The 57,037-nt window shown below is 58.4% G+C and carries 49 protein-coding genes and 3 pseudogenes (2 of these 52 only partly in view); 25 read left to right on the top strand and 27 right to left on the bottom strand.

Annotated elements, in window-relative coordinates; all coding sequences use genetic code 11:
• A protein-coding gene (locus ACVWXW_RS03710) for a molybdopterin oxidoreductase family protein (protein WP_457402856.1) crosses the window boundary here: on the top strand, window positions 1-18 show its 3' portion. Its footprint begins 2,118 nt before the window's first position; the window shows 18 of its 2,136 coding nt (coding positions 2,119-2,136); its start codon lies off the left edge, out of view; its stop codon occupies window positions 16-18.
• A gap of 25 nt (window positions 19-43) precedes the next feature.
• The gene (locus tag ACVWXW_RS03705) at window positions 44-532 is read left to right on the top strand and encodes a nitrate reductase associated protein (RefSeq protein WP_457402830.1); all 489 of its coding nucleotides are present in this window, start codon (window positions 44-46) and stop codon (window positions 530-532) included.
• A gap of 645 nt (window positions 533-1,177) precedes the next feature.
• Here ACVWXW_RS03705 and purD read toward each other — a convergent pair.
• Together purD and ACVWXW_RS03695 are read right to left on the bottom strand one after the other, a co-directional pair.
• Window positions 1,178-2,473 carry a phosphoribosylamine--glycine ligase gene (gene purD / locus ACVWXW_RS03700; protein WP_414508411.1) on the bottom strand — a complete coding sequence of 432 codons (1,296 nt, stop codon included), beginning with the start codon at window positions 2,471-2,473 and terminating at the stop codon, window positions 1,178-1,180.
• 102 nt (window positions 2,474-2,575) lie between these two features.
• The gene (locus ACVWXW_RS03695; protein ID WP_457402827.1) at window positions 2,576-3,751 is read right to left on the bottom strand and encodes a glycosyltransferase; all 1,176 of its coding nucleotides are present in this window, start codon (window positions 3,749-3,751) and stop codon (window positions 2,576-2,578) included.
• Window positions 3,752-3,889: 138 nt separating this feature from the next.
• Between ACVWXW_RS03695 and ACVWXW_RS03690 the strand changes: the two genes are divergently transcribed.
• Window positions 3,890-5,083: an RNA-guided endonuclease InsQ/TnpB family protein gene (locus ACVWXW_RS03690; protein ID WP_457402826.1), complete on the top strand. Its 1,194-nt coding sequence runs from the start codon at window positions 3,890-3,892 to the stop codon at window positions 5,081-5,083.
• 73 nt (window positions 5,084-5,156) lie between these two features.
• Here the strand turns inward: ACVWXW_RS03690 and ACVWXW_RS03685 are convergent, their stop codons facing one another.
• Window positions 5,157-6,446: an HD domain-containing protein gene (locus ACVWXW_RS03685; RefSeq protein ID WP_414342966.1), complete on the bottom strand. Its 1,290-nt coding sequence runs from the start codon at window positions 6,444-6,446 to the stop codon at window positions 5,157-5,159.
• Between the two features lie 238 nt (window positions 6,447-6,684).
• Between ACVWXW_RS03685 and ACVWXW_RS03680 the strand changes: the two genes are divergently transcribed.
• Window positions 6,685-7,566, top strand: a complete 882-nt coding sequence (locus ACVWXW_RS03680; protein WP_457402824.1) for an SGNH/GDSL hydrolase family protein — start codon at window positions 6,685-6,687, stop codon at window positions 7,564-7,566.
• Between the two features lie 71 nt (window positions 7,567-7,637).
• Here ACVWXW_RS03680 and ACVWXW_RS03675 read toward each other — a convergent pair whose 3' ends face one another.
• On the bottom strand, window positions 7,638-9,473 hold the full coding sequence (locus ACVWXW_RS03675; protein ID WP_457402822.1) for a ribonuclease J: 1,836 nt from the start codon (window positions 9,471-9,473) through the stop codon (window positions 7,638-7,640).
• A gap of 232 nt (window positions 9,474-9,705) precedes the next feature.
• Window positions 9,706-10,626 carry a 4-hydroxy-tetrahydrodipicolinate synthase gene (dapA, locus tag ACVWXW_RS03670; RefSeq protein ID WP_011431720.1) on the bottom strand — a complete coding sequence of 307 codons (921 nt, stop codon included), beginning with the start codon at window positions 10,624-10,626 and terminating at the stop codon, window positions 9,706-9,708.
• A 275-nt stretch (window positions 10,627-10,901) separates the two neighbouring features.
• Between dapA and ACVWXW_RS03665 the strand changes: the two genes are divergently transcribed.
• Window positions 10,902-11,273, top strand: a complete 372-nt coding sequence (locus ACVWXW_RS03665; RefSeq protein ID WP_457384674.1) for a nitroreductase family protein — start codon at window positions 10,902-10,904, stop codon at window positions 11,271-11,273.
• Between the two features lie 280 nt (window positions 11,274-11,553).
• Window positions 11,554-11,820 (top strand): annotated as a pseudogene (locus ACVWXW_RS03660) (nitroreductase family protein); the annotation flags it as partial.
• A 51-nt stretch (window positions 11,821-11,871) separates the two neighbouring features.
• Here the strand turns inward: ACVWXW_RS03660 and trpD are convergent.
• Window positions 11,872-12,903, bottom strand: a complete 1,032-nt coding sequence (gene trpD, locus ACVWXW_RS03655) for an anthranilate phosphoribosyltransferase (RefSeq protein ID WP_457402820.1) — start codon at window positions 12,901-12,903, stop codon at window positions 11,872-11,874.
• Between the two features lie 469 nt (window positions 12,904-13,372).
• On the opposite strand from trpD, the gene trmFO reads away from it, so the two are divergent.
• Complete coding sequence (gene trmFO, locus ACVWXW_RS03650; protein WP_457402819.1) at window positions 13,373-14,752, top strand: FADH(2)-oxidizing methylenetetrahydrofolate--tRNA-(uracil(54)-C(5))-methyltransferase TrmFO; 1,380 nt, start codon at window positions 13,373-13,375, stop codon at window positions 14,750-14,752.
• 245 nt (window positions 14,753-14,997) lie between these two features.
• Here the strand turns inward: trmFO and ACVWXW_RS03645 are convergent, their stop codons facing one another.
• Window positions 14,998-16,014, bottom strand: coding sequence for a phosphotransferase enzyme family protein (locus ACVWXW_RS03645; RefSeq protein ID WP_457402817.1), 1,017 nt, complete (start codon window positions 16,012-16,014; stop codon window positions 14,998-15,000).
• Window positions 16,015-16,373: 359 nt separating this feature from the next.
• On the opposite strand from ACVWXW_RS03645, the gene remA reads away from it, so the two are divergent.
• The 6 genes and pseudogenes from remA (at window position 16,374) to ACVWXW_RS03615 (ending at window position 21,771) form a co-directional block, all read left to right on the top strand.
• Window positions 16,374-16,643, top strand: coding sequence for an extracellular matrix/biofilm regulator RemA (gene remA, locus ACVWXW_RS03640; protein WP_011431727.1), 270 nt, complete (start codon window positions 16,374-16,376; stop codon window positions 16,641-16,643).
• Window positions 16,644-16,743: 100 nt separating this feature from the next.
• Window positions 16,744-17,391, top strand: a complete 648-nt coding sequence (gmk, locus tag ACVWXW_RS03635) for a guanylate kinase (protein ID WP_369791759.1) — start codon at window positions 16,744-16,746, stop codon at window positions 17,389-17,391.
• A gap of 210 nt (window positions 17,392-17,601) precedes the next feature.
• A pseudogene (locus tag ACVWXW_RS03630) lies at window positions 17,602-18,913 on the top strand (RNA-guided endonuclease InsQ/TnpB family protein).
• 96 nt (window positions 18,914-19,009) lie between these two features.
• Window positions 19,010-19,468, top strand: a complete 459-nt coding sequence (gene speD, locus ACVWXW_RS03625; RefSeq protein WP_414328672.1) for an adenosylmethionine decarboxylase — start codon at window positions 19,010-19,012, stop codon at window positions 19,466-19,468.
• Window positions 19,469-19,587: 119 nt separating this feature from the next.
• Window positions 19,588-20,526, top strand: coding sequence for a fused MFS/spermidine synthase (locus ACVWXW_RS03620; protein WP_414356308.1), 939 nt, complete (start codon window positions 19,588-19,590; stop codon window positions 20,524-20,526).
• 93 nt (window positions 20,527-20,619) lie between these two features.
• On the top strand, window positions 20,620-21,771 hold the full coding sequence (locus ACVWXW_RS03615) for an NAD-dependent epimerase/dehydratase family protein (RefSeq protein ID WP_457384670.1): 1,152 nt from the start codon (window positions 20,620-20,622) through the stop codon (window positions 21,769-21,771).
• Here ACVWXW_RS03615 and ACVWXW_RS03610 read toward each other — a convergent pair.
• From ACVWXW_RS03610 to ACVWXW_RS03570, 9 genes are all read right to left on the bottom strand, one after another.
• A complete protein-coding gene (locus ACVWXW_RS03610; RefSeq protein WP_457402814.1) occupies window positions 21,768-22,679 on the bottom strand; it encodes a histone deacetylase family protein in 912 nt (303 codons plus the stop codon). The genes ACVWXW_RS03615 and ACVWXW_RS03610 overlap by 4 nt on opposite strands.
• Before the next feature lie 57 nt (window positions 22,680-22,736).
• Complete coding sequence (locus ACVWXW_RS03605) at window positions 22,737-23,057, bottom strand: hypothetical protein (RefSeq protein ID WP_011431733.1); 321 nt, start codon at window positions 23,055-23,057, stop codon at window positions 22,737-22,739.
• A gap of 596 nt (window positions 23,058-23,653) precedes the next feature.
• A complete protein-coding gene (gene rsfS, locus ACVWXW_RS03600; protein ID WP_457402812.1) occupies window positions 23,654-24,025 on the bottom strand; it encodes a ribosome silencing factor in 372 nt (123 codons plus the stop codon).
• Between the two features lie 42 nt (window positions 24,026-24,067).
• Window positions 24,068-24,673 (bottom strand): bis(5'-nucleosyl)-tetraphosphatase (symmetrical) YqeK, encoded by a 606-nt coding sequence (gene yqeK, locus ACVWXW_RS03595; RefSeq protein ID WP_414389772.1) that lies wholly within the window; start codon window positions 24,671-24,673, stop codon window positions 24,068-24,070.
• Window positions 24,666-26,477, bottom strand: coding sequence for a translation elongation factor 4 (gene lepA, locus ACVWXW_RS03590; protein WP_414328663.1), 1,812 nt, complete (start codon window positions 26,475-26,477; stop codon window positions 24,666-24,668). The genes yqeK and lepA overlap by 8 nt, the downstream gene beginning before the upstream one ends.
• Before the next feature lie 329 nt (window positions 26,478-26,806).
• On the bottom strand, window positions 26,807-27,334 hold the full coding sequence (locus tag ACVWXW_RS03585) for a low amplitude/bright protein LabA (protein ID WP_011431737.1): 528 nt from the start codon (window positions 27,332-27,334) through the stop codon (window positions 26,807-26,809).
• A 150-nt stretch (window positions 27,335-27,484) separates the two neighbouring features.
• A complete protein-coding gene (glyQ, locus tag ACVWXW_RS03580; RefSeq protein ID WP_414356301.1) occupies window positions 27,485-28,471 on the bottom strand; it encodes a glycine--tRNA ligase subunit alpha in 987 nt (328 codons plus the stop codon).
• 52 nt (window positions 28,472-28,523) lie between these two features.
• Window positions 28,524-29,288, bottom strand: a complete 765-nt coding sequence (locus tag ACVWXW_RS03575; protein ID WP_414412782.1) for a peptidase — start codon at window positions 29,286-29,288, stop codon at window positions 28,524-28,526.
• A 36-nt stretch (window positions 29,289-29,324) separates the two neighbouring features.
• On the bottom strand, window positions 29,325-30,734 hold the full coding sequence (locus ACVWXW_RS03570; RefSeq protein WP_457402855.1) for a DUF697 domain-containing protein: 1,410 nt from the start codon (window positions 30,732-30,734) through the stop codon (window positions 29,325-29,327).
• A 534-nt stretch (window positions 30,735-31,268) separates the two neighbouring features.
• On the opposite strand from ACVWXW_RS03570, the gene ACVWXW_RS03565 reads away from it, so the two are divergent.
• From ACVWXW_RS03565 to ACVWXW_RS03535, 7 genes and pseudogenes are all read left to right on the top strand, one after another.
• A complete protein-coding gene (locus ACVWXW_RS03565) occupies window positions 31,269-31,553 on the top strand; it encodes a DUF427 domain-containing protein (protein ID WP_414328853.1) in 285 nt (94 codons plus the stop codon).
• Window positions 31,554-31,611: 58 nt separating this feature from the next.
• Complete coding sequence (locus ACVWXW_RS03560) at window positions 31,612-32,196, top strand: TolB family protein (RefSeq protein ID WP_414328852.1); 585 nt, start codon at window positions 31,612-31,614, stop codon at window positions 32,194-32,196.
• A 49-nt stretch (window positions 32,197-32,245) separates the two neighbouring features.
• Window positions 32,246-33,421 (top strand): LL-diaminopimelate aminotransferase, encoded by a 1,176-nt coding sequence (locus tag ACVWXW_RS03555; protein WP_457402809.1) that lies wholly within the window; start codon window positions 32,246-32,248, stop codon window positions 33,419-33,421.
• 118 nt (window positions 33,422-33,539) lie between these two features.
• Window positions 33,540-34,283, top strand: coding sequence for a hypothetical protein (locus tag ACVWXW_RS03550; protein WP_414522591.1), 744 nt, complete (start codon window positions 33,540-33,542; stop codon window positions 34,281-34,283).
• 247 nt (window positions 34,284-34,530) lie between these two features.
• The gene (gene hisD, locus ACVWXW_RS03545) at window positions 34,531-35,844 is read left to right on the top strand and encodes a histidinol dehydrogenase (protein WP_414343017.1); all 1,314 of its coding nucleotides are present in this window, start codon (window positions 34,531-34,533) and stop codon (window positions 35,842-35,844) included.
• A 201-nt stretch (window positions 35,845-36,045) separates the two neighbouring features.
• Window positions 36,046-37,331: pseudogene (locus ACVWXW_RS03540) on the top strand (RNA-guided endonuclease InsQ/TnpB family protein).
• A 189-nt stretch (window positions 37,332-37,520) separates the two neighbouring features.
• Entirely contained in the window at window positions 37,521-40,073 is a 2,553-nt protein-coding gene (locus ACVWXW_RS03535; RefSeq protein ID WP_457402807.1) for a glycoside hydrolase family 10 protein, read from the top strand.
• A gap of 66 nt (window positions 40,074-40,139) precedes the next feature.
• Here the strand turns inward: ACVWXW_RS03535 and ACVWXW_RS03530 are convergent, their stop codons facing one another.
• Window positions 40,140-40,553 carry a hypothetical protein gene (locus ACVWXW_RS03530; protein WP_011431749.1) on the bottom strand — a complete coding sequence of 138 codons (414 nt, stop codon included), beginning with the start codon at window positions 40,551-40,553 and terminating at the stop codon, window positions 40,140-40,142.
• Between the two features lie 147 nt (window positions 40,554-40,700).
• Here ACVWXW_RS03530 and ACVWXW_RS03525 point away from each other — a divergent pair, with 147 nt between their 5' ends.
• Entirely contained in the window at window positions 40,701-41,300 is a 600-nt protein-coding gene (locus ACVWXW_RS03525; RefSeq protein ID WP_457402805.1) for a pseudouridine synthase, read from the top strand.
• Window positions 41,301-41,578: 278 nt separating this feature from the next.
• Here the strand turns inward: ACVWXW_RS03525 and ACVWXW_RS03520 are convergent, their stop codons facing one another.
• The 5 genes from ACVWXW_RS03520 to ccsB form a co-directional block, all read right to left on the bottom strand.
• Window positions 41,579-42,928 carry an adenylosuccinate synthase gene (locus tag ACVWXW_RS03520; protein ID WP_414332548.1) on the bottom strand — a complete coding sequence of 450 codons (1,350 nt, stop codon included), beginning with the start codon at window positions 42,926-42,928 and terminating at the stop codon, window positions 41,579-41,581.
• A gap of 211 nt (window positions 42,929-43,139) precedes the next feature.
• The gene (locus tag ACVWXW_RS03515; protein ID WP_457402803.1) at window positions 43,140-44,639 is read right to left on the bottom strand and encodes a S41 family peptidase; all 1,500 of its coding nucleotides are present in this window, start codon (window positions 44,637-44,639) and stop codon (window positions 43,140-43,142) included.
• Between the two features lie 165 nt (window positions 44,640-44,804).
• Window positions 44,805-46,487 (bottom strand): trigger factor, encoded by a 1,683-nt coding sequence (gene tig / locus ACVWXW_RS03510; protein ID WP_457402802.1) that lies wholly within the window; start codon window positions 46,485-46,487, stop codon window positions 44,805-44,807.
• Window positions 46,488-46,563: 76 nt separating this feature from the next.
• Complete coding sequence (locus ACVWXW_RS03505; protein ID WP_011431755.1) at window positions 46,564-46,947, bottom strand: LapA family protein; 384 nt, start codon at window positions 46,945-46,947, stop codon at window positions 46,564-46,566.
• Between the two features lie 84 nt (window positions 46,948-47,031).
• Window positions 47,032-48,084 carry a c-type cytochrome biogenesis protein CcsB gene (gene ccsB / locus ACVWXW_RS03500; RefSeq protein WP_457402799.1) on the bottom strand — a complete coding sequence of 351 codons (1,053 nt, stop codon included), beginning with the start codon at window positions 48,082-48,084 and terminating at the stop codon, window positions 47,032-47,034.
• Window positions 48,085-48,285: 201 nt separating this feature from the next.
• Between ccsB and ACVWXW_RS03495 the strand changes: the two genes are divergently transcribed.
• On the top strand, window positions 48,286-49,809 hold the full coding sequence (locus ACVWXW_RS03495; protein WP_457402797.1) for a hypothetical protein: 1,524 nt from the start codon (window positions 48,286-48,288) through the stop codon (window positions 49,807-49,809).
• A 256-nt stretch (window positions 49,810-50,065) separates the two neighbouring features.
• On the opposite strand, the gene ACVWXW_RS03490 is transcribed toward ACVWXW_RS03495, so the two are convergent.
• On the bottom strand, window positions 50,066-51,220 hold the full coding sequence (locus tag ACVWXW_RS03490; protein ID WP_457388773.1) for an AI-2E family transporter: 1,155 nt from the start codon (window positions 51,218-51,220) through the stop codon (window positions 50,066-50,068).
• A 124-nt stretch (window positions 51,221-51,344) separates the two neighbouring features.
• Here ACVWXW_RS03490 and xseA point away from each other — a divergent pair, with 124 nt between their 5' ends.
• From xseA to folD, 3 genes are all read left to right on the top strand, one after another.
• On the top strand, window positions 51,345-52,574 hold the full coding sequence (xseA, locus tag ACVWXW_RS03485) for an exodeoxyribonuclease VII large subunit (RefSeq protein WP_457402854.1): 1,230 nt from the start codon (window positions 51,345-51,347) through the stop codon (window positions 52,572-52,574).
• Window positions 52,555-52,791, top strand: a complete 237-nt coding sequence (gene xseB, locus ACVWXW_RS03480; protein WP_414331652.1) for an exodeoxyribonuclease VII small subunit — start codon at window positions 52,555-52,557, stop codon at window positions 52,789-52,791. Before xseA ends, xseB begins: the two co-directional genes overlap by 20 nt.
• Window positions 52,792-52,883: 92 nt before the next feature.
• Entirely contained in the window at window positions 52,884-53,765 is an 882-nt protein-coding gene (gene folD / locus ACVWXW_RS03475; protein ID WP_414381700.1) for a bifunctional methylenetetrahydrofolate dehydrogenase/methenyltetrahydrofolate cyclohydrolase FolD, read from the top strand.
• Window positions 53,766-54,028: 263 nt separating this feature from the next.
• Here the strand turns inward: folD and ACVWXW_RS03470 are convergent, their stop codons facing one another.
• The 4 genes from ACVWXW_RS03470 to ACVWXW_RS03455 form a co-directional block, all read right to left on the bottom strand.
• A complete protein-coding gene (locus ACVWXW_RS03470; protein WP_457402795.1) occupies window positions 54,029-54,505 on the bottom strand; it encodes a hypothetical protein in 477 nt (158 codons plus the stop codon).
• Between the two features lie 338 nt (window positions 54,506-54,843).
• Window positions 54,844-55,461: an Npun_F5749 family FMN-dependent PPOX-type flavoprotein gene (locus ACVWXW_RS03465; protein WP_414388683.1), complete on the bottom strand. Its 618-nt coding sequence runs from the start codon at window positions 55,459-55,461 to the stop codon at window positions 54,844-54,846.
• Between the two features lie 48 nt (window positions 55,462-55,509).
• The gene (locus ACVWXW_RS03460; RefSeq protein WP_457402793.1) at window positions 55,510-56,811 is read right to left on the bottom strand and encodes a GNAT family N-acetyltransferase; all 1,302 of its coding nucleotides are present in this window, start codon (window positions 56,809-56,811) and stop codon (window positions 55,510-55,512) included.
• Between the two features lie 200 nt (window positions 56,812-57,011).
• Window positions 57,012-57,037, bottom strand: partial view of a DUF3386 domain-containing protein gene (locus tag ACVWXW_RS03455; RefSeq protein WP_457402791.1) — the 3' end only. Its footprint extends 628 nt past the window's final position; only the last 26 of its 654 coding nucleotides appear in the window; its start codon lies beyond the right edge, outside the window; the stop codon is at window positions 57,012-57,014.

Genomic DNA, 57,037 nt, shown 5'->3' with positions numbered 1-57,037 from the left:
CAATCCCCTCAACTCTAGATTTGGTTCCTAATCGAGGTTCCCCATGACTCTGTTTCAGTTTGAGCAAGATTTTGCCGACTCTCTGCGATGCATCCCCATGACCTTGCGCCTAAAGCTGGATTTGTGCGGGATCAAGCTCAAGCTCCATCAATGGGCCAAGTTTTCCTTAGAAGAGCGGCGGAAGTGTGTTGATTGGCCCTCTGAATCTCCACAGGATCTAGAAGAACTCCGCAACCATCTGCGCCATTTGGTTCGCTCCATCTGCCACGAAGAGGTGCAAGAGATTCCCATTGATCCCCAGCCTGAATGGCAAAATCCCAACCAGATCCCAATGGCTGTCCAACAAAAAGCTCAAGACCTGGGGATCCGGCTTGCCCTCGATTTCTGGAGAAACTTGCACGATATCCAGAGATTTGCCTTGCTGAAGTTGAGCCGATCCCATCACGAAAACAAAAATTTCTTGCCCGCTCTGCGAGAGTTTGGCCTGAAGATGGCGAGGGATGGTGATTGCAGTTACTCTGAATCTATTTGAGAGAGATAGTCTGATACATTTACGCTGAACACTGCTGAACATCACTGTTCAACTATGCAGCGATAGCATTCTGTTTGTTTCCAAACAGAATGGCGGTATCCCGCAAAGCTTTGAGTAGAATACCCAAAGCGCAGTTTCCGTGTCGTCTTACTACCAATTTTCTGCTTTGCTTTGGCTACCATGTTGGCAGACTCGAAAGTAAACAGAAAGATCAACTGGTAGTAATCCGTACTGAACATATTATACATTATTTTCAGTATAGTTGAGCTTATTATTGACTAGAGTCATGCTCCTCTGCCATGCGCTGCCCCAGACGACCACCCCCAACCCCTCTTCCACCCTGGGAGAGGAAATGCCTGCTCTAGGGGATCCGGGTCCGCAACAGTTCAAGTGGGCTAATGGGGGATCCCCCTCGAGAGGGGAGAGACTCAGCTCAGCAATATCCGTGCCTAGTCAAAGCAGAGGGCTATTGTTAAGGAATCTAAAGTAAAGTTGAGCTTTTGATATCACTGTTGCCATCTTGTTACCGAAAGCGCTATCGTCTAAGCATCAAAGCTTTTTTCAAAGCTGCTTTATGGGCCCTGGAGGAGCGACCCCTCTGGGGCTTCTTCCATCCGGCTGCAGCTGAGAGGGCAAGGGATGGCTTTATGGGGTAGGGATCACTCCTCGGCGGACGGCAGGCCCCAGGGCGTGGCTGCCGATGTCAGAACGATAGTAGGCCTTGGGAAACTGCACTTGCTCCACGGCTGCGTAGGCTTGGCGCAGGGCCTCGGGTAGGGTTGCCCCTTGGCCGGTAAGACAGAGAACGCGCCCGCCATCGCTCAGGAGCTGCTTGCCTGCCTGGCGGGTACCCGCATGAAACACCAACGCCCCCGTGGTGGCAGCTGCATCCAAGCCGGAGATGGGGATCCCTCGCTCGTAGGCATCGGGATAGCCTGGGGCTGCCATCACCACGCAGGCGGCATAGCCGGGTTTCCATTTGAGCTGGATTTGGGCCAGCCGTCCTTCTATACAGGCCAGCAGCACCTCGTCCAAAGGGTTTTCCAGCAAGGGCAGGATGACCTGAGCTTCGGGATCCCCAAAGCGGCAGTTGTACTCCAACACGTAGGGATCCCCACTGGGCGTGATCATCAAACCGGCATAGATCACCCCCTGGTAGCGGATGCCCCGCCGTTGCAAAGCCTCCAGGGTGGGATCCAGGATCTGGGTTTGGATGCGGGCCAACCCTTCTGGAGTGACCAGGTGATCCGCAGGGGCATGAGCTCCCATGCCGCCGGTGTTGGGGCCAGTATCGCCCTCGCCAAGGCGCTTGTAGTCCTGGGCAGGTGGCAGCGGCACACAGATCTGGCCATCGGTTAGAGCCAAAACCGACACCTCCTGGCCGGGGATAAACTCCTCGATCAGCACCTGATCGCCCGGCTTGGCCAGGGCTGCTTCCAGGGCTTGCACGGCTTCTTCCCGGTTTTGGGCAACGGTTACCCCCTTGCCGGCAGCCAGTCCATCTTTTTTGATGACCACTGGGAAACTCTGGGAGTCGAGATAGGCCACAGCGGCAGATAGCTCAGCAAAGCCGGTAGCGCGAGCAGTCGGGATCCCCGCCTCTTGCATCAATTGCTTAGCCCAGAGTTTGCTTCCTTCCAGTTGGGCAGCGGCGCGGCTAGGCCCGAAAATGGGCAACCCTGCTGCCTGGAAGGCGTCCACGATCCCCTGCACCAAGGGCAGCTCTGGCCCTACCACCGTCAGGCGGATCCCTTGTACGGTAGCAAACCGCACCAGCCCTTCGATGTCGGTAGCCGCCAAAGCCACGGATTGACAGCGGGGCAGCTGCTGCATGCCGCCGTTGCCGGGGGCACAGTAGATCCGAGTAACCTGGGGAGACTGCAACAGCTTCCAGGCCAGAGCGTGTTCTCGCCCCCCAGATCCGATGACCAGAGCCTGCATGGTGTGCTATTCCGCTGTTTCTAAACCCAGCTTGCCTGTTTTCCGAACATCCCCCATTAGACCATGTTCTTGTACCATTTCTGGGGTGTTGGCGCACTCCGGTCAGTGGACGGCGAGAGAACGGCCCCGCCAAGTCCAGTTGCGGCCGGTGGTGGTGCGGATGGCCGAAGCCAAGATGATGGCCGCTGTCGCCCAACCCCCCACTGCCGTTAGCCACCAGTAGCAGAGGGGCAGATGCGCCCAATGCCGGAGCAGAAGCCGGATGGCCAATTGGGCCAGGATCCCTGCCAAGCTGGCCAACAGCACCTCCAGGGATCCCGTAGCCCCAGCCAGGATCACCCCCAACCAGGGCAAGCTGCAGATCCCCAAGACCGTACCCATTGCCAACACCGCCAAGGCCCAGTTGCGCTCCAGGCCCAGGAACCAGTTTTTGGTCCACCCTTCCCAAAGGGCAGCCCCGTTGGCATACATGCGGCTGCGCACCCGCGGCCCTCCCAGGCAAATTTGCAGGCCCAACCCCTGGGCTTTGATCCGTTGCCCCAGGGCCACATCCTCGATCACCACATCGGCCACTCCGGCATGCCCGCCAACTTGCTCGTAGGCAGAGCGGCGAAACAGCAGGAAGGGACCAAAGGCAAAGGCTTTGGGGTTGTCGGGATCGTTCACGGCGACAAAGTTGTAACCCACCGCCAGGATGGTCATCATGATGGGTTGCACCAGCCACTCCGCTAGGCAACCGCACACCAATTGCGGCCCTACACTCACCAAGCCGCTGCCGCTTGCCAGCAAATGTCCTAAGGCCGCTTCAATGGCACCGGATCCCAGCCGCACGTCGCAATCCAGAAACAGCAAGTAGTCGGCTTCTACGCGGGCGACGGCTTGGGCACAGGCCCAGTTTTTGCCCACCCACCTTTGGCCTTTGGGACGGGGATCCCCCTTGAGCAGGTGTAGGCGCGGATCTTGCCGTTCGGCAGCCAGGGCTTGGGCCAACTCCCAGGTGGCATCCGTGGATTCATCGTCCACCAACCACACCTGTAAAGGGGCAGAGGTGCTGTCCAGAATGCTGCTGAGGCAGCCCACCACGTTCTCGGCCTCGTTGTAGGCGGGCACGATCACCGCCAGCCGCTCCATCCCGGCCGCGATTTCCCCTGCCTGTTCCGCCGGGGGATCCCTCAGCCAGGGGGAAGCCCGCAACGCTCGCCTCAGTTGCAGAGCCACTAGGGCAATCGCCAAAGCTGTTAAGGACAATACCCCCGTTAGGATTTCTCGGATCCCCACTCCTGCTTCCCTCGTTGTTTAGATGTGCTCAGTTTAGATGTGCTCAGCTAGAAATCGCAGGAGCCCCGCACTGTACCCGTAGGGTCAGTGCCGGGAGGAATGCGCTTTGATGAAGTACAATTGAAGTACAATGAACTTATGAGCCAAGTCCTGACCATATCCTGTAAGCTCAAGGTGTCCCCATCGCAAGCCGCCAAATTGGACGCGACGATGGATGCCTTTGTACAGGCATTGAACTGGGTCAACCAAAACATGCCGGAGAAGATCGTCAACGCGGTCAAACTGCAATCCCTTTGCTACTACGAGATTCGAGCCCGGTTCGGCTTGTCCAGTAACTTGGCTCAACAGGTGTGCAGGCGGGTGGCAGGCGCTCGCAAAGTGGCGAGACAGCGCAACCGTCCGGTTAAAGAGTTCAAGCGTAGGTTCGTCGCCTACGACGCACGTATCTTCTCGTTTCGCGAGAAAGACTGGACGGTGTCGCTGGCCACGGTGGAGGGTCGGGAGCGCTTTGGGCTGGCCATTGGTAACTACCAGCGCGGGATGCTGGCTGGTTCCAACCCAAAAGCCGCCACGCTGATCAAGCGCAAAGATGGCTCCTACTACATCCAGATTTGCGTAGAGGAAAAACCACCCAAGCAGCAAGATACCGACAAGGTGATCGGGGTGGACTTGGGAAGGATAGATATCGCCCATACCTCAGAGGGGAAGAACTGGAATGGACAGCAGTTGAACAAAGTCCGAGACCACTACTTTCGGTTGAGGGCGGTACTCCAACACAAAGCCAGTAAGGGCACCCGCAGTTCGCGGCGCAGATGCAGAGAACTGTTGCAACGGCTGTCTGGCAAGGAGAGACGCTTTCAAGCGTGGGTCAATCATCGCATCTCCAAAGCTATTGTCTCTAGGGCAAAGGCTACCAACAGCGCTATTGCTCTGGAAGACCTGACAGGGATCCGGGAAAGGGTCAATCAACAGCCACGCAGCAAAGCCGAACGGCGCAGGGCCAACAGTTGGGCGTTTTATCAACTCCGTCAATTTCTGGAGTACAAGGCTCTGCGTGCAGGGGTTGCTTTGATTCTGGTGCCGCCTGCCTACACGTCGCAGACCTGCCACCGGTGTTTGCACATCCACCCTGAGCAGGGCAAGTCCTACCGCAGTGGTAAGTCGTTTAAGTGTGGGCACTGTGGATGGGAAGGGGATGCGGATTTGAATGGTGCGAATGTGATTGCGCTTTTTGGGGCTGTCGTAAACCAGCCTAGAGGTCCGGGCTTGTTTTGTTCTCTGGTAGAGCAGAGCAGGCTCAGGGCTACTGAAAGCCCGCCCCGTACCGCTTAGCGGTCGGGGTCGGGTAGTTTACGAACAGATTCCCACCTCTAATGCTCTAGCTCTGGGATGGCCCAATGATTTTCTAGGCAGACAAAACCCCCTCTACGATATCGCCATAGGGCCGGGGAAAGATTAGCCAGACCTGGCGCTGGGTTTCCACCAAGGCACGCACCAAAGGGGAAAGATGGGCAATTTCTTCATAGCCACGCTCGGTTTTGAGCTGGATCCCTTGGTCATAAAAGCTATAGCCCTGGACGTGGGCAGAGCGGATGCCCAAGTAACTTTCAGGATCCAGCCCATCCCGCAGCATTTTGGCCTGCACAGCAGCCACCAGGGTTTGGCGTTGTTCCTCAGACAACTGGGTAATGTTGCGGGCCTTGAACAAATCCCGCTCCAAGTAGCGCCGCGACAGATCCGCCAAGATGGGATCCTTCCCCGACATGGCCCAGAGGCGCATGGGGTAGCTGAAGATGATATCGTCGGCAGCCAAGTAGAGGGGGAGCGGCAACTCGAAGGGATCCCCTTTTTGAGCCGCCAGCGAGGCCCAGCACCAAGCGCTGAGGATGGGATCCAGCTCAATCTCCCCCCTTTGCAGGAGCGCCTCTGCCCGCCTGAATAGCCGCTCCAAGATAAAACGGGCACAGAGGCTCTTGGGGTGCTGGTACACCTGGGTGTACATGAAATAGCGCACCACCAGGTAGTGCTCGATGGCCCCCAGGCCTTTGCGAGCCGGGATGGACAGGGATCCCGTCTCCGGGTCATAATCCAGCACCGTTAGGATGCGATCCAAGTCCAGGTGGCCGTATTGGGCACCCGTGAGCAGGCTATCCCGCATCAGGTAATCGAAGCGGTCGCAGTCCAGTTGGCTGGAGATGAGTTGCCCCACCAGCGGCAGGGGAAACTGCTTCTGCAGCACTTGCTGCATCTGGGCCGGCAGTTGGGAATCAAACTCCGCCAGCAGCGTCCTCACCTGGGGATCCTCCCGGAGAATGCGGGCCGTCCAAACCTCGTGCCGGCAGCCGAAGATCTCTTCCCCGGCATGGCTAAAAGGGGCATGGCCAATGTCGTGCAGCAGAGCCGAGGCCAAGGTTACCGCCCGATAGGGACGCAGCTCCGGGTGGCGATGGGCCAATTTGTCGAACAGCCGCCGCGTTACCTGCAGCACCCCCACCGAATGGGTAAAGCGGGATCCCTCTGCCCCATGGAAGGTAAAAAAGGCCGTGTCCAACTGGCGAATGCGGCGCAGCCGCTGAAAGGCCGGTGTATCGATCAGGCGAATGAGCAGAGCCTCAACCGCGTCCCCTCCATTCAGGCTGATGGCGCCATGCAGGGGATCGTGGTAGGTGCGGGACTTGCAAAACCGTAGCGGCATACTCCCACCATACCTCGCCAATTTTGGGATCCTTGGCTAGCCTGTCTGGGGGTGCTTCCCGCCTCGCCCTATCTATGCCCGCTTTCCCATGCCTCTCTCTGCAAAGGATGCCAGCACCCGAACCCCAGAAAACTCGACTCCAAGACAACAAGACAGCTGGGTGTTCCTCCTCTCCCTGCTGATTTTGATACTCAGTTTGGGGCTAACCGCCTGCTCTGCCAGTTCTGGATCCCCTGTTGTGCCCAGCCCACCCACCCTCACCCGCTACGTTGCCCTGGGAGCCAGCGATGCCGTTGGCTACAACGCCTCCATTTCCTGTGATGGCCCAGCCAACGCCGCCGGCACTCGACCCCAGCGCTCAGAGCCCCTGGACTGCCCCAATGGAACGGGCTATGTGCCCCGCCTGGCTCGCTTGCTGCCCGGCCCAGTGGAGCTTATCAACCTGGGCCGTTCGGGAGCGGTGCTCAGCCCCGCCATGCAAGCCCTGAGGCAGGGGATCCCGGCCAATTTGCTGCAGGATCAAGTGCCGCGCCTTCCCCCCGATGCCACCCTGATCACCATTTGGGTGGGCGGAAACGATACCAACGCCATCGCTCTGGCGGCGGCTCAACGGGCTCTCCAAGGTGAGGATCCCTTGCCCTTCGTCGATCAGCAGATCCGACAATTCGCCGCCGATTACCAAACCCTGCTGCAAGCGGTGCGTGCCCGTGCCCCTCAAGCTCGCCTGGCGGTGGCCAACCTGCCCAACTTCGCCCTGATTCCTCTGGGTCAGCAGCAACCCAGCAGCGTGCGCCAACTGCTCTCCCTGATCTCGGTTAGCCTCACGCAACGGGCCATCAACCCCTTAAGCCAACAGGGGATCCCAGTGGTGGACTTGCTCTGCGATCCCCGCTCCTACCGACGCGAGTCCTTCTTTCCCGGCCCGCTGGCCGACGGCTTTCACCCCAACGACCGGGGCTACGCCGATTTGGCCGATGCCTTCTTGAGCGCCCTTCGGCAACCGCTCCCTCCCCAACCCCGCTGCCCTCCCTTTAGCGAGGTGGGATCCCTGCAACCAGATGCGGCGGCAGAGTCTGCCCTCCGCAGTTTTCTCACGGATGGATACAAGCCGGCACAATAGGAAGGATCCCTGCGCTCGGCAAGGGATCCCAAAGGCGCTTAGACGATCCAGCCACGGAGAACGGGCCAGTTTTAGGAAGCAGCTACCGCTGCCGAGGAACGCCGCCGCCGGCCCAGAGCACCCGCTACCGGCTCCGGTTGGGTTTCCACACTCAAGGAAGACACAGACTCCTCTTCAGGGGATTGCACAAAAACCGCCACCGTGGGCTTGCCGGGCAATTGTTCTCGCAAGAAACGGCGCACCACCCGCTCCACTTCGCCCTTAAGGCCGGCCCAGTCGATGTCCAGGCTGCCCCGCTCCAGCGAGCGAGCAAATTGGGGCCACGCTTGCCGAAGGGTGTTCTCCAGAAGGGGTTTCAGGTCGGATCCCTTGAGTTGGTTCCCTTCCCCCGCCAAGCCAAAGGTTTGCACCTGCGGGGTGCAGAGCAACTGGCCGCTGCCGTCCAGGCTGATCACCACCGTCACCATGCCATCTTTGGCGATCTGCTGCCGCTCCTGCAGCATCTCATCCATCACCACTCCATCGTGGGAAGCGGCGATCATCTGCAGGCCAGAGGGGACGCGGCCCGTGATGGCAATGCGCTCCCGGTTCACCTCCACCACATCGCCGTTGTCGATGATTACAATGTTTTCCCGCGGGATCCCCATGCTCATGGCGGTTTCGGCGTGCTTGACCAGCATGCGGTATTCCCCGTGGGTGGGAACGAAGAACTTGGGGCGGGTGAGGGCAATCATCAGCTTCTGGTCTTCCTGGCAGCCGTGGCCGGAAACGTGCAGGCCCTTGTCTTTGCCGTAAATGACATTGGCTCCCAGCTCCATCAGCTTGTCGATGACCCGCGAGACCGCGATGGTGTTGCCAGGGATCGGGTTGGCCGACCACACCACCGTGTCTCCTGGCTTGATTTGCAACTGCGGGTGCTCACCGTTGGCAATGCGGGTGAGAGCAGCTAGAGGTTCTCCCTGGGATCCGGTGGTGAGGATGATCACCCGGTCATCCGGCAGGCTGTTGATCACATGCATCGGCTGCAGCGTTTCGTCCTTGCAGCGGATGTAGCCCAAACGCCGCGCGTGAGCCACCACATTCAGCATGGAGCGGCCCAGCAGAGACACCACCCGACCCTGCTGTTCGGCGATCTGCAGCACCAAGTTGAGACGATGCACCGAAGAAGCAAAGGTAGTGATGATCACCCGCCCTTTGGCTCCGGCAATGGCCTTGGTGAGACCCGGCACCACAGAGGCTTCGGAAGGGGTAAACCCCGGCACTTCCGCGTTGGTGGAGTCGCTGATCAGGCAGAGCACTCCCTTTTCCCCATGTTCGGCCAACCGCTGCAGGTCGAAGTACTCCCCATCCACGGGGGTATGGTCGATCTTAAAGTCGCCGGTCTGAATAATGACGCCCACAGGCGTGTGCAGAGCCACCGTAAAGCTATCGGCAAAAGAGTGGGTGTTGCGAATGAATTCGGCAAAAAAGTGCTTACTCAAGGGAACGATTTCACGGGGGCCAACAGGACGCAGCTCTGTGCGGTTGAGCAGGCCCACTTCCCGCAATTTCTCTTCCAGCAGCGCCAGCGCCAATCTGGGGCCGTAGATGACCGGAATATCGAACTCCCGCAAGTGATACGGGATCCCGCCGATGTGATCTTCATGGCCGTGGGTAATCACCATCCCCCGCACTTTGTCGCGGTTTTGCTTGATGTAGGTCATGTCCGGCAGCACGATGTTCACGCCGTGCATGCTCTCATCGGGAAAAGCCAAACCGGCATCCAAGAGGATAATGTCGTCCTCGTAGCGGAAGGCCCATGTGTTTTTGCCGATCTCCCGCTCGCCGCCCAGCGGAATCATCTGAACGGAAGAGGTGGATTGTGGGATCACAGAACGAGAAGCAACTGAAGAACGTGGTGTTGGCATATGGGTTTAGATCCTCAACAGTAAAAAAACAAAAACAGAAATGGGCACAAGCTATCCCCAACAAGGCTGTGGGTGAAAGCTGAACTCAGCCGCCGCAACTTATTTGCTTCCCAAGCTGGGAAAGAGCTTTTCGGGGAAAAAGCCACTTACCCACAGGTCAAACGCCACAAAAGAGCCCCTTGCAAACCCCTGAAAACCGTGGTCATGGCAGAAGCAAAGCCTAAAAATGCAATCATGAAACTTTCGTCGCCATTTGTTCGGATCCCTTCGATTCAGCCAGTAGGCCCATCTCTTCAAGCACCTGTCGCAAAACCTGCAGAGAACTGGGCTGTAGAGGCGCTAGGGGAAGGCGCGCCCGACCCACTCGCCAACCCTGCATCTCCAATGCGGCCTTAATCGGAACTGGGTTGGTCTCGATGAATAAAACCTTGAACAACGGAAACAGGCGCAGGTGGTGGGCCAAAGCTTGATCGTGTTGCCCCCTGATGTAGCTCTGGATCAACTCCTGCAACTGCAACCCAACTAGGTGGCTGGCTACACTGACCACACCGCTGCCTCCCAAAGATAGGAGTGGCAACGTCAGAGAGTCATCTCCCGAATAAATGGCGAAACGCGAGGGAGTGAGTCGCCGAATTTCCGAAGCTACATCCATCATACCACTGGCTTCTTTGATGGCGACAACCGTTTCCAATTCTGCTAATTGGGCTACAGTCTCCGGCTGTAAACTGGCCCCTGTCCGACTGGGAATGTTGTAGAGCAAGATGGGCAGGTCACTGGCTTGGGCGATGGCCTTGAAGTGCTCATAAAGGCCGGCCTGGGTAGGCTTGTTGTAGTAGGGCACCACCTGCAGAGAGCCATCCAAACCGAGTTGAGCGGCCTTTTTTGTGGCTTCAATGGCCTCACGGGTGGAGTTGGATCCCGTCCCGGCGATCACCTTAGCCCGACCGGCTACGGCATCTCGCACCACGCGGAACAGCTCGTATTCCTCTTGCCAGGTTAGGGTGGGAGACTCGCCCGTAGTGCCACAGACCACCAAGCCGTCACTGCCGTGGGTTGCCAAGTAATCGGCCAAACGAGCGGCCTCATCGTAGTTAAGCTCCCCCTCATCAGTAAAGGGGGTAACCATGGCCGTCAGCACTCGACCGAAGTTCACCGATTGCTTCTCCCCATCAACCACACCAATCCGACGATTAACCGGGCGACCCAGATGAGACCAGTTTGTTTTTCCATCATACCTGCCTTTGCGTTAGGGATCCCGCTTGCCTGCCCTGCCAAGGCCCAGTTTGTGCCTCACCCGGTTGCCACAGGCTGGATAAAAGGGAGATAACAAAGAAGACAGACCGTTTGAACACGGAATGTATAGCCATTTGCCAATCCTGCCCCTACCTTTGGGGGGAGCAGCCTTTCTACCGACACTTGAGGATCCCTATGGACGCCCTAACTGCCCTGAAAGAGCGCATTTCCGCCGACAAATTGGATCCCAGCCGCCGTTTATCGGAAGCGGAGATCCGAGAGCTGGTGGCTTATGCTACGGAAGCTCCTTCTTCCTTCAACATTCAGCACTGGCGGTTTGTTGCGGTCACCGACCCGGAAGACAAAGAGCGCCTCAAATCTCTGGCCTACAACCAACAGAAGGTGGCGGATGCATCGGTGGTGTTTATCATCCTGGGGGATCTGCGGGGGTATGAGAAACTGCCTGAAATTGTGCAAAGAAGCGTTGCTGCCGGGATCCTCTCGCCCGAAAAAGCGGAAGGCTGGGTGAACATGGCCCAGGCAACCTATCTGATACATTCACGCTGAACTCTCCTGAACATGGTTCAGGAAAGAAGCGATCGCATCCTGCCTATCTCTGTTCGCGTCAGCGGGACGGAGTCCAAGCAGGAAGGCGGTATCCCGCAAAGCCCTGAGGAATACCCCCCGAGCGCTTTCCCCCTTCACTTCCCGGCAACCGTTGCGGTGGACTCAAGGATCAGGGGGAAACTTGGTCTACTATATCCCTCTCAATGACTTTTGCCAAACCGCCTAAAGCTCAGTAAATTCAGCAAAGTTCAGGGTTTTGGGGGTTAGAGGCATGCTCCACAATCCCACCTTGGCGCGGGATGAAGCGATTCGCTCTGGGGCGATGGCTGCCATGGCGCTGATGATCGCGGCTCAGGCCAAGGGTTTGGTGAGCGGGCCGATGATCGGCTTTGATCCGGAAGGGGTAAAGCGGGAGTTCGGCATTGCCGACCGCTACGTGCCGGTGATGCTGCTGGCGGTTGGATATGCGGCAGCGGGTAACCTGCCGCGCAAGCCTCGCTTGGGGGTGGATGAAGTTCTGGCCTTTGGGCGAGGGCGGGAGTTTTAGCCCTAGGCTCAGGTGGGATCCCTGTCGCCCTCTCCTGGGCTCCTACCGGCATCAAGCCTTGAGAAAATGAACCAGCTGTTGCAAGCGATCCCAAGCGGCACCCCTGGCGAGAATCTCGCGAGCTTGGGCGATCCCGGTTCTCCAATCAGGGGCCACTCCGGCCACCTGCAGGGCCAAAGCAGCATTCAAGGCCACCACATCCTGCTGGGCAGGCGTCCCGGATCCCTGAAGGACTTGGGCGAGGATGGCGGCATTTTCCGCCACATCCCCCCCCTTGAGAGCTTGGGTGGGTGCCAGGGTCAGCTCGTAATCTGCAGGGTTCAAGACTTCCGTCCGTACCAGCCCACCGGACAGGATGCCCAGATCGGTGGGTTGATCCAGACCGGCCTCGTCGAGACCTTCGCGGCTGTGCAACACAATGGCCCCTTCCCGTCCCAACAGGCGCAGGGCCTCTGCCATTACCGGCACCAGCTCCTGGGCGTAAACCCCGATCACCTGGCGGTTGGGATAGAGGGGGTTGACCAAGGGCCCCAACAGGTTGAAAATGGTGCGAACCTTGAGGGCCCGCCGATAGGGGATCACCGCCCGCATGGCCGGGTGCCACTGGGGAGCAAACAAAAAGGTGATGCCCACTTCCGCCACAGCCGCCCGCACCCGCTCTGGCTCAGCCCCCAAGTTCACCCCCAGGGCCTCCAGCACATCCGCCGAGCCGACCTTGCCAGAGGCGGAACGGTTGCCATGTTTAACCACCGGGATCCCGGCTGCACTGACCACAAAGGCCACCGCCGTGGAAATGTTAAAAGTGCCGGCCCCATCGCCGCCGGTGCCACAGGTATCCACCAGGAGAGGCAAGTCCAGCGGGGATCCCAGCGAAGCCCGCTGTAGCACTCGTGCCATGCCGGCCAGTTCACCGGCGCTCACACCCTTGGCTTGCAGGGCCGCCAGAATCGCCCCCGACACCACATCTGGCACTTGGTTCTGGAGCCAACCGTTCATCAACTGTTCAGCTTGGGCTTCGCTGAGAGATTGCCGATCCAGCAACTGCCCCAAAAGCTGTGGCCAAAGGTCAGCCGTTTCCGTCATGGGTCGGGATCCTGGGTGTCAGCGGGTACTTATAGTAGCGTATCCCGCCTCTGGGTCACTTGCCTCGTGCAGGTCGGGCCATGCTGAGGGTTAGCTAATCCGCCCAGAAGCTCCGCCCTCCTTATTGCTACGCAACGCGACGCAACCACTTTAGCGGCGCGGAGCGCTATGCCTCAGCGTAAGGGTCGGGATGAAAGGCGGTCTTTGTTCTATAATCAACCTGGCTGTACAAAACGGCTTTGCCGGAATCTGGTACAGCTACGCGGTGGGACATTCCGTGTCTGCTCGCTGAGGGTTCTTGTGATAGCTCCCCGTTGAAGCGAGAAGCGCACACTCTTTCGCTTTAGCAGCGCGGAGTGCTTTGCGTCAGCATGAGTGCGGGAGTATGTCACCATAGTGGGTTTGACCTGAGCCGTTTCCGGCCCTAGCAGGGTGCGCTCCATTCTTCTCTTCCCTCCCGGAGGTTGTGATGAACCCTCCAACTAACCCAAGGGCTTGCAGCCCGCTTGCACGAGCGGGAGCCTTTCCCCCCATCCATGTTGTGGGCGGGGGGTTGGCGGGGACAGAAGCTGCTTGGCAAATTGCCCAGGCAGGGTTGCCTGTCATCCTTTCGGAGATGCGCCCCGTGCGTCAGAGCCCGGCCCATCACACCGATCAGTTGGGGGAGCTGGTGTGCAGCAACTCCTTTGGGGCTGCGGCCAGCGATCGGGCGGCAGGGCTGCTCAAGGAAGAACTGCGACAACTGGGATCCCTGGTGATCGCGACGGCGGATTGCCATGCAGTGCCGGCAGGAGGGGCATTGGCAGTGGATCGGGCCCGCTTCAGCCAGGCTCTCACGGAAGCCATTCAAAACCATCCCCGCATCACCCTGCGTCGGGAGGAGGTGACGGAGATCCCGGAGGGCATTGCCGTCCTCTGTACCGGCCCTCTGACCAGCGATCCCCTGGCCAAGGCACTGCAAGCCTTTACGGGCCTGGAGTACCTGAGCTTTTTCGATGCTTCTAGCCCCATTGTTACCGGGGATTCGTTGAACCGAGCGGTGGTGTTTCAGGCTTCCCGCTACGACAAGGGGGAAGCAGCCTATCTCAACTGCCCCATGACGGAAGCGGAGTACGAACGGTTTTGGCGGGCGCTGGTGGAGGCAGAGCAGGCGCCCCTCAAGGATTTTGAACGGGAGGAGCGCAAGTTTTTCGAGGGCTGCTTGCCGATTGAAGAAATGGCGCGCCGGGGCAAAGACACCCTCTGTTTCGGCCCCTTGAAGCCGGTGGGGCTGGTGGATCCGCGCACGGGATCCCGTCCTTACGCGGTGGTGCAGTTGCGGCAAGAGGACAAAGCAGGGCAGCTGTGGAACTTGGTGGGCTTTCAAACCAACTTGAAATGGGGAGAACAGCAGCGGGTCTTTCGCCTCATCCCCGGCCTGGAACAGGCGGAGTTTGTCCGCTTTGGGGTGATGCACCGCAATACATTTTTGAATTCGCCCCAGCTTCTGTGGCCGACCTTGCAATTTCGTCGCCGACCCACGCTGTTTGCCGCCGGCCAGTTGGTGGGCACCGAGGGCTATGCCTGCGCGGTGGCAGGGGGATGGTTGGCCGGACAGAACGCCGCCCGCCTGGCTCTGGGGTTGCCCTTGATCACGCTGCCCCCCGAAACAATGATGGGATCCCTGTTTCAGTTCATCAGCAGCGCCGATCCCAGGCACTTTCAGCCGATGCCGGCCAACTTTGGGCTGTTGCCGGATTTGGAGGGGCGCCAGCTTCGCAACAAGCAGGAGCGCTATGGCCGTTACCGGGATCGGGCTTTGGCTGCTCTGAAAACGACTGGGTTGGTGCGCCAAGTGCAAACTGCCTAGGGGAGGCCCAGGCTGGAGCGTGTTCCCGACCATTGCGATCCAAGTCAAAGTCGAGATTGAGCGTTATCGTCATTTGAAACTAGATTGAGACACTTCCTAGGCGTTTCGCGACCGCCCCCAGCCCCTCTCCCTCTGGGGGAGGAGAGTCGGGAAGCAATGCCACAGAAATATTTAGAAATGTTTCATTCCTATGCCGCGGTAGCAGATCCCAAAACGAGCTGTCAAAAGCTGGGCAAACCTGTTGGCTACCTTCCCTCTTTCCGCTGCTCACAAGACAAAAGGGCGCGCATGGACTCCAACAGTTGGGGTGCCCTCTGGGTTAGGTCTTGATAGAGGCAAATTTGCTGTTGGCAGCGGGCCAGGTTATGGGCCTTGCGGCTGGGGTAGCGTTGGGGATCCCAATTCCAGTAAGCGTCTTCAAACCAATCCTGCAAAAAGCGCATCCCCAATTCCAGGGTAATCAGTTGGATCCCTTGGAGAAGGAGTTCCGGTTGTAAGGCGTGCAAGTTCCCGGTTTGGGCATAGCCCCGCAACCCGGCCAGGATCGCCTCTGGCTGAAGGGTATTTCCTCGTTTGCCCCAGGAGCGCAGGGCATCCCCCAATTCAACATAGAGATTGTGATACATAAAGGTGTCCAGATCCACCAGGCCCACAAATCGCCCCTGCTCATCGAACAAAAAGTTGTTGAACTTGAGATCGGCATGGATGATTTGAGTTGGGATCCCCGAGGGCAGCAGAAGATTGGGCACAGTTTCGATTAAAAACTGCCATTCTGCCTGCACTTCTAGGGCCGGCTCATACTGGCGTAGCTGTTGCCAAAGGTGAGCCGTATCGTGAAAATGCGGGATCTGGAAGCGAAAACGATAGTCCATCTGGGCCAAGAGTCGATGCAGGCGTCCAACGGCTGCCCCCGCCTCTTCCAGATAGCCCCAATTGGGAGGAGTTGGGTGACAGGATCCCGGCAGACAATCCATGACCCGCCACAGCCCTTCTGCCCAGGACAAGTGCAGGGATCCATCGCGAGCGCGACGGAATCGGGGCACAGGGAAGCCGTGTTGTCTCAGCCATTGGCCGATGGCTTGACCATCTTCAGTGACAGCAGGATCAAATCGGGGGTGAAGGCGCTGGACGATGAAGGATCCCTCAGAGGTGTTGAGTTTCCAAGTTTGGTGAATGAGGCCCACTCGGATGGCTTCGGGTGGCTCTGGATCCCCCAGTTGAAAGTGCTGGACAAGGGGATCCAGCCAAGTCAGGTCAAGCATAGGCAAGGAAGAAATCTATTCAAGCTTGGGGTGCTGGGTCGATCTTTTCGTTTTCAGAGCTGCCTCAAACTGCTTACCACAGCGGCGGCCTTTGAGGCTTACAGTTCAAGTTCCATTGAAGTGGCTTCATGTTGACGATTTTACCGTCCTCGATAAACAGGGCAAGTTGTTTGGGAGGGTGCAGCTTGTTATGCAACCACAGCCTTTTTGCGGCTCACCCGAACGGGACTTGTCGCCAGAACTCACTGCCCAATTGGCCGAGAACTCAGGTGTCGTTGTGGCAAACCCGCGAAAGAGCCCCATTTGCTACCTTAATGAAGGTTGCTGGCCGGACAACCGTTAGGTTCCCTCATCACCCCATGGATACCCGCCTAATCAACATTGGCTTTGGCAACATCGTCGCCGCTGGGCGTGTGGTCGCCATTGTCAGTCCCGAGTCAGCTCCCATCAAACGCATCATCAGCGATGCCCGCGAGAGGGGCCAGTTGATAGATGCCACCTATGGTCGTCGTACCCGCGCTGTCATTATCACCGATTCCGGGCACGTTATCCTCTCCGCCATCCAACCCGAAACCGTTGCCAACCGCTTCCTCACGGCCAAGCCCGGTTTGTCAGAGGAGACCGAGTGAAAGCCCATCGCTGTAAGCCGTTTGAGAAACCAGAAGTGAGATATCCTAAAACAAACCCAAACAAGTCAATTGCCCAGCCGTCTTGCGTCGGTCTCTGTCTATGCCAACCTCTCCTACCCCGGTTTCCTCTGAGTGTACGCAGCAGCAGGGATCCCTTCCGGCTCCTACCCCGCGCGGTCGCTTGGTGGTTTTGACAGGGCCCAGCGGAGTGGGTAAGGGTACGCTGGTCAACCAGTTGCGCCAGCGCCACCCCGAGCTGTATCTCTCGGTTTCGGTCACCACCCGCCCCCCCCGCCCCAGCGAACAGGAAGGTGTCAACTACTACTTTCGCAGCCGGGAGGAATTTCTCAACTTGATTGAAGCCAACGAGCTGTTGGAATGGGCACAGTATGCGGGCAACTTTTACGGCACTCCCCGCGAGATCGTGTTCCAAAAACTTAACCAGGGTCAGGATGTGCTGCTGGAAATTGAGCTGGCGGGGGCCCGTCAGGTGAGGCAACAGTACCCAGATGCCATTCGCATCTTTCTCTGTCCCCCTTCTCTGGAAGAGCTGGAACGTCGCATCCGCGAGCGCGGACAAGACTCGGAGGCCAGCATCGAGCGCCGCCTGGAACAGGCCCGCAAGGAATTGGATGCCCAAGACGAATTTGACTACGTGATTGTCAACGACAACCTGGAGCAAGCGCTGCAGGAGCTGGAAGCCCTGCTCTATCCCCCCTCTCCCTCTTCAAAGGAGCAGCAGCCCTAGCTTCTCCAGCCCCTTCCCGGAACGCTGGTGTCGGTGGTGCAGTGGCTCCAGATTGGGCCTAGGGTTAACTTTCGGTTAAGAAAAAAGCTGCTGGGGAGGGTAGTTTGGCTTTACCAAAAAACTGGGTCTGAAGCCCCGCCCTAAGGCCTACGGCCCGCTGACGCGACCAGGGCGGCTTTTATCTTGCTAGACCTTTGATAAAATAGGCCCATGCGCGTCCTCGAAGCCAAGCTCCTCAACGGCACAGCCCAGCAGTACCAAGCCCTGGATGAGGCCATTCGGACTGCCCAGTTCGTGCGCAACAAGTGCCTGCGCCACTGGATGGATCATCAGGGGGTGAACAGGGCCACGTTGTACTCCCTCTGCAAGGACTTGGCCAGAGAGTTCCCCTTCGCCCAGAAGCTGAACTCCTCTGCCCGGCAAGCCAGTGCGGAGCGAGCCTGGTTTGCCATCTCCAACTTCTACCGCCGCTGCAAGGAGAAGGCAGCCCGGAAGGGCTATCCCAAGTTCCAGAAACATTGCCGCTCCGTGGAGTACAAGCTATCCGGCTGGAAGCTGTCTCCTGACGGCATGTCCATCACCTTCACGGACGGCTTCCAGGCGGGCACCTTTGCCCTGTACTGCAACGGCGAGGCGCGGCGGGACATCCTCACCCTGAAAATCAATCGGGTGCGGGTAGTGCGGAGAGCCGATGGCTACTACGCCCAGTTCTGCCTGGACGTGGAGCGTCGGGAGAAGGTGGGCTACACCGGCAAGGCGGTGGGGCTGGATGTGGGCTTGATGCACTTCTACACCGACAGCCACGGAAACAAGGTAGAGTGCCCCAAATTCTTGCGTCGTGCCGAAAAAAGGTTGAAGCGAGAGCAACGCAGGTTAAGTCGGAAGTTTCGGAGAGGGGCCAAACCCCAATCCAAGAACTACCACAAGCAGAGGAAGCGACTAGGCAAGGTACACCTGAAGGTTCAACGCCAGCGTAGAGACTGGGCTGTGAAGCTGGCCCGGTGCGTGGTGACATCTAACGTTCGCTTGCAGCGGCGCGGAGCGCTTTGTCGTGGTGTACGAGGACTTGCAGGTGCGGAACTTGGTGCGGAATCACCACTTGGCTAAGTCGATTCACGATGCGAGCTGGAGTTTATTCACCGGGTGGCTGGACTCCTACGGGAAGGTCTTCAACAAGGTGGTGGTGGCCGTGCCGCCCCAGTACACCAGTCAGGACTGTTCTCATTGTGGCCACTGGGTGAAGAAGACGCTGTCCACTCGCACCCATCAATGCCCGCAGTGTGGGGTGGTACTTTGCCGGGATGAGAATGCGGCCATCAACATCCTGCGCAAAGGGTTGGAGTTGTTGGGTGAGGAGTGGAACAACGGTACCTTTGGGCAAAAGGGAACCGCCCCGAAAGGGGGAACGCCTGGGGAGAAAGGCCTACGGCCCGCTGCCGCGATGAGCACCGCTGCTGTGGAGGGGCAACCTGACACGGTAAGTGCTGTCGCAGAACCAGGAACCAGAATCCCCTGCCTTTAGGCAGGGGAGTATGTCAATTGTGAGATAATGGTAAAGCTGCGCTTTCTGTGCAGCCTCTGGTTCTAATCAGTTCTATCTGGCCAATTAGGGGATAGTATGCTGCACACACTATCTGGCCAATTAGGGGATAGGTCTCCAGCTCTGATCGGGATCCACTGTATCCTGGAGCTTTACGACTGCCCGGCCAAACTTTTGGATGATGCCTCTCTGGTGCAACAGGCTTTGCGGGAGGCAGCGAGACGCTCCAACTCCACCTTTTTGGGAGAGCTGTGCCATCCATTTGAGCCACAGGGGATTACAGCCCTCGCTCTTTTGGGGGAATCCCACATCTCCATTCACACCTGGCCCGAAGCGGGCTACGCGGCGGTGGATGTGTTCACCTGTGGTCGCCACACCCGACCGGAAGCGGCCTGTGAATATCTGATCGACGTGTTTCAAGCGCGACGATATTCCCTGCGCAAGGTGCCCCGCCGCACCGCGCAACCGACACTCCTGGAAGAGGCCCCAGACTCGGCTGAGGTGCTCACCTGTGAAGCGACCCGACGAAGGCGCTGAGATCTTCGCCAATCGCAGCTTTTTCCAGACTGTCATGGGGGCCATCTGTAGGCTGGGTGGGATCCGATTCACCCCAGAGGTCAGTCTATGTTGCTGGAAAAAGCTGTAGCGAGGTGCTTATGAGCAGCCCGAGAAGTTTCTTCTGGGTTCAGGAGTACTTTACCCCTTGGGACTACACCGCCCGTGCCGTCACGCGCATCTTGGCCTACCGAAAAACCCCTTTCCAGGAGATGCTGATCGCCGAGACGGGGGCCTTCGGCAAGGGTCTGATGCTGGATGGGCATTGGCAATCCACTACCGTGGATGAGTTTCTGTACCACGAGGCTTTGGTTCATCCGGCTATGGTGCAGGTTGTCCAAGCGGGCGGGATCCCCCGGCGGGTACTGGTGTTGGGGGGGGCAGAAGGGGCAACGCTGCGGGAGGTGCTGCGTTGGCGCTCGGTGGAGCAGGTGGTGATGGTGGACATCGATGGGGAGGTGGTGGCAGCCTGCCGAGAGCACCTGCCGGAAATGCACCAGGGATCCTTTGAAGATCCGCGGGTGGAGGTGGTGATTGCCGATGCCTTGGATTTTCTCCAGGAAACAGGCCCCATTTGGGATGTGATCCTTTCCGATCTTTCCGATCCCATTGAGTCCGGCCCTGCCTACCGCCTCTTCACCCAGGAGTTTTTCCGCCAGATCCGCTCCAAGTTGCAGCCAGATGGGGCTTTCACCATCCAAGCCGGGCCGACGGGGCCGGTTGAGCTTCATCAACACACCCGCATTGTTCGCACCCTGAAAACGGTGTTTGCCGCCGTGCAGCCCTACGCCATCTATGCCCCCACCTACGGTGGCCCACTGGGTTTTGCCCTGGCAGCTCAGGATCCCATCTCCCCCAGGCCAGAACCGGAGCAGATCGACCAGATTCTGAGCCAACAGTTGGATCCCGAGCGAGGGGCACTGCAATTCATCGATGGCATCACCCTTCTGGGCCTCTACCAAGTCCCAGCTCACCTGCGCCGTGCCATTGCCGCCGAGACCACGGTTTATACCCTGGACAACCCGCCTCGCATCGAATAAGGGGCTATCCAGCACCCCGAAGGGATCCCAGGAGAGTTTGTCTTTGGTGCCATAACTTGGTAGATTCGTGAGCAGCCGAATTTTGCTTCCCTGATGAAAGTCCTGGTTATTGGTGGTGACGGATACTGTGGCTGGGCGACGGCCCTATACCTATCCAACAGGGGTTATGAGGTGGCCATTCTCGATTCCTACGTCCGCCGCCTCTGGGATCTGCAACTGGGGGTTTCTACCCTGACCCCAATTGCCCAGCTAGAGCAACGGGTGGATTGCTGGAAGGGGCTAACCGGCAAGGACATTCCCATCTTTGTCTGCGACGTTACCAACTACGAAGCCCTGATCTCCTGCATGCGCCGCTTCCCGCCGGAGGCCATTGTTCACTTTGGCGAGCAGCGCTCTGCCCCTTACTCGATGATCAGCCGCGAGCATGCGGTGATGACCCAGGTGAACAACGTGGTGGGCACCTTGAACATCCTCTACGCCATCAAGGAGGAATTTCCCGATTGCCACCTGGTGAAGCTGGGCACCATGGGCGAGTACGGCACCCCCAACATCGACATCGAGGAGGGGTACATCACCATCGAGCACAATGGCCGCAAGGATACCCTGCCCTACCCCAAGCAGCCGGGATCCATGTATCACCTCTCCAAAGTACACGACAGCCACAACATCCACTTCGCCTGCCGCGTCTGGGGCCTGCGGGCCACCGACCTCAACCAAGGGGTGGTATACGGCGTGCTCACAGAAGAAACCGGCATGGACGAGGTGCTGATCAACCGTCTCGATTACGATGGCGTATTCGGCACAGCTCTGAACCGCTTCTGCATTCAAGCGGCCGTGGGCCATCCGCTGACAGTGTATGGCAAGGGCGGCCAGACCCGCGGTTTCCTGGATATCCGCGACACGGTGCGCTGCGTGGAGCTGGCCATTGCTCACCCTGCCGAGCCGGGCCAATTCCGGGTGATGAACCAGTTCACAGAGCAATTTAGTGTTGAGCAACTGGCGTTGCTGGTGCAAAAGGCGGGAGCCACCATGGGCCTGAAGGTGGAAATCAACCACCTGGAGAACCCCCGCGTCGAGCTGGAAGAGCACTACTACAACGCCAAAAACACCAAGCTCCTAGACCTGGGCCTCCAGCCCCACTATCTGTCCGATTCCCTCTTGGATTCGCTGCTCAACTTTGCTCTCAAGTACAAGGATCGGGTGGATGTGCGGCAGATTTTACCCAAGGTGAAGTGGAAAGGTTAACTCTCCAGGCAAGCTTGGGCCAGGCTCAGCCAGCCGCGCGCCAGGTTGTCCAGGTTATAGCCGCCTTCCAAGCCGAAGAGGGTTTTGCAGGTCACCTGCTCCAGGCAAAGGCGGGCCATGCGGCCAAAGTCTTCCGGCTCTAGCCGCATACCGGCCAAGGGATCCCCTTTGGCACAGTCGAAGCCGGCGCTCACCAGCAGCAAATCCGGCTGGAACGCTTGCAAGAACGGCAAGATCTTCTCGTCGAGGGCCTTTTTGTAGGCCAACCAATCCGAGCCGGCAGGCAAAGGCACGTTGCAGAGGTTGCCGTGGATCCCGGTTTCGCGAGCGGAGCCGGTGCCGGGGTAGAGGGGAAACTGATGGATGGAGGCATAGGCCAGTTGGGGATAGCGCTCCACCACCGCCTGCGTGCCGTTGCCGTGGTGAACATCCCAATCGAAAATCGCCACCCGCTTCACCCCCGGCTGATCCAGCGCCCACAGCGCCGCAATGGCTGCGTTGCTGAATAAACAAAACCCCATTGCTCGTTCTGGCTCTGCGTGATGCCCAGGTGGACGGCACAGCACCAGCGCTGGCTGAGCGGTGGTCAAAACCGAGGCAGAGCCGGCAATCCAAGCTCCCACAGCCAGGCGCGCTGCCTCAAAACTTCTCCCCGAGAGAGCAGTGTCGGCATCGATGCGTCCCCCACCTGCTGTTGCCAACTCAGCCACCTGTTGAATGTGCCGACGCGAGTGTACTCGCTCCAGCTCTGCCAGCTCCGCCAAGGGGGGATCCCGCCATTCCAACTGGTTGGCAAAAGGGGCACCACGCAGCGCCTTAACAATGGACTGCAAGCGAGCCGGACGCTCGGGGTGAAATGGCCCAGTATCGTGGCTGAGGAAAATATCAGAATAGTAAACAGGCAACATGGGCAGAGGCAACAAGCTAAGGCAACGCCTTTGCAGTGTAGCTTAAGCCCGCCCCCTCTATCCGTAGAAGACCTCTGACATGGATCCCGCATAGGGGTCAAGGCCAAAAGAGGCTTGTTGGAGTTTTTGATTGACCACATCCCGCACTACCGACCGCAGCAATTCCAGCTCAGAGGAATTGAGTTGATCGCGGCTGGGACACTCATCGGCAGCCAGCCACATGTAGATGGCGGGGACCCGGTTTAGGATCTGCTGCATCATCGCTTCCCGCTCCCTAGCGTCATAAAACACCTGTTGATGGGGGTGCTCAGTGGAGAGGATAGTTTCCAGTTCTCCCAATGCCAGGTACTCGACGATATTAACCAACATCTTTTCCATGATGAATGTCCCTCCTAAAAATCCCTGTCGCTCTTAAAAACAGACATTAAACAAAAAACGCTGCTTCCCCATCTTCCTCCGCTGCTTTTGGCACCGGATTTTGCCTACAAGCCGACCATTTAAGCCGGTTGCAGTTAAGTCTGCCGTCGGGAAGAAGTTGCGGTTTCGTTCGTAAGATCCTCTTGTGCAGCCAATCCTTGCCTCCTCTATTCGCCTCGTTTGCCTTTCCACTTACCGCTGAAAGCAGCCAATAGGAGCCATCAGCAGCTGGAAAATCTTTTTGCTGGTATTCAGTACCAACAAAGAATTATCAGCGTTCAAGAGAAACAAGGTAGAGCGTTTAACAAAGACTATAGAAACTCGACTGCAAAAGGCAGGAAGATCTTACTCAGCTATTTGTCATTCACTACCCTAACACGTGACTGTGTAAGAAATTGCGGGAATATTAAGAAACTTACATATTTCTTGACAATTGACTAAAACTTCTGTCTGTCAAGGAGGCCCTGGAAGGCAGTTAAAGAGTTGTAAAGAGCAACTCTTCCCTTGGCTCCAAGCTCTGAAGAACTGCCAAATCCAGGGATCCAAAACAAATAGATTTAGCCTGCTATGGGCAGATCGACTCGCTGAGCCTGGATCCAGAAAGACTCTAGGTCATAGTAGTCCCTTTCCTGTTGCATAATCACATGGATAATGAGATCGGCATAGTCGATCAGTATCCAAGAGGCCGATTCCTGCCCTTCGATGCGGCGCGGAGTTTGTTTCCACTCGTCCCAAACCTTTTCCTCAATTGCTCGGGCAATGGCGCGGACTTGCGTAAGCGAGTAGCCGCTGACCAGAAGAAAGTAATCTGCCAAAGTGGAGACTTGGGATACATCCAGCAGAACGATATCGCCACCTTTTTTCTCTTCTGCCGCGCGAGCTGCACTCAGCGCCATGCAATAGATGGGATCCCCAGCAGGGGCAGGCATGAGATGTAGCAACTAAAACCCTCCTGAAACGACTGAGTTAACCTAGGACACCGCTTTTTCTAAAGGATGTAACAAAAAATGATTCCGAGTCATGAGTGTGCGCGGATGAACCACCTGATTCCGGTCTAGCAAAAATTTTAGGCTCAAGTCACATACTCCCACTACGGTTTTAGACAAATCTACAAAAGCCATCTGCCGCAACCGCTCCAATTCTGGGCTGTTGCCCCGATTCGGCTCCAGGGCATCGGCCACGAAAACCACGCAACTGAGCGGATCCATGCCGGGCTGCCCTAGCGTGTGGTTGGCAATGGCCGCCAAAATCTCCGGATCTTGTACCTGAAACTGCTCCCGCGCCACCAGGGATCCCACCTCAGCATGCAGGATGTGAGGTTCGGCCCGCTCAATTTCATCCAGCTCCCGTTCCTGAGCCACCCTTTGCAACAGTTGCTCCGGCGGGAAAGCCTTGGCCAAGTCGTGCATCAGCCCTGCCCAAGCAGCTTTCTGCTCATCCAGCCCGTAGTGGGCCGCCAGCTGTCGGGCCATCCCCTCTACCCCCAAGATATGGCGGAGGCGAGGAGGAGACACCCGCTCCTGTAGCCAGGCCAACACCTCTTCCCGCCCCAGTTGAGTGCCCATCGCCCTAGTCATTCTGCAGCTTCAGCACGGCCATAAACGCTTCTTGGGGCACATCCACCGTTCCCACCGCCTTCATGCGTTTTTTCCCCTCTTTTTGTTTTTCCAAAAGCTTGCGTTTGCGGGTCACATCTCCTCCGTAGCATTTGGCCAAGACGTTTTTGCGCAGGGCCGGTATGGTTTCACGAGCAATCACCTTAGAGCCAATTGCCGCCTGAATGGGCACTTCAAATTGATGGCGCGGGATCAGCTCTCGTAACTTGGCAACTAGGGAACGGCCTACATAAAAAGCTTTGTCCCGATGCACAATTGTGGATAGAGAATCCACCACATCGCCGTTGATCAAAATGTCCAAACGCACCAAATCATCGGCGCGATAGCCAATCATTTGGTAGTCCATGCTGGCATAACCGCGGGTGCGTGATTTCAATTGGTCGAAAAAGTCGGTGACCACTTCCGCCAGGGGCAGCTCATACACCAGCGTAGTCCGACCCTGCGCCAGATATTTCATGTCTTTAAAAGTGCCGCGTTTGGTCTCACACAGCTCCATCACGGTACCGACAAATTCCTCAGGAAGAATCACCTCTACCCTGACAATCGGCTCCTCAATGCTGGTGCGCTCGTTGGGGGGAGGCAGCTTGCTGGGATTGTCCACCCGAATCACAGAGCCGTTGTTGAGGGTAACTTGGTACACCACCGTCGGAGCTGTGATCACCAGATCGAGATTGTACTCCCGCTCTAGGCGTTCCTGCACCACCTCCATGTGCAGCAGGCCCAGAAAACCACAGCGGAAGCCGAAGCCCATGGCGCTGGAAATTTCCGGCTCAAAGTACAGGGCAGCATCGTTGAGCTTGAGCTTTTCCAGAGCCTCTTTGAGTTCGGCGTACTGATCGGAGCTGCTGGGGAACAGGCCACAAAACACCATCGGCTTGGCTTCTTTGTAGCCGGGCAGGGGCTCAGGAGCTTTGCGATTCACCAGTGTGATGGTATCCCCAACACGGGCGTGTTCCACGCTCTTGATGGCGGCGGCCATGTAGCCCACCTCGCCCGCATGTAGGGCATCCACCGGCTCTTGGTTGGGACGCATCACCCCCAGCTCGGTAATCTCGTATTCTCGGCCAGAGGCCATAAAGCAAATCTTGTCCCCCGTTTTCACCTCCCCGTCCATGATGCGCACATAGACGATCACGCCGCGATAGGCGTCGTAATAGCTATCGAAAATCAAGGCCCGCAGGGGATCCGCCACTGTATCCCGTGGGGGGGGCACCCGCTGCACAATGGCCTCCAGAATCTCTTGAATGCCAATACCCACCTTGGCAGAGGCGAGGATTGCCCCGCTGCAATCGAGGCCGATCACCTGCTCAATCTCCGCAATCACCCGCTCCGGCTCGGCCCCCGGCAGGTCGATTTTGTTGATCACCGGAATAATTTCCAGGTTGTTCTCCAGGGCCAGGTAGACGTTGGCCAGGGTTTGGGCCTCCACCCCTTGAGAGGCATCCACCACCAGCAGCGCCCCTTCACAGGCGGCCAGGGAGCGGGAGACTTCGTAGGTGAAGTCTACATGCCCTGGCGTGTCGATCAGGTTCAAAACATAATCTTGGCCGTCTTGGGCACGGTAGTTCATGCGGGCCGCTTGCAGCTTGATGGTAATGCCCCGTTCCCGCTCCAGTTCCATGCTGTCCAGCAGTTGTGGCTTCATCTCGCGGGCTGAAACGGTGCCCGTTTCCTGCAGGAGGCGATCGGCGAGGGTGGACTTGCCGTGGTCGATGTGGGCGATGATGGAAAAGTTGCGAATGCGGGAGACAGGAACGCCGGTCATAAAAACCTGATCAGGGCAAAGATTTTTTACAATGCTAGCCTGTCTGGCCCTCTGCCTAAGCCAAGGTTGCCCAGAAGTTAGCTGCTGAGGGGAGAAGATACAGCTCTTCTGTCGGGCACCGGAGCGTCCTCCGCATTGGCCGGGACTGCTTTTTTCCGGCAACGCCGACGATGCCCGGTACAACGGACGTGCCGCTTGTGTGGCAGGGATGGGATCCGTGAAGATGGAAAAAGCCAGAACGAACTCGGGCGGTGTTGTCGCCAGCTCGCCAGGAGGCTATGGGTCTGACCCGACGGCAGAGGAAGCAGTCCAGAACCCTGCCCAAAGCACTACTTGTCTAACTTCTCAATGTAGGGGCGAATGTCATTGAGGTCGATGTAGCGGTCGGTGGCGTTGCGCAGCTCGCGGGCGATCATCCCTTCGGTGGAGACAACTGTAATCAGCGTGTTTTTGGAACGCAACAGCTCGACGGCCCGCTCAAAATCTCCATCACCGCTAAACAAAATGATCCTATCGTACTGCCCAACGGTGTTGAACATATCGATTACTATTTCGATATCCAGATTTGCTTTTTGGGAGTACCGACCGGAGTCTTCATCTCGATATTCTTTGAGGATCTTGGTGCGCACAGTGAAGCCCATGCTGATCAGAGCGTCTCGAAAGGCCCTCTGATCATGGGGATCCTTGATGCCGGTGTACCAAAATGCGTTGACCAATTCAACATTCGGCTGTGATCTAACAAAATAATCCAACACCCGGCGTGGGTCAAAAAACCAGCCATTTTTCTGTTGAGCATAAAACATATTATTGCCATCAATAAAGATGGAAACCCGAGTGACGGGATGATGGTAAAACATAAAGATTTTCCGAAAAAAGTAAGGTGAACTGGTCAGAAAAAGAGGATGAAAACGAGGTCACTGACTTTCCACAAGAGCCATTTGGGCAGCCAGCACCTTGCTGACACCAATCTCTTATCATAGCCAAAGGTGGGATCCCTTTCTCAAGAATTAACTCTGGGGAGAGGCACCCCTGTAAACCAAAGCGGGTTCCGGTTGCCGCAGGGCATAGCTGGATCCCGGTCGATCGGCTTGGCTAACGTACAGCTCCGCCAATTGTCGAGCCAGGTTACGGATGCGCCCAATGTAGAGGGTGCGCTCGGCTACAGCAATGACACCACGAGCGTCGAGCAGGTTAAAGGTGTGGGAGCACTTGAGCACATAGTCGTAGGCGGGCAGGAGCAGAGACACGGCCAACCGATCCGGCAACACCTGTTTCTGCAGTTTCTGTTGGGTGGTTTCGATCAAACGCTTGGCCTCGGCTTCGTAGAGCCGGAACAATTCCAGTAGCATCTCCGGATCGGAATACTCGAAGTTGTAATAAGATTGCTCGACCTCATTTTGGAAATAGATTTGTCCATAGGTAATCCGTCCCAGAGAAGGATGCTCATTCCAGCAGAGATCGAAAACCGAATCCACCCCCTGCAGATACATGGCCAGGCGCTCTAGCCCATAGGTAATTTCTACAGAAACCGGGCGACAATCTTGTCCGCCCACCTGCTGAAAGTAGGTGAACTGGGTTACTTCCATGCCGTCCAGCCACACTTCCCAGCCCACGCCCCAAGCCCCCAAGGTGGGAGATTCCCAATCATCTTCCACAAAGCGAATATCGTGCTCTGCCGGATTCACGCCCAGAGCTTGCAGGCTATCCAGGTACACATCTTGAATGTCGTCGGGGGAGGGCTTGATCAACACTTGGTATTGAAAATAGTGCTGCAGGCGATTGGGGTTTTGACCGTAGCGTCCATCGGTGGGGCGGCGACAGGGTTCGACATAGGCCACTCGCCAGGGATCCGGCCCCAAGGCGCGCAAAAACGTGTGGGGGCTCATGGTGCCGGCGCCTTTTTCCAGGTCGTAGGGTTGTAGGATCAAGCAGCCCTGCTCCCCCCAAAACTGTTGCAGGCGAAAGATCAAGTCTTGAAAGGTGTGGGCTGACATGGCAAGGGTTGGGCAGAGATAGAGCAACCCCTATCCTACCAATCTCCTCCTCTCAGTCGAGCAGCTCTTCCCGATCAGCTGGATCCGAGTAGTCCCACTCGATGGGGGGCATTTGGTCGAAGGCTTGTTTGAGGGCGCTCTCCCACAGTTTGCGCATCTTGGCCAGGTAGGGATCCCCGGTGCGCAGGCGCAGACGGTGGGTGACCTTGAACTGATCCGCTTGCACCATCACCAAATCGATGGGGGGGCCGACGGAGATGTTGGATTTCATGGTGGAGTCGATGGAGAGGAGAGCGCATTTGGCCGCATCTGCTAGCGAGGTTTCGTAGGAGAGGGTGCGATCCAGGATGGGTTTGCCGTATTTGGTTTCCCCCACCTGCAAAAAAGGGGTTTCCGGGGTGGCCTGGATGCAGTTGCCCTGGCTGTAGATCAAAAAAAGGGCTGGCTCTTCGCCTCGGATCTGTCCCCCCAGCAACAGGCTGCACTGGGCGTCGATGCCGTCTTTTTCCAGCCAGGGCCGGTCTTGCTCCTGAATGTAACGAATTTTGGATCCCAGGTAGCGGGCCACGTCGTAGAGGTGGGGAAAGGTGTGGAGATTGGTACTTTCCGGTTGGCGCAGATCCCGCTGCACTTCGGTCAAAACGCCCTGGGTGATGGACAGGTTGCCGGAGGTGCAGATCAAGATCACCCGCTCTTCGGGCACGGAAAAATCGAACAGCTTTTGGTAGGTGGAGACGTAGTCCACCCCGGCGTTGGTGCGGGAATCTGCCGCCATCACCAAGCCAAAGCGGGTGATGATGCCAAGGCAGTAGGTCATGAGGACGACGCGGCTCGGCTTTTTGATTGTAGAGGGTCAGGGGAAAGCAAATCCGATTTTGTGGCGGATTTCCTCTCGCAGGCGGGCGGTGATCGAGGCTTCGTCCAAATCGGCCAAAATCTGGGCTATGGCGGCTTTGGGGCCCTCTGGCCCCCAACTGGCCCCTTGGGCGAGGTAGCGGCGGGCGGACTCGCCGATGGCATAGCAGGAAAACCCGGCCAACACCGCCTGCGTCAGGGCCACGGAGCCGTAGGCCCCCAGAGAGAATCCCCCCAGCAAGGTTTTTAAGGATCCCAGACCCAACAGCGCCACCCACTCGCCGGCGCCGAGGCTGAGCATGCTGAGGATGATCTTCTGCAGCAGTTGTGTGGCTCCCGCAGTGCTCATGGGCCAGCCGTACAGGCGGGACAGGCGCAGGATCAGGGTGACATCGATGGCCAGCCCTCCCAAGGTATCGAGCAGGGTGATGGGGTTGAGGGCAACCGCCAGCGCTTTGGTGCGGGCGGCTGAGGCGATCAGATCTTGGGCTTGCTGGGCGCGGGTTTGCAGCTTGCGCTCGATCACCTGCTGGTTAACGCGATCGGCAAACAAGAGGGCATTCAAGGCCAGCAGCGAGCGCCCCTCCCGATGCAGCACTTCCAGGATTTTCTGGCGCAGCTCGTCCACCTGCGGGGATCCCACTTCCATCTGGGCAGCAAAGCTCCCATCCGGCCTTTGTACCAGGCGGGGCACGCGAGGGGAGGCCGCCACCATGACGATCTCGTCGGGGGAAAGGAGCTGCCGCACCCGTTCGTTGCGGATCTTATCGTAGATGGCCTGGCGATCCGCCTCTGGGTACTGGTCGATCTTGTTGAACACCAGCAGCATAGGCTTGCCCGCCTCCCGCAGGGTGGCCAGGGCCTCAAACTCCACCCGCGTCAGATCCCCGCAGACGACAAACAGGATCAAATCCGCCCGCTGGGCCACTTCTTGGGCCAGCCGCGCCCGCTCTTCGCCGTCTACTTCATCGAGGCCGGGAGTGTCGATCAGCTCCAGACGGGATCCCTGCCAATGGGCAACCTGCACCGATTGAATGGATGCAGGGGGAAGGTGGGATCCCTGCAGGGATGTGCCAGAGAAGGAGGACTGGGGGCGGGTTTCCCAGCTGATGTTCCAAGTTGCCGCTTGCTGGGTACGGGTGATGCCATGGGTGGGCCCCGTCTCAAAGACCGGCTCGCCCAACAGGGCATTGAGCAGCGAAGACTTGCCTCGCCCCACCAGACCAAAGGCGGCGATGTGGATGACCTCGGTTTCCAGCTTGTCCAAGAGCGCTTGCAAGCTCTCCAACTCCCCTTCTAAGCCCGCGACCTCTTGGGGGCGCAGATCTAGTTGGGCCACCCACTGGCGCAGGCTGCGCTTGGCTTGTTGGTAGTTGAGGTCATCTTGTAGGGTGTTGCGGCGAGCCATAGCCGTAGCGCTCAATAGCGGTAGGAAGCAGCCCTTAAAAGACTGATACATTTACGCTGAACACTGCTGAACATCACTGTTCAACTATGCAGCGATAGCATTCTGTTTGTTTCCATTCGCGTTAGCGGGACGGAGTCCAAACAGAATGGCGGTATCCCGCAAAGCTTTGAGTAGAATACCCAAAGCGCAGTTTCCGTGTCGTCTTACTACCAATTTTCTGCTTTGCTTTGGCTACCATGTTGGCAGACTCGAAAGTAAACAGAAAGATCAACTGGTAGTAATCCGTACTGAACATATTATACATTATTTTCAGTATAGTTGAGCTTATTATTGACTAGAGTCATGCTCCACTTTGCTCTCGGGATCGGCAGGCTTCCCCACCGGACAGAGAGCTTCTCATCGGACAATACAAGGGACAATACAAGACGATCATAAGAGGAAGGGAAGAGTTAAGCTCAAAGCAAGGCGGCCTCAGCCGCCGGGATCCGCAACTCAAAAATCCGATATCCAAAACTTGGAAAGAGGAGGTTTTCCATGCCCAGGGCTATCTGGAATGGGGTAGTGGTGGCGGAGACAGACCGCTACGAAACCGTAGAAGGCAACATCTATTTTCCGCCGGAATCTCTGCGCCGGGAATACTTCCAGCCCAGCTCTACCCACACCACCTGCCCCTGGAAGGGGGAGGCCAGCTACTACACCCTCGTGGTCAACGGCCAGGAGAACAAAGATGCCGCCTGGTACTACCCGGATCCCAAACCCGCTGCGGCCAACATCCGGGGCTATGTGGCCTTCTGGAAGGGTGTCAAGGTGGAGCCCTAGCCGGAGCCGAGTTTGTCAACCGGGTATGATGGGAAGGGTGGGTTGGAGAGGCGATGCCATGCTGACCAATGGCCGGATCCTGTTTGGCGCGGCCCGGTGGGCGAGAAAGCTGGGCCTGGCCGGATTGAGCTTGGTGCTGTTGGGCTGCAGCCCCGCAGGCTTTCGCACCCCACGTCCTAGCCTGACCAATAGTGGCCTCAACAGCATCTTCCCCGATGGGGAGCCTGCCTTCAACGGAGATGGCCGCTACCTGGTGTTTTCCTCGGCCCGCAGCGGCAGCCAAGATATTTTTCTCTACGACACGGTGGAACGTCGCTTGGTGGATCTGCCCGGCCTCAACTCCAGCGACGTGGCGGCTACCTCGCCCGACATCAGCGCTGATGGCCGCTACATCGTCTACGTGTCCAATGCTCTGGGCAAGTCTGAGATCTTCCTCTACGACCGGGAAACTCGCAGGATAGAAAACATCAGCAGCCGGGTGCCAGGAGATGTGCGCAACCCCACCATCAGCGGCGATGGCCGGTTTATCGCTTTTGAGAGCAACGGCCAAGGACAGTGGCACATCGAGATTTTCGACCGGGGGCCGGCGGCCAGCACGCGTCCAACCTCACCTTCTTCCCCCAATGCTGACGACAATCCCTGAGGGGATCCTCAAGCTAGGATAGACCCCCCTGCTTTGCAAGAGTTGTTGCATGTCGATTCCCCTCGCCCAGCGACTTCAGCCCCTCGGCGGCAATGTGTTTGACCAAATGGATCGAGCCAAGCGAGAGGCTCGTCGCTCTGGCCTGGATGTGATCGATCTGTCTCTGGGATCCTCCGATCTGCCCCCACCCTCAGACTCCTTGGCGGCCATCCAATCGGCTCTGTCGGATCCCTCTACCTATGGCTACACGCTGTTTCACGACACGGCGGACTTTCGGACGGCCTGCGCCAAGTGGTACATGGGGAAGTTCGGCCTGGAGATCGATCCGGAAACAGAGGTGCTGCCGTTGATCGGATCCCAGCAGGGGACGGCCCTCTTGCCCCTGGCTTTGCTCAATCCTGGCGATGTTGCCTTGGTCGCCGATCCGGCCTATCCCTCTCATGCGGGCGGGATCCATCTGGCGGGCGGGATCCCCTACTACCTGCCCCTGCGGGCGGAAAACCGCTTCTTGCCCCAGTGGGATCGGATCCCGGAGGCAATCTGCCGGCAGGCACGGTTGCTGGTGCTGAACTACCCCCACAACCCCACCACTGCCACCGTCACCCCGGAGTTTTGGCAGGAAACCCTACAATTCTGTCAACAGCACGACATCGTTCTGGCCCACGATTTTCCCTATGTGGACTGGCGTTTCGACGGCCAGGTAGCCCCTTCCGCGCTGCAGGCGGATCCCGATAAAACCCGCACCATCGAGTTTTTTTCTCTTTCCAAGTCCTATCACATGGGAGGGTTCCGGGTGGCCTACGCCATTGGCAGCCGAGAGCTGATCCGAGCCCTGCGATGGGTGAAATCCACCATCGACTTCCATCAGTACCAGGGCATTCTGCGGGGGGCAGCAGCGGCTTTGGCAGTTCCCGATAGTTTTTTGGAGCGCTGGCGGCAGGTGTACCGAGAGCGACGGGATATAGCTGTGGCGGCTCTACACCGCATCGGTTGGCCTGTGCCTTTGCCGGAGGCCACCATGTATCTGTGGGCGCCTCTGCCGGAGTTTTATCGCGGCTCTTCTGCCCAGTTTTGTCTGGACTTGGTGAGAGCCACAGGGGTTGCCCTGTCTCCGGGTTCTGGCTTTGGCCCCAGTGGGGAAGGCTATGTCCGCTTTGCTTTGGTGGTCGAGGGATCCCGTCTGGAGGAGGCGGTGGGACGGATCGAGGCGTTTTTGTCCCAGTGAATTTCCTAAATCCCAAAATTGAGCATCCACCTCTCGCAACTGCGGTTGGTTGTGCTCGCCCACCCTCGGGCAATCTAAGTCAGGATAAGAGTAAGAGTGCTATCCAAGTTGAGTGGGCATGGAGAAGGAAACGCTCGACAGTTTTTTGTCCATCCGCGGGGTGATGGGGGTGGCGCTCTTGAGTCGGGCAGGTCGCCCTTTTTTCTACCGCTCTTTTCAGGATTTGGATAGCCGACAGCAACAGGCCCTCACCGAAGGGCTGTTTCAAGTTTTGGAGACCATGCCCCCAGGACTTGACTATTTTGACTTTCAGTTTGCCGAGCAGCGGGTTTTCGTTTACCCCCTTGGGCCGGAATGGGCGCTGCTGGTGGCGGTGAATGACGAGCTGGTGATGCCGGTTTACACCTTGGCCGTGAACCGCCTGCGAGCCGAGCTGCAGCAGGATACGCCAAAGGGCTTGGCCACCTTTCGTCTATTTACCAGCCAGGCGGAGGCAGGCCGGAACGCTACCCAGCCCAGTTCCGCTCCTGCGGCGGGCCCGCGCATGGAGATGGATGTCTTCGTGCAATCTCTGAACCGTCTCTGCCAGATTACAACCGGCTATTTGGGCAAGGCGGTGATCGTCAACTATTGGAAGGCAGCACGGCAGGAAGTGGTGGAACGCCAGGGATCCAAAGCAGAATGGCTGAACCAGTTCGAGATCGAGCGCAGCGGCCAGATCCACTACCGGGGATCCCTCAAGGAACTGGACGAATCTCAGCAGAAGGTGCTGCGGGATTGGGTGCTGGCTTTTTTCCGTCGCTGTGAAGAGGTAATCCACGATTTTCGCAACTTGATCAAATCGACAGAACTGGGCCTATGAAAAAGGGGCAGGCTTTTTCCTAAGTAGGGCTATCGGCGAACTCTACCCGGCTCTTGGTCGAGGAAAATCCAGGCTAAGCTATGACCATGATCAACCCGGATCGCGCCAGGTGCAGACAAGATCCCTGCCTGGGGATGTCCCTTCTTGTCGCCGCAAGCCGACCCAGCGAAAGATCCGCTTTGCTACCGCGATGCCGCCGGATCCCTCGTTAGTATGGGGTTACGGCGCGCTATGCGAAGGAGTTGCCATGCTGAGAATCGTCACCCAGCTAGCCGAGGCTGAAGCCGAGCTTAGACGGATCTCGGAGCGCACTCAGGCTGACCAGAACCTGCACCGCGAAGCAACCGTGCGGGAGATCCTGCAAGCGGTACGCCGTCAGGGGGATCGGGCCCTGCTGGCCTATACGGCTGAGTTTGACCAGGTGGAGCTGAGCGTTGCCGAGCTGAAGGTGTCTGGGGCCGAGCTAGAGGCAGCTTACCAGGCGGTATCTCCGCAGTTGCTTTCAGCCCTACGGCTGGCCAAGCAGCGCATTGAAGCTTTTCACCGGCAGCGGGTGCCCAGCAGTTGGGTAAGCTTTCCCGGCCCTGAGATCGTCTTGGGCAAGCAATACCGCCCTGTGGATCGCGCCGGCCTCTACATTCCGGGAGGGCGAGCCGCCTATCCCAGCACGGTGTTGATGAACGCCATCCCGGCCCAGGTGGCAGGGGTGCCCGAGATTGTGATGGTGACGCCACCGGGATCCGACGGCTCGGGGGGCAAGGGGATTAGCCCGGCCATTTTGGTGGCCGCCCAAGAAGTAGGCATCCACACCATCTATCGCGTTGGAGGGGCTCAGGCAATAGGGGCTTTGGCCTACGGCACCGAGACCATCCCCAAGGTGGACGTGATCACCGGCCCCGGCAACATCTACGTAACGTTGGCCAAAAAGCTGGTGTACGGCACGGTGGGGATCGACTCGCTGGCCGGGCCATCGGAGGTGTTGATCATCGCCGACGAGAGCGCCAACCCCCTTTATGTGGCTGCCGATTTGCTGGCCCAAGCCGAGCACGATCCCTTGGCGGCGGCCATCCTTCTGACCACCGATCTCCAGCTGGCCCAGCAGGTGCAGCAGGCGGTGGCCACCCAGATGGAGGCCCATCCCAACCGTCTGATGGTGGAAAAGTCGGTGGTGAACTACGGTCTGATTGCGGTGGTGCCGGATCTGACGGCGGCGGTGGCTTTGTCCAACCTGTTTGCACCAGAGCATTTGGAACTGCAGGTGGCAGATCCCTGGGCTTTGCTGGATCCCATTCGCCATGCGGGGGCCATTTTCTTGGGCCACCATACTCCGGAGGCGGTAGGAGATTACCTGGCTGGCCCCAACCATACCTTGCCCACCGCCGGTGCGGCCCGCTATGCCTCGGCTTTGGGGGTGGAAACTTTCCTAAAGCATTCCAGTCTGATTCAATACAGCTCAGCGGCTTTGCGGGAGGTGGCCAGCGCCATTCAGGCTCTCACACAAGCGGAAGGGTTGCCCGCCCACGGCCAGTCGGTACAGGTGCGGTTGGCGGAGGAGCGCTAATCAAGCCCTGGTCGCAGTTAGCTAGACCGCCGGGAAGCCCCACCCTCTGTTAGTGACTAGTGGCTGGTCACTATCCACTCACCACTATCCAGGGTGAGGGTCGGGATGAAAGGCGAGGACACGATGCTTCGTCCTTACTGGTGCTATGACCGGCGTAGCAGGATTTTATACGCTCATCATGAGAACTTTTATAAACTCATCATGAGAACTGCCTATCAATATCGCTTACGCCCTACCTCTAGCCAAGTTGCTCTAATGGAGCAATAGCTAGAGTTGTTGCGGAAGCACTATAACTATCGCTTGGCAGAGCGCTTTGCGTGGTGGGAACACAATCGCTGTGCTATCAATGCTTGTCCCTTAATCTGTCACTTGCCTGAGTTAAAAGACAATCCCGATTTCTACTCCCAGAAACGGGATTTGGTGAAGATGAAAGCCCTGTTTCCGGAGTACAGAGCAGTCCATTCGCAAGTCCTCCAGAACTGCATAGAGCGAGTGCACAAAGCATTCGACCGCTGGCTGAAGGGGGACGGTAACGGCAAGCGGGCAGGGAAACCCAGATTCAAGGGAGCTGGGCGGTATCGCTCCTTCAGTTTCCCCCCGATGAAACAAGACTGCATTTGCGGGCAGTTTATCCATCTGCCCAAAATCGGTGCTGTTCGGATAATTCAGCACCGTCCTTTGCCTGACGGTTTTGTCATCAAGACCGCTGCCATCAGCCGCAAGGCAGACGGGTGGTATGTGACCTTGAGCCTGCAAGATTCATCTGTCCCCGTATTTACCCCTGACCTGCCAACACTGGAGAACACCATAGGAATCGACATGGGACTGGACTCCTTTTTGGTGACCGATGCGGGGGAGTCTGTCCCAGTTCCCCAGTATTACCGCAGAGCCCAAAAGCGGTTAAAGAGACTGCAGCGGGCAGTGTCTCGCAAGAAGAAAGGGTCAAACCGCCTATGGCTAGTGACTAGTGGATAGTGACCAGTGGATAGTGAATAGTGACTATCCACTAACCACTATCTCAGCGCAAAGATTTTCATGACAAAACAGCGAACTGGCTGGTAAGCAAAGGCAAGCATATTGGGTACGAAGCCCTGAATATCAAAGGTGTTGCTAGAACCCGACTAGCAAAATCTACCTATGATGCTGGGTGGGGACAATTTCTGCGAATTCTGGCAGTCAAGGCTGAAAGAGCTGGGCTGAGGGCGATTGCAGTGAATCCCAACGGCAGCAGTCAAAACTGCTCTCGGTGTGGTCAAAGAGTACCGAAAGCGATTCAAGACAGGTGGCATTCTTGTTCCCATTGTGGGCTAGAACTAGAGCGCGACCACCATGCGGCCATCAACATCAAGCACAGGGCGGTGGGGCATCCCGTTCTTTTCGCGTCAGCGGGACGTAGTCCTCAAGCGCAGGAAATGTCCTTTTCGCGCCAGCGGCGCGGAGCGCTTTGCGTCAGCATGAGTGCGGGAGTATGTCACACTCCAAAATAAGCCCTATTTCTCAACCTGGACAAGCAACGGGATCCCTCGCCTGCCCTAGCGCCGCCTGGGGATTTCCCCCTTCCACTGGCAGGGATCCTCACCAACATCATTGTTGAATTGAATAATGTTGAATGGTCTGGGCAGGTGCAGGTTCATATCCGCGCTCCTGACGGATGGTCTTCAAAGAAAGGAGATCCAATGCTGTTGGCGGTTCGGTTCCCCAGTCCTTTGGCGGGACGGAGTCCTCAAGCAGGCTGGTCTGGGATGGTGAGGGATCGTTTCTGGGGCTTCATCTTAAGATTCTTCAAGCCCCTGGCAGTTTGTCTGGGTTTCCTCTGGGTGGGTCTGCTGGTTTGGACGGGATCCCCGGTTGCCCACGGCCAAAGCGCTGTCCACGGTGCGGAGCACCTTCTGACGGTGGTACGCTTGCCAGGGCAGAACTGGGCCAATATCGAGCGGCAACTGCAGCAGAGCGGCCTCAGCTACCAGGTGATCGACCGGATCGAGCCAGCAGGTTTGCGGGGGCGCAGCACAGTCTTTTTGCCAAACGTGAATCGCCTAACCGTTGCTCAAGCCCATGCTCTCGCCGAATGGATGCAACAGGAAGGGGGTCAGTTGATCGTCAGCGGCCCGCTGGAAATCCCTGCTGAGGCACGGGATCCCTTACGCAGCCTGATTGGCGCCTACTGGAGCGGAGATATTCCTCTGGCCAGTGCTGTGCGCCTGACAGAGTTTGCTGAAGCATGGGCCCGCAGCGTTCAGGCGGCCGATCGCGCCAGCGGTGCGGAGCACTTTGTGGTTGCCGGGGGAGCCCTCTTGCCCACCGGCCCGGAAAGTCGTCTGGTGGCCGTCTGGGAAGAGGTGGACATGGGGGACAATGCCTATGCGGTGATTGCCAGCCGCCAGAGTGTGTACCTGGGTTGGCGTTGGGGGGAGTTTCCCGAGGAGACGGCGCAGTTGGATCGGGAGTGGTTGCAAGCGGCTCTGCGCCGGGCCCAAGGCCGTTTCGCTGCCCTCAGACAGGCTGCTGCCACCCCATCCCCTTTGCCAGCGGTGCGGAGCACCATCAACACCCTGGAGTTGCTGGCCATGCGCCAAGAGCTGGGGAGCTTGCTGGGTCGGGTAGAGGGATCCCTGTTGCTGGCTCGGGCCACTCAAGGGGGGGTAGAAGCAGCCGAGTACAAGCCCATTTTGGAGCAAGCCCGCAGCGTGTTGCAACAGCTACCGGCCTGGGTGGAGGCAGGGCAATACGAGCAGGCGCGGCAGGCTTTTGAACAAGCACGGGCGGATCTGTGGGCCCACTACCCGGTGGATCGGTTGACGGCTTTGTCTGAGGTACGGGCCATTTGGCTGGATCGGAGCACCATTGTCGAGGCAGGCTCTGAGGCAGGGCTGGCTCAGATTTTCGATCGCCTGGCTCAGGCTGGCCTCAACACCGTCTTTTTCGAGACGATGAATGCTGGCTTTGCCATTCATCCCAGCCGCGTCGCCCCCCAACAGAACCCCCTCACCCGTGGCTGGGATCCCTTGCGGGCGGCGGTGCGCTTGGCTCATGAGCGGGGCCTCGAATTGCACGCTTGGATTTGGACTCTTGCGGTGGGCAACACCCGCCACAATCTGCTGCCGGAGATCAACTTGCCCCAAGACTACATCGGCCCGGTGCTGACGGCTCACCCCGATTGGGCCAATCTGGACAATCGTGGCCGTCTGTTCCCGCGCGGGCAGCCGGAAACCTGGCTAGACCCAGCCAATCCGCAGGTGCGCAGCTATCTCCTGGCTCTTACCCGCGAGCTAGTGCAAGACTACCAGGTAGACGGAATCCACCTGGACTACATCCGCTATCCCTTCCAAAACGCTGCCAGCCGCCAGGTGTTTGGCTTCGGTCGGGCCGCTCGTCAGGGGTTTCAGCAGTTGTCCGGCGTCGATCCGCTGGAGTTGGATCCCTTGAGGGATCGCTCCCTCTGGCAGTTGTGGACCCGCTACCGCACCCAGCAGGTGAACGAGGTGGTGGAGGCCATTGCCCGCACCGCCCGCTCCCTCAACCCGCGCGTGATCCTCTCGGCAGCTGTCTATGCTCTGCCCAAGCAGGAGCGCCTGCAAAGGCTGCAGCAGAACTGGGAAGAGTGGATCCAGGCAGGGGAGCTGGATCTGTTGATCCCCCTCACCTATGCGGGCAATACACGGCGTTTGGCGCAACTGGTGCAGCCCAATTTGGAAATTGTCAGCCGCTTCTCCACCCTCTTCGTCCCCAGCCTTAATTTGTTGAACTTGCCGCCCGTCGAGTTCTTGGATCAACTGCAGGTGGTGCGGGATTTGCCCACCGGGGGGTTTGCTTTATTCTCGGTGCGGCAGCTTACCCCAGAGCTGGAAGCCATCCTCAGGTCCTCCGCCATTGCCTCGACTCGCATTCCCTATCGGGATCCCTTTGGGGCTGTTCGGGATCGCTTCCAGGCGCTGCGGCAGGAGTGGATGTTTTTGCTCGAGCAGAAACGGTTGGGGTTGTGGGAGCACAGCCAATGGATGGAGCAAATAGAGCGGGTGCAGGGATCCCTGGCGGCCTTGGCAGCGGATCCCACCCCGGAAGCCCTGGAACAAGCCCGTCAGCAACTGGGCAACTTGAAAACCAATCTTGCCACTTGGATGCGGCTGGAATCTCTGCGCAACCCCTATCGAGTTCAAGTTTGGGGCAACCGTCTCGCGGCTTTGGAGATGATGCTGCGCTACGGAGAGCAAACCCTGATGAGGGCATGAAGCTCCCCTCTTGCGGGATGGGGATCCCATCTATCCCCAGAACTTCCCCAGAACCGAAAAAAACTGTTATGGGGTATCTTTCGGCATTTCCTCTGCGGGGTCAGGCCCTGTATCCGGCTCCTTGGGGAGAGCAGAGTCCTCAGGGCTGGGCAAGGACTCTGTCCTGCTGGCGCGAACCGCTTCCGGGGAGGTTTCTGGCTCCTCGTCATCGCTACGCGACGCTTCTGGGAACCCGTCAGCAGTGTGTGGCGCTGAAGCGGGCTGAGCAGCAACAGGTTCAGGAGCAGAAGGAGGAGGTGCAGCTGGGATCCCGGCTTCTTCTGCAGGAACAACCGCAGGTGGCTGAGCAGCTTCTTTTTCCTTTTGCTGTTCGTAGCGGCGACGTTTGTTGCCCTCATCCACCAGCACGTACACCAGGCTGAGGAGAGAGAGCCCTGCTGTTCCAACCAAAACCCAGAGTAAGTTGTTGTCTATGGTCATGGGTTGAGCTCCGTCAAACGCTGCTGGCGATGGAGGGATATTGCTCCTTAAGGCTTGATCTTACCGTTGAAGCCGCTCTGCCAAATCTTTCTGCCAAATCTTAAAGATTGGAAAGGTTGGGTTCACAGTTTTGTTGTTTTGTGTGTCATGCGCTATCTCAAGTTCTACAAGCCCTATGGCGTGCTCACCCAATTCACCGATCGAGAGGGACGGCCCACCCTCCAGTCTTTTATCCCGGTGCCCAGGGTTTATCCGGTGGGGCGACTGGATCGCGACAGCGAAGGGCTGCTCCTGCTGACCGATGATGGTCGCCTCAATGCCCGCTTGATCGACCCCAAGTTCGGCCATGAGCGCATCTACTGGGTTCAGGTGGAAGGGATCCCCACCCCCCAAGCCCTGCAACAGCTGCAACAGGGGCTGATCATCCAAGGGCGAAAAACGCGCCCGGCCCAGGTCAAAGTCTTGGCTGAGGAACCCACCCTGCCGCCACGGGATCCCCCCATCCGCTTTCGCCGCTCCATCCCCACCACCTGGCTGGAACTGACGCTGCGGGAGGGTCGCAATCGCCAGGTGCGCCGCATGACTGCCGCCGTTGGGATCCCAACTTTGCGGTTGGTTCGGGTTGGACTGGGGCCCCTCTCTCTGGCGGGGCTTGCTCCCGGCCAGTGGCAAGATCTCAGCGAGGCAGAACTGGCCCAACTGCGGCAATATTGTTTTTCTCAAACCATTAGAGTCATTTCAAGTTAGATTAAGACGCTTCCTATTCGCTCGGCAGTGAGGAGCTGGGAAGCAAGACAACGGAACAGTTTTATTCCCTCTTAAATGACTATAAACTAGGACACTGCATCCACACCTAAGACGTTGAACGCACAGGGCCGGAAGGCTTTTCTCCGTAGCTTAGGCGTTTCACCCTAACCTGAAATGACCATAACTTAACTCACATTGATCATTACTGAGCATTTGATCACTACATTGTTAATGATTGCCCTATGATTGCCCTTGTTCCCAATTGCTCTTGAGCCCACTCAGTCGGGCATGAGGGCGTGGACGCGCTTGCCACCATTGGGATAGAGAAGGGCACGTTTGGGGCCGTGGATGGGATCCTCGACGATAATCGTCTGGTCGCGGCTGGCCCCCAGAGAAACAATGGCAATCGGCACCTGCATCAACTGTGCCAAAAACTTCAGGTAATCATGGGCTTCGGGGGGCAAGTCTTGGATGGAGCGGCAATCTTTGGTGGAACATTTCCAGCCCGGCAGGGTTTCGTAGATGGGTTTGCACTGGGCGAAAACCCGGGCATCGCTGGGAAAGTGACGAATTTCCCGCCCCTGGTACTCGTAGGCCACGCACACCTTGATCTCATCCAAGCCATCCAGCACATCCAGTTTGGTGATGGCCAGGCAGTCTAGGCCATTGATTCGCACCGCGTAGCGCCCAATTACCCCGTCAAACCAGCCGCAGCGCCGTTGTCGCCCTGTGGTGGTGCCAAATTCAGCACCGGTTGCCCCCAGGTACGCCCCGATCTCGTCTTTGAGCTCGGTGGGGAAAGGGCCTTCGCCAACGCGGGTGGTGTAGGCTTTGGCCACCCCGATCACCCGGTCAATGCTGGTGGGGCCGATCCCAGCGCCAATACAAGCGCCACCGGCAATGGGATGGGAGGAGGTGACGTAGGGGTAGGTGCCGTAGTCGAGATCCAACAGGGTGCCTTGAGCCCCTTCAAACAGGATGTTCTCCCGATCTTCGATGGCTTGGGTGAGAAGCAGAGCAGCGTCGGTAACATAGGGGCGCAGCCGCTCGGCATAGGCCAGGTATTGCTCGATAATTGGCTCGGGATCCAGGGGGGGCAGATTATAGATCTTCTCCAGCAAGACATTTTTGTAGGGAATGGCCCAACTGAGGCGCTCCCGCAGCTGGTCAGGGTACATCAAGTCCACGACGCGAATGCCCATGCGCTCGGCCTTGTCGGCATAGGTGGGGCCAATGCCCCGGCCGGTGGTGCCCAGCCGGTAAATGCCACGCCGCTCCTCTTCTGCGATGTCAATAACCCGGTGGTAGGGCAGGGTGACGTGGGCCGTTTCGGCAATGAACAGGTTGTCGGTGGAAATGCCCAATTGATGCAGTTGGTCGATCTCGGCCAGCAGAACCTCGGGATCGATCACCGTGCCGCTGGCGATGATGCAGCGTTTGTCGGGGTAGAGAATGCCAGAGGGGATCAAGTGTAGCTTGAAGGTTTGGCCCCCCACCACCAGGGTATGCCCTGCATTCACCCCACCTTGATAGCGGACGACCACATGAGCCTTTTCACTGAGGAGGTCGGTGATCTTCCCTTTTCCTTCATCGCCCCACTGGGCACCGACAACCACGACGTTTGCCAAGAGCTTCTCCTACAGTCCGTAGATGGCACAAAAAATCCCCTTTGCGGGGGTTGCTGCACTAATCTACCGCATCGCTCCGGGCGATGTTGAGAGATCAGGACAAAAAGATTAACAATCGATTAACTTTTCTCCGGCAGGGGACAACGTGGAGATGGGCGGGATCCCCGAACCCTCTGGCAAGCCAACAGAGATTCCCCAGTTGCCCTCGCCTTCAGCTCCCCGGCTTGAACAGGCCAATGGCCGTGACCTGGTTGGATCCCACCTCAAAGGCAAAGGCCAGGCCCAGGGCATCGTAGTTGACGTAGTAGCGGTCGTCGCGCAGATATTCTCGGCTTCCCTTGGGATAGGGTACCACCTCGTTGTAGCCGTTCTCGCCGGGCCCGCCGTAAACGGCGATCACTTCCGAATAGGTGGAGCCGATGCGGATCCCTTCGCCGGTCATGGCTTCCGGGTGGGTTGTGTAGATGCGGTTGGCGAAAAAGCTATCCACAATGCCCGGATGACGGTAGGTGAAGAGGATGTAGTCTTGTAGGTAAAAGATCTTCAGGTCGCTGTTGGGCTGAAACACATTAGCTCCGGAGGCTGCTGGGATCTGATCGACATTGCCCAGCAGGTGGGTATCCACGTTGCGGGTATCCATGCCCAGCTCAAAGCGACCGACTCGACCCTCTTGCACCAGCACTGTAGGCCGTGGGGGCAGGGCAGGTCGCCGGGGGGGCAAGGCCAGCGCTTGCAGGCCGGCATTCAGCCAAGCATTGTCATCTCCTTCCACGGTCTGCAAGGGCACCAGACCCCGCTCCAAAGAGCGACCATCCCCTGTTTTCCAGGTGGCCACGGCCAGTTCCACCGCCGCGCTGGAGGGAAGGGCAAAGAAGCGGGTTTGTCGTTCGCTGCCCTGGGTGGGCTGCCCCAAAATGAGGGTGCTGCCGCTGGCTCCCAACTGGGCAGCCAAGAGGGTGGCCCCCTGGCGGGTGTTACCATCCACCAGAACGGCCAACGGGATCCCGGCGGCAATGGGCAGATTTTCGCTGTTCCAGAGGGTGGGCTGCCCGAATCGGTCTTCGGTAATCAGCAGCGGCTGGACGGAGCGGGGCAAAAACAGGCGCGCCACATCGGCCACCACTTGGGGGTCGTAGCCCACCGAGCCGCGCAGGTCGAGGACAATGCCCTGGCTGTAGTCTTGGGTGTAGAGGGTTTGGCGGATCTGCTGAGCCGTGGCTGGGGTGAGATCCGGCACTGCCAAATAAACCTGGCGCGGGCCGATCCCGCGGGCTTGTACGGGAGGACGGGGACGGTTGAGCAAGTCCTTGAAAGCTTGCGGATCCCAGAAACGATCGGCGGGATCCCCATACTCCCGCAGGATCTCTTGAATGAACTCGTACTCCACCTCAATGGGGGGGCGGGGATCCCCGTAGCTTCGGGCCAACAGGCGGGTGTAGAGGTCGTTGTAACTAACCGCAGCAGCTTGGCTGCCCGCCCCCCAAGACTCGTTGATGAACAATCCCACCAGATGGCGGAGATCCAGCCCGACCGGCTCACGGGGAGGCGAAGGGGCTGCCGGGATCCCTGGATCGGGAAACGAACCTTGGGGATCCGAGGGCATGATGGGCACAGGAGGCAAGGCCGATTGGCCCACAGCGCTGCCGGGCGAGATCCCGGCGATCAGGGTGAGGATCCCCCAAGCCCCAAGTACGCGCGCAAATCCCTTCATGGCAGCCTGCCCTCTTGCAGATGTTGCGAATAGGATAAACCCTAAACGCTCCCCTTTGCCACTGCCAGCAGTGGTAGATATCTATTTTTTGCGACTTGGAACACTAGGGGCTGCGCCCCCTTGCTTTTGAAGGAAATGCCCTCAGCCAGAAAATCCCCAGCGCATTCACTTGCCTTTTTTGTCCTTTTTGCTCGGCTTGGGCTTTTCTGCTGCTGGGATCTCTGTAGCGGTCTCTGCCGCTTTCTCCTCAACTGGGAGCGTTGCCTCTGCCGCAGAGGCTGAGACGGTTTCAGCAGGGGATGCTTCTACAGCCTTTTCTGTAGCTGGCTCGGCTTCCGCAGCTGCAGCTTCTCCATCCGTTTCCGCCCCCGTAGCCGTCTCTGATGAGGATTCAATTGCCTCAGGGATCCCAGATACCTCTGCTTCTGGCCCATCGGCCTCAAACTCGGCCTCTGGCACTTCAACCTTCTCCTCCGAGCCTGCCAAAGAAGTGGGCGCCTGGGTTGGATTCCCCTCGCTATCGACCCAGTTGACCGTGGTCTGAGACTTCAGCCAAGCCATCACCTTGTTGGTCAGCAAGCTTTCATAGACGGCTTGGCGTACTCGGCGTACTCGTTCCCGATCCAGCTTTTGGCCTTGCTGGGCATAGGCCGCCATCACCTCTTCCACCTCCACGTCCAACTCCGTGGAACCTACGGCAATTTGCTCTTGCCGAACGATGGCACTCAGGGCCAAGGTGCGCCGCAGCCGGTTGATGGCTTCGGGTCGGTGGCGCTCCATCAACTGGTTGAGGGTTTCAGGCGGCAGTTGGGACAGGAGCTTGCGGATCTCGCCTGGCGTGACCCCTTGCTGCTGTTGCAGCGAGTGAAGGCTTTGGGATAGCAGTTGCGTCGTTTCCTGCTCGACTAGGGTCTCGGGCAGATCCACCTCGGTGGTTTCCAGGATGGCGTTGAGGATGGCGGTTTCGAGGTTCTCCTCAGATTGTGTCAGGGCATCCTGTTCAAGGCGCTTTTGCAAGTGCTCCCGCAGTTCGGCCACTGTTTGAAAGCTGCTGATCTCTTGCACAAAGGCATCATCCAATTCGGGCAGCTCTTTGGCCTTGATCTCCCTCAGGCAGACAGTGAAGGTAACCGTTTTCCCGGCCAACTCTTTTCTGAAGTAGTCGTCGGGGAAGGTGGCTGCGATCTCCTTGGTTTCGTCGAGCTGCATGCCCACGATGCCCGCCACAAAACCGGGGATGAAGTTGTCTTCCTTGAGTTCCAGCTGGAAGTCCTGGGTGGTCATCTCGTCGAGGGGATTGCCTTCTGCATCGCGGGCTGCAAAATCGATCACCACCACATCCCCCAACTGAGCAGGCCGATCTTCTACCGGCAAGAGGGTGGCCCGCTGATCCCGCCATCGGTCGATGAGCTGGTCAATTTGCTCAGGCTTGACGTCAACACGGGTTGCCGTAACGGTCAGCCCTTTGTATTGGCCAACGCGGGCTTCGGGGTACACCTCAACATATCCTGAGAAGCTGAAGTCTGCTTCGGGGTTGAACTGAGCCAAGAGCTGACCCACCTCATCATCCAGCTCGAACCGACTGATGGGGGTGAGCTGAGCTTCCTTGAAAGCCTGTTGAATGGCCTCGCTGATCAGGTCATCCACAGCACTGGCCAGGATGCGCTCGCGGCCCACCTGCCGCACAACGAGGTTGCGGGGGGCCTTGCCCTTGCGGAATCCCGGAATTTGGATATTCTGCTCCAGTTGACGCAAGGTTTTTTCGTAGGAGCGCTTCACCCGGTCGGCTTCTACCACGATTTTGAGGCCAACCCGGCTGCCAGGGCGTTTTTCTTGGATAACCTGCATAGGAAGTATGAGCTAGGGAGAGGGGCAAGTAGAAGTTCAATTCTACCTCAACGGCCTGTGGGTCAACCTGGGGATTTTAGGCAGGGGATCCCTCGGTGGCCACTTCTTTCACATCCTGGATGTCCTCTTGGGGTTCGGCACGCTTGCTGGGAGGCAGTTGCTTCACTTTGGCTTCCAGCTCCACCACCATTTCCTTGAGTTCGGTGATGGTGACCTCCTTCTCCTGCAGTTGCCGATTTTTTTCCCGGGCTTCGATGCTGAACTGTACGCGCATCCAGAGGCTATACAGCCAGGCGAGGGCGGCCCCAATCCCGGCAGATGCCAGAAGTTCCATCACCAGAGGGCTTTCAACGCTGACGCCGGGGGCAAAAGTAACCGTGACCGGGGTGGCGTTTTGCATGGCAAAGAGGGCAATGGCCAGGAGGGCTGAAAACAAGATCAGGTAGTTGAACAGTCGCATCGTTTTTCTCCTCGAAGGGATCCACTACGGCTTGCCAGCACCAGAATACCCATAAACTCGGGCCGGTTTTTGAGAAAAATTCCCTCAGAAAAACCAGCCATAGCTGTGTAAGCCTTTGCCCAGAAAGTTGACCCCCAGGTAACATACCCAAACCACTCCAAAACCCAAGCTGGCCAAGAGGGCGGGGCGTCTGCCTTGCCAGCCTTTGGTGATGCGGGCGTGCAAATAGGCGGCAAAGACCAACCAGGTAATCAAGGCCCAGGTTTCTTTCGGATCCCAGCTCCAGTAGGTACCCCAGGCTTCGTTGGCCCAAACGGCGCCGGCGATAATGCCGATGGTGAGCAGGGGGAACCCCAGCCCGATCAGCCGGTAGCTGGTGTTGTCCAAGATTTCTGCCAGGCTCAGCCGTTGCCAGGGGATCCCTTCGGGGGCCGGTTGGGGGGGGAGTTCAGCGGACGAGGGGGCAGGACGGGGGGAGCGGAGGCCGGCGTAGGCCAGTTCTGAAGCCGGGGAAGGCAGGGTGGCTTCCGCCCATTCGGGATGGGTTTGGGGTTGGGGAGGGCGAAATTGCAGGCCGAGGGAGTTGCCCTTGAGATGCACTTCCTGACCGCGAGTGACGATGAGAAAGCTGATGGAGAGAAGGGATCCCACCAACAGCGCCGCGTAGGCCAGCAACATCACAGTCACATGCATCATCAGCCAGTTGGATTGCAAAGCCGGCACGAGGGGCTGGGCCACCTGCATATCTTCCGGCAGCACCAAGGCAGCAAAGGCCACGATCCCGGTTACAACTGGGGCGGTCATGACCCCCACCCAGCGGCTGCGGCTCCAGTAGAGGGCCACCAAATGCAAAGCGGTGATCCCCCAGGCCAGGAAAAACAAAGACTCGTACAGATTACTCAAGGGGAAGTAGCCTGCATCGATCCAGCGGGCCGTCAACAGGGCGGCCATCGTCAAGTTTGCCCCGATCATCCCCGCTAGGCCCAATTCGGCCAAAAGCTGCACCTGGGGAAAAGCTGCCCCACCCCAGTAAAACAGCATGGCCCCCAGAGAAATGGCAAACGCCACGTTGTTGAGCAGAGCTTGCCACTGGGCCAGATCCATGCCCGCAAGAGCTGTTATCGCCAACAGAGCCATACACGACCTCAAAAGTGTCTCCGACCCGGCTTGAGCCAGGCCAGTTGATCCCATTCTAGGGCGGGGGAAGGGATCTTCCCCAAAGGACACATGCTGGTAATGTGGGGATGGCTTGTCTGCGGCTCGGCAGGATACAAAGAGCATTGGGATGTAAGGCTCATGCAAGAACACGCCGGAAATGCCAGGTTGAGAAGGTGGGGGTTGTTGAGATGGTGGATCTGTCTGTTGGCCCTGTTGGCCGCCCTCGTTTTGGCCTCTTGTGGGGGATCCCCGCCTAAACCCCCGCAGGAACAGCTTCCCCAGCTAGAGCGCGTGCCGGTTCCCCCGGAGATTGCCAAGCTGGATGCCCATTTGCAGTATTGTCGCCCGCAAGTTCAGATCCTCAGCCCCAAGCCAGGTGAGGTGTTGTCAGAGCGGCAGGTAACCGTTCGCTTCGCGGTGCAAGGGTATCCGCTTTTCCAAGATCCGCAATTGGGTCTCGGCCCTCATCTGCACGTGGTGCTGGACAACCGGCCCTACATCGCCCATTACGATGCCGATGCTCCCCTCGTTTTCAAGGATTTGGAGCCGGGATCCCATACTCTGCGGGTGTTTGCCGGCAAACCCTGGCACGAGAGCTTCAAAAACTCTGAAGCCTATGCCCAGGTTAGCTTTCACGTGTTAGCTCCCACCCCTGAGTACGTACCACAGCCGCAACTGCCCCTGCTCACCTACAACCGCCCCACAGGCAGCTACGGGGCCGAGCCAATCTTGGTGGATTTCTGGCTGGCCAATGCCCCGGTGCGGGAGAGCCTGTTGAGTGACTTGCCACGGGATTGGCGGATCCGCTACACCCTCAACGGCCAATCCGGCCTGCTGGATCGCTGGGAGTCTTTTTATCTGAAGGGCTTCAGGCCCGGTCGCAATGTGATGGTGCTGGAACTGGTGGACAGCAAAGGGGATCCCATCCGCAATGTGTTCAACAGCGCCGCCCGCGAGATCACCTACACCCCTGGCGGCCAAGACACCCTCTCCAAGCTGGTTCGGGGGGAGCTAAAAGCCGAAGAGGCCCTCGCCATTGTGCAGCCGCAGCCCACACCCACGCCGACTCCGGAACCCACGCCCACCCCAACGCTGACGCCCACCCCGACTCCAACACCAAGTCCGACCCCCACACCTACACCGACTCCGGAACCCACGCCCACTCCTACTCCGACGCCAACGCCAACTCCGACACCCACGCCCACTCCTACTCCGACGCCAACACCAACTCCGACACCCACGCCCACTCCTACTCCGACGCCAACACCAACTCCGACACCCACGCCCACTCCTACTCCGACGCCAACGCCAACTCCGACACCCACGCCCACTCCTACTCCGACGCCAACACCCAGCCCGACGCCCACACCCACACCCACTCCGACTCCAACGCCAGAGGCGACGCCCACGCTTGCACCTCGTCGCCAGCCGCGCTTTCAACTGGGCCGCCCCCGTCCGACACCAGAGGGGATCCCGGCTGTTCCAACGCCACCGCCCGTGGTGGCCACTCCTGAACCTGAGCTTACGCCTGAGCCCAGCCCAGAGCCCTCTCCGCAAGCTGTGCCCACTTCAACTCCCCAGCCTGTGGCTACGCCTTTGCCGCGCGTGACCCCTATCCCTTTCCAGGAGCGGCGGGTGCGACAGCAGGGGTTGCGGCTTTTCCCGCCGGGACTCCACAGTCCAACCTTGCCAGGTGAGCGATAGCGGGACAGAATCCTTGGTTGACAGAATGCCCTTCGCACAGCGGGCCGTGGGCCTCACTGTTTCCCCGATGCCGCTCTGCCTGGGTGCGCAGTTGCCAGTTGTCGCGTTCTCACACCGGTCAAGCGCGAGGAGCGTGGAGCGACGGGAAAGAATCCCCCGACTCTAGCCGTGGGGAGAACGTCGATTCCTGCCCAATGGAAGGGCCGGTCGTGTGGCTAAGCTGATGGGGTTGAGCCAAGTCAGGAGCATTGCCCCCTCAACCTTCTCGCACCGATTGCGGTCGCGGAATGGGATCCTGGTTTTCCGCCTGGGTGGAGCTTTGGATCCCGTTCTCTCCACTTTCCAACCTGAGCAAGGGCCGCAATCGGGATCCCTGCCAGGGATCCAGGACATCCCGAATTAGCACCTCCTGAATCCACACCTGCAGGATTGCCGCCAAAGGCACGGCCAGGAACAGGCCCAGCACCCCAAAGAAAAAGGCTGAAGTAACTTGAGCTACTAGGGTTAGGGCGGGCAGGAGCGACACCTGTCGGGACATAACGATGGGGGTGAAGACGCTGCTTTCCAACTGCTGGATCAGGATATACAGCCCCAGCACTGCCAAGGACTTCCAAGGGGCATCCGTGAGGGCTACCAGCATGGGGGCCACCACGCTTAAGGTGGGGCCGATATTGGGGATGAAGTTGAACAATCCCGCCAGCACCGCATTGGCCAAGATCAGGGGCACCCCCAAAATCCACAGCCCGATCCCACTCAGCAGCATCACCAAGGTGCTGGTAAACAGGATCCCCATCAGCCACCCTCGCAGCGCCAGCTCACAGCGCTTGAGGATGTAGCGAATGCGGGGACGGTAAAAGGCCGGGAAAACCGAGACAAAAGCGCGACTGTAGGCTTGGGGATCCGCCAACAACAAAATGGTGAGGATGATTACAAACAATAGGTTGAGCAGGGTGCCAAAAAAGGCAGTGAAGGACTCGGAGAAAAAGTCGCGCACCTGTCGCACCAACTCGGTGGCCTGGGGCACCAAGCTATTGGCCAATTCCCGCAGCGTCGGCAGCTCAATATCCGTCGGCAAAGAGAGAATCAAGCTCTCGAACAGCCGCTGCGCTTGCACGATCCCGGCGGGCACCCCATCGGTAAACAGCCGCCGCAACTGCTCCGCCAGGGGGGGCACCACGATTAGCCCCACCAAGATCGCGGCCACCAAAACCGTCAAACTGGTGATGACAATTGAGGGGCCACGCCGAAAGCCGTAGCGCTGTGGGATCTGGGCCAAGGTATCCAATGCTACTGCCAACACAATGGCCGCGAACACCAACAGCAGGATCTGCCGGATCTGCCAAAGCAGAACTAGCAGGCCCAACAGCGCCCCTAGCCCCAGCCACTGGGCGAAGGTCACCCGCCAGCTCACCTCCTCTCTCGCCCGGTTGTCGCCTATTCTAGATGGGATCCCGACAAGTCCCATCGCTATTCGAGAACCCTGGATGCGCGATCCTGTCCCTTCAGAAGTGACTTTAGCCGCCCGCAGCAGTGGGATGGAGTTTTTGCTCACGGATGAAGCTCCCCTGCTCTCAGTGGGGGGAGTGTCCCGTTATTTGAAATCGCTGCTGGCCGGGGATCCCTACTTGGTCAGGCTGTGGGTGAGCGGGGAAGTCTCCAGTTGCCAGCGCAACCGCAATGGCCACCTGTTCTTGACCCTAGTCGATCCGGAAACCGGTGACGTTCTCAAGGGGGTGGTCTGGCAGGGCCAAACTTCCCGGCTCAGCTTCTGGCCGGAAGTGGGGCAACAGGTGCTTGCCCTTGGGCAACTTGGCATCTATAGCGGCGGCAGCCATTATCGCCTCGTCATCTGGCAATTGCTGCCTGCCGGGGAAGGGCTGTTGGCGTTGCGATTTCAACAGCTCAAGGCCCGCCTCAGTGCTGAGGGCTTGTTCGATAATCAACGACCTCTGCCTGTTCATCCCCAGTGCATTGCCGTCGTTAGTTCCCCCCACGCTGCCGGCTGGGGAGATATTCGGCGCACCCTCAACCAGCGCTACCCCGGGCTACGGGTGCTGTTCTCCCCAGCTCAAGTGCAAGGGGAGGCGGCCCCGGAATCAATTGTGCGGGCCATTCGCCGGGTGGAACAGGATGGGCGGGCGGAAGTGCTTCTTTTGGCGCGGGGCGGTGGAGCCAGCGAAGATTTGGCCTGTTTTAACGATGAGCGGGTGGTGCGAGCCATTGCCGAATGTCGGATCCCGGTGGTCACCGGGATTGGCCACCAGCGGGATGAAACCCTGGCTGACTACGCTGCCGACTACGCCGCCCATACCCCAACGGCAGCTGCCGAGCGGATCGTGCCGGATCTGGGGGAATTGCAGCGTCAGGGATCCCAGTTGCGCCAGAAGTTGATCGAACGCACTCGCCAAGCTTTGGAAAGGGCCCAGCAGCGTTTGCAGCAGGCCCAACACCACCTGGCTTACGTGCATCCAGAGCGGCTGTTGCAACAGGCTCAGGATCGCTTGACCCAACACCAACATCGCCTGCTCCAAGCCGTGCGCCATCGCTTCCAGCAACGCCAACAGCACCAACAGGCCCTGCAAGATCGCCTCCAAGCGCTCGATCCCGAAGCCATTCTGAAACGGGGCTATGCCCTGGTGCGAAATGAAGAGGGATCCCTGATCCGCACCCATCGCCTGCCTCCCCAAACCCGCCTGATGATACAACTGGCCTCGGGAAGCCTATGGGTACGAGTAGAGGAGAGCCATGAGCCGCCGCAAACGTGAGGAGCCGTGGCGCTATGAAGCAGCCATTGCCGAGGTGGAAACTTTGATTGCCCAGATTGAATCGGGGGAACTGGATCTGGCGGAAGTGGTGGAGCGCTTTCAACAGGCCGCCCGAACCCTGAAAACCTGCGCGGACTTTTTAGAGCAAAAGCGGCAGCAGGTGGAGATCATCATCGAGCAATTGGGCCAAGAGGAAGAAGACCTGCCCGAATCATAGGGATCCCACCTGATCATTCCCCCTGCACTGCTGTCGCCATTCTGCTTCACTATGGATGGTCGTTGGATGGTTGTCTTTATCCTTGCGCCCCCATGCCCGCAAAGATCCTCGATGGCAAAGCCTTAGCCGCCCGCTTGCAAGCGGAGATGGCCGCCCAAGTGCAAGCTTGGATACCCCAGGTGGGGCGGCCACCGGGATTGGCAGTGCTGCGGGTTGGAGAGGATCCCGCCAGTGCGGCTTATGTGCGCGGCAAAGAGCGGGCCTGTGAGCGGTTGGGCATTGCTTCTTTTGGCCGACATTTTTCCGCCCAAGACTCCCCTGCCCATTTGCTCGACACCATCGACCAACTCAATCAGGACGAGCGGGTGGATGGCATCCTCGTCCAACTGCCCCTGCCCCCCGGCTGGGATCCCATCCCCCCCCTTCTGGCCATCAATCCCGACAAAGATGTGGATGGACTTCACCCCCTCAACCTGGGCCGGCTGTTGCGCGGCGAGCCCGGCCTACGCAGTTGTACCCCTTTGGGCGTGATGCGCCTGTTGCAGGCAGAAGGGATCCCGATTGCAGGCCGAAAGGCAGTGGTGGTCGGTCGCAGCATCTTGGTGGGCAAGCCCTTGAGCTTGATGTTGTTGGCCGCCGATGCGACGGTCACCCTAGCCCACTCCCGCACCCCCGACTTGGCAGAAGTGACCCGCGCCGCCGACATTGTGGTGATGGCCGTGGGCCGCCCCCGCCTATTGAGGGCAGACATGGTGAAACCCGGCGCGGTGGTCATCGACGTTGGCATCAACCGCATCGAGACCCCTGCCGGATCTGAGCAACTGGTGGGAGATGTGGACTATGAAGCGGTCAAAGAGTTGGCCGCTGCCATCACGCCCGTACCGGGCGGCGTAGGGCCGATGACGGTAACGATGCTGCTGGCCAACACCCTACAGAGCTATAAACTGCGCAGCCACTTGTGTAGTCATTATTAAACAGGAATGAAACATTTCTGTTGCATTGTTCCCTAACTTCCCTCTCTCTCTGGGAGAAGAGCTGGGGTTGGTCGCGGCAGCGGCACAGAGCGCTTGGGGAGTGTCTCAATCTAGCTTGAAATGACTATGGTTTGGAGACTGTTCTCAAAATGTTCTGTTGCTTGGATCCTCCCCCTTCGGCCCAGAAGAGTGAGGAATGGAGAAGTTGCCCCAGAGGAGTTTGAGGTGACCGCTGCAAATGTCCAAGCTGCGCGCGGAGCACCCTAAGGCTGCAAGATCATCGACCAGGAGCCGCTCTCCCCATCCCAAAACGGGGCCAGAGACTCTCCCACCACATTTGGCCCCCAATAGCGGCGGGTTCCATCCAAGGCGAAAGCCACCACAATGTCTCCGGGGCCGATTTGCAGCGGTTCTTCTCCCAAGCTCAGCAGCAATCCCTCGCTCCCCCCCTCTCCAGGGGCAAAGTCCCAGTGGGCCGTTTCCGGATTGATCATCCGTTCGCCGCTGCGCATCAAGATCACCAGCCGAACCGGATGGGGCGTGCGATTGCCGACCCGAAAGGATCCTGTGCGGGCGGAGGTGGGGGCAGCCTGGGGGGGCAAGGCAGGCTCTGAGTGCAGAACAGGGACAACATTCCCCTCAACGGAATCTTCCAAGGCTTCCAGCGTCGGTTTCTCCAGAGTCTGTGCTCTCAATCCCTGCACGAGAACCCCTACCCCAACCAAAGCGACAGACAACACTAGGGATCCCTTGCCCCTCAAAGCTCTGTTCAGCAATGGGCCGCCGGCGAAAAAAGAGGCAACAGCCTGAGCGAATGAGCAGATCAAGACGCACATCGAGACCACTGCAAGCCAAAGTGATACGTGTCGAGTTAGACAAAAGGCATCAACTGCTGCCCTACCCCTGATAGACCAGCCATACGCGTACAGAGTTCCATCAGAGGATAACGCCCCCACCGTGCAGAACACGATCGTTCAGCTACGTTAACACGTCCATTCCTCTATTCCCTGTGCTTTGGAGGAACAAGGAATAAGGGATCCCCCACTCCAGACCAGGCTGAAACCAGTTTGGATCGCCTTCAGGGATTCACGGCCCGACGCTGCCACCCTTGGGAGGTACGTTCGTACACTGTCCGCAATTGGGGATAGATCTGATCCCCCTTAAGCTGCAAGTGATCCACCTCTGTTGGCTCCAGCAGTAATGCCACAAAAGTCTGCGGGGGCAGCAGATCTTTCTCTTTCGGCAACTCTTGAATAAAAGCCTCTGGCGGGGCAAGCAGCCCCTTAGGTTCCGGCCAAAACCAGAGGAGCCGTCCTTTTTCCGATATCTGTTGCCACAACTGCTGCCGCTGGCGCTGGGCCTGGGGATCCGGATGATCGGCGGCGATGGCCTCAAGGGTGCCAGCGATGCGGAATTGCTCGCGGGTTTTGCAGAAATACCAGCAGATCTGGGCTTGGGGGCAGTGGGCAATTTGTCGGATCTTCTCGCTGCGACTATCCACCGCCAATTGAATGCGGTCGGTATCGCCCAAAAACCCCCGGAAAACGACCGTGCGGTTGCGCGGATGCCCCTGGGGATCCACCGTGGCCAATTGCAAATACCGCACACCGGGATCGCTACGGTTCCGGTGCAGTGCCGCCTGAATCAGCGCCCGCCAAGAGGGATCCGCAGTAGAATTGCCCTTCGGGTCTTTCATCCGTTTTTCGCAAGGTGCAAGCAAGCCAGGATTGGGGCTCTCTCTCCCTTAGCTAGGGGGTGGAGAAGCCTCAGATTGGGAGTCTCTGGAGAGCCCTGGTGAGGACTCCGCACCGCCGACGCGACCAGAGCTGGGATCCGGCTCAGTTGGGCTGATGGGATGAAAGTGGTGCTCCAGCCAGCCTTCCGGTGGCCCCTCAAACCGCTCCGGCACCGGCTGCTTCACCTGTAATCCCCGCAGCATCGCGTTGAGATAAGCACTATCCCAGGTAAAGAGGCGGCTTTCGCGGATTTTGTGCCACACCGAACGCGACATCAGCAACGTCCGCTCTACATCCTGGGCTCCCAGCTTCAGCAAGAACTCCTCCCGTTCCGGCTGGTAATCGGTGGAGGCCAAGGCCAGAGATTGCGGCGGATGAGCCTGAGTAAGCTGGGCCATCTTGGCCATGAGTTCGGGGTAAAGCCAAGTGTAGGCAGGGTGAACCGTAAGCTTGGCCACATGAGGTTGCTGCCCGGTGCGATCCAACTTCAAGTTGAAGTAGCCGATGGCGGTTTTGCGTTCGGGCTCATAAACACACACTTCCACCCGCTCCGTCTGGCTAATGGCGCATTTGGCCTGCTCCAAAAGCCAATCCAGTGGGCTAGTGCGAAAATCGTTCACCTCACGGTCGTACACCTGGCGCACAGTGGCCGGCATGGATCCCGTATCCAGTTGGTAGATGGCATAGGCATCCCGGTTGGTCACCGGCACCAGGTTGGGCAATTTGGGCTCGTGCTGGCTGAGAGCTGCCAGAATATCGGCTGGAATCGACCAGTAGGTGATCTGAGCCAAGGGTTGGAAGCCGTTGCGCCGGTAGAGCGCCATTGCCCCTTTGTTGTGGATGTTCACCTCCAGGATCCAGGTGCGAGCTTCCCGAAAGTGCTCCATGCAGTGCTTGAGCAGCCGGGATCCCACCCCCTGTCGCTGGGCAGAGGGCGCCACTGCGATATGATCGACCCGCCAGGTGCTGCGGGAATGGTTGAAGGGAGAAACCTGAATCACCCCCTGAATCTTGCCCTTCAGCTCCGCCACATGCACTGTAAACATGTGCTGGAAGCGATTGGGAAACAGGGTCAGGGTTTTCAGGGGCCCATACCACTGGCGCAACCGCCGCACTTGGCGACGAATATCCACCGAGCGGCTGCTGTACTCTTCATCAAAGGCTTGCGCCAAAATCTCTTCCACAGCCTCCAGATCCCCCAGTTGGGCGGGGCGAATGATCAGCTCAGGGGCACCAATGGGGGCTTCGGCATCCGGGTCAGGTTTTGCTGTGGTGTTGTCCATGCCAATCGCAGGCGGGAGAATATTCAAAGCATAGCTCAGGCTCTCTTGCTTTTTCTAACCGGGAGGATCGTTCTGCAACAAAGCTTGAAAGCCTACAGATCGGCTTTCCCGTTATCGAGAAAGGCTTGGCCGCCAAGAAGGGCGTGAACTCAGCCTCCCGGTAGCTGCCCAACAGTGACGAACGGGAGAGCTGGCCCCCTACCCTGCTGGGGTCAATGCCGGGTCGCTCACGCCCCAGTGTCCAGCAAGGTCA

The organism is Thermostichus sp. MS-CIW-30, from assembly GCF_054058015.1.
Note: the sequence above shows the minus strand (reverse complement) of the source record. Positions and strands in the feature narration are given on the sequence as shown.

What these genes read in the sequence shown, in the direction of transcription:
- ACVWXW_RS03705 (WP_457402830.1), top strand. Translation starts at nt 44, where the DNA reads ATGACTCTGTTTCAGTTTGAGCAAGATTTTGCCGACTCTCTGCGATGC.
- ACVWXW_RS03465 (WP_414388683.1), bottom strand. Translation starts at nt 55,461, where the DNA reads ATGAAAGACCCGAAGGGCAATTCTACTGCGGATCCCTCTTGGCGGGCG.
- ACVWXW_RS03575 (WP_414412782.1), bottom strand. Translation starts at nt 29,288, where the DNA reads ATGACCTACTGCCTTGGCATCATCACCCGCTTTGGCTTGGTGATGGCG.
- lepA (WP_414328663.1), bottom strand. Translation starts at nt 26,477, where the DNA reads ATGACCGGCGTTCCTGTCTCCCGCATTCGCAACTTTTCCATCATCGCC.
- ACVWXW_RS03585 (WP_011431737.1), bottom strand. Translation starts at nt 27,334, where the DNA reads ATGTTTTACCATCATCCCGTCACTCGGGTTTCCATCTTTATTGATGGC.
- ACVWXW_RS03515 (WP_457402803.1), bottom strand. Translation starts at nt 44,639, where the DNA reads ATGAAGGGATTTGCGCGCGTACTTGGGGCTTGGGGGATCCTCACCCTG.
- ACVWXW_RS03610 (WP_457402814.1), bottom strand. Translation starts at nt 22,679, where the DNA reads ATGTTGCCTGTTTACTATTCTGATATTTTCCTCAGCCACGATACTGGG.
- ACVWXW_RS03605 (WP_011431733.1), bottom strand. Translation starts at nt 23,057, where the DNA reads ATGGAAAAGATGTTGGTTAATATCGTCGAGTACCTGGCATTGGGAGAA.
- ACVWXW_RS03675 (WP_457402822.1), bottom strand. Translation starts at nt 9,473, where the DNA reads ATGCCAACACCACGTTCTTCAGTTGCTTCTCGTTCTGTGATCCCACAA.
- ACVWXW_RS03665 (WP_457384674.1), top strand. Translation starts at nt 10,902, where the DNA reads ATGGACGCCCTAACTGCCCTGAAAGAGCGCATTTCCGCCGACAAATTG.
- purD (WP_414508411.1), bottom strand. Translation starts at nt 2,473, where the DNA reads ATGCAGGCTCTGGTCATCGGATCTGGGGGGCGAGAACACGCTCTGGCC.
- ACVWXW_RS03685 (WP_414342966.1), bottom strand. Translation starts at nt 6,446, where the DNA reads ATGCCGCTACGGTTTTGCAAGTCCCGCACCTACCACGATCCCCTGCAT.
- gmk (WP_369791759.1), top strand. Translation starts at nt 16,744, where the DNA reads ATGCCAACCTCTCCTACCCCGGTTTCCTCTGAGTGTACGCAGCAGCAG.
- ACVWXW_RS03530 (WP_011431749.1), bottom strand. Translation starts at nt 40,553, where the DNA reads ATGACCATAGACAACAACTTACTCTGGGTTTTGGTTGGAACAGCAGGG.
- ACVWXW_RS03645 (WP_457402817.1), bottom strand. Translation starts at nt 16,014, where the DNA reads ATGCTTGACCTGACTTGGCTGGATCCCCTTGTCCAGCACTTTCAACTG.
- ACVWXW_RS03690 (WP_457402826.1), top strand. Translation starts at nt 3,890, where the DNA reads ATGAGCCAAGTCCTGACCATATCCTGTAAGCTCAAGGTGTCCCCATCG.
- ACVWXW_RS03535 (WP_457402807.1), top strand. Translation starts at nt 37,521, where the DNA reads ATGCTGTTGGCGGTTCGGTTCCCCAGTCCTTTGGCGGGACGGAGTCCT.
- ACVWXW_RS03525 (WP_457402805.1), top strand. Translation starts at nt 40,701, where the DNA reads ATGCGCTATCTCAAGTTCTACAAGCCCTATGGCGTGCTCACCCAATTC.
- glyQ (WP_414356301.1), bottom strand. Translation starts at nt 28,471, where the DNA reads ATGTCAGCCCACACCTTTCAAGACTTGATCTTTCGCCTGCAACAGTTT.
- ACVWXW_RS03560 (WP_414328852.1), top strand. Translation starts at nt 31,612, where the DNA reads ATGCTGACCAATGGCCGGATCCTGTTTGGCGCGGCCCGGTGGGCGAGA.
- trpD (WP_457402820.1), bottom strand. Translation starts at nt 12,903, where the DNA reads ATGACGGAAACGGCTGACCTTTGGCCACAGCTTTTGGGGCAGTTGCTG.
- ACVWXW_RS03615 (WP_457384670.1), top strand. Translation starts at nt 20,620, where the DNA reads ATGAAAGTCCTGGTTATTGGTGGTGACGGATACTGTGGCTGGGCGACG.
- tig (WP_457402802.1), bottom strand. Translation starts at nt 46,487, where the DNA reads ATGCAGGTTATCCAAGAAAAACGCCCTGGCAGCCGGGTTGGCCTCAAA.
- ACVWXW_RS03570 (WP_457402855.1), bottom strand. Translation starts at nt 30,734, where the DNA reads ATGGCTCGCCGCAACACCCTACAAGATGACCTCAACTACCAACAAGCC.
- ACVWXW_RS03620 (WP_414356308.1), top strand. Translation starts at nt 19,588, where the DNA reads ATGAGCAGCCCGAGAAGTTTCTTCTGGGTTCAGGAGTACTTTACCCCT.
- ccsB (WP_457402799.1), bottom strand. Translation starts at nt 48,084, where the DNA reads ATGGCTCTGTTGGCGATAACAGCTCTTGCGGGCATGGATCTGGCCCAG.
- ACVWXW_RS03550 (WP_414522591.1), top strand. Translation starts at nt 33,540, where the DNA reads ATGGAGAAGGAAACGCTCGACAGTTTTTTGTCCATCCGCGGGGTGATG.
- folD (WP_414381700.1), top strand. Translation starts at nt 52,884, where the DNA reads ATGCCCGCAAAGATCCTCGATGGCAAAGCCTTAGCCGCCCGCTTGCAA.
- speD (WP_414328672.1), top strand. Translation starts at nt 19,010, where the DNA reads ATGCTGCACACACTATCTGGCCAATTAGGGGATAGGTCTCCAGCTCTG.
- remA (WP_011431727.1), top strand. Translation starts at nt 16,374, where the DNA reads ATGGATACCCGCCTAATCAACATTGGCTTTGGCAACATCGTCGCCGCT.
- ACVWXW_RS03505 (WP_011431755.1), bottom strand. Translation starts at nt 46,947, where the DNA reads ATGCGACTGTTCAACTACCTGATCTTGTTTTCAGCCCTCCTGGCCATT.
- ACVWXW_RS03565 (WP_414328853.1), top strand. Translation starts at nt 31,269, where the DNA reads ATGCCCAGGGCTATCTGGAATGGGGTAGTGGTGGCGGAGACAGACCGC.
- rsfS (WP_457402812.1), bottom strand. Translation starts at nt 24,025, where the DNA reads ATGCCTGCCCCTGCTGGGGATCCCATCTATTGCATGGCGCTGAGTGCA.
- hisD (WP_414343017.1), top strand. Translation starts at nt 34,531, where the DNA reads ATGCTGAGAATCGTCACCCAGCTAGCCGAGGCTGAAGCCGAGCTTAGA.
- xseA (WP_457402854.1), top strand. Translation starts at nt 51,345, where the DNA reads ATGGAGTTTTTGCTCACGGATGAAGCTCCCCTGCTCTCAGTGGGGGGA.
- trmFO (WP_457402819.1), top strand. Translation starts at nt 13,373, where the DNA reads ATGAACCCTCCAACTAACCCAAGGGCTTGCAGCCCGCTTGCACGAGCG.
- xseB (WP_414331652.1), top strand. Translation starts at nt 52,555, where the DNA reads ATGAGCCGCCGCAAACGTGAGGAGCCGTGGCGCTATGAAGCAGCCATT.
- yqeK (WP_414389772.1), bottom strand. Translation starts at nt 24,673, where the DNA reads ATGACTAGGGCGATGGGCACTCAACTGGGGCGGGAAGAGGTGTTGGCC.
- ACVWXW_RS03555 (WP_457402809.1), top strand. Translation starts at nt 32,246, where the DNA reads ATGTCGATTCCCCTCGCCCAGCGACTTCAGCCCCTCGGCGGCAATGTG.